We start from the raw sequence: 55,082 nt of genomic DNA, 5'->3' as shown, positions 1-55,082 counted from the left end.
ACAGGGTGCCGGACATGAGGTGTTCCTGGTGCTTCGTACGGGTTGGAAAGAGATCGGGCGGAGGCGCCCGCCGGTCATTCGATGTTCTGGACCTGCTCGCGCATCTGCTCGATCAGGACCTTGAGGTTGACCGCCGCCTGGGTCGAGCGCGGGTCGAACGCCTTGGAGCCTAGAGTGTTGGCTTCCCGGTTGAGTTCCTGCATCAGGAAGTCCAGGCGCCGACCGGCGGCGCCGCCGGCCTTGAGGACCCGGCGGACCTCGCCGACGTGGGTGGCGAGGCGGTCCAGCTCCTCGGCGACATCGCTCTTCTGCGCCAGCAGGACCAGTTCCTGCTCCAGGCGCTGCGGATCGAGTTCGGCCTTGAGTTCGGCGAAGCGGTCGAGGATCTTCTGCCGCTGGTTGGCCAGCATGGTCGGCACCAGTTCGCGCAGGTTGCCGACTTCCACCAGCATCGCGTCGAGCCGATCGTTGAGCAGCTTCGCCAGCTCCTGGCCTTCGCGCGAGCGGCCGGCCTTGAGTTGCTCCAGGGCCTGGCCGAAGGCTTCCAGGGCGGCGGCGTTGAGTGCCTGCGGATCGGCCGAGTCGGCCACCAGTACGCCGGGCCAGGCCAGCACGGCGAGCGGATCGAGCGGCGCCGGCTGGCGGATCAGGGCGGCTACGCCTTCGGCGGCGGCGACCAGTTGGCGGGCGCGCTCCTGGTCGACCTGCAGGCTCTTGCCGGCGGTTTCCTCGGCGAAGCGCAGGGTGCATTCCACCTTGCCACGCGACAGGCCCTGGCGCAGCGCCTCGCGCACCGCGCCTTCGAGGTCGCGGAAGGCGTCGGGCAGGCGCAGGTGGGGCTCCAGGTAACGGTGGTTGACCGAGCGCAGCTCCCAGCTCAGGGTGCCGTGGGTACCGGCCTGCTCGACGCGGGCGAAGGCGGTCATGCTGTGCACCATGGGTCTACCTCGATAGTCGTGTGGGGAGTGCGTTCGGCGCCGGACGCGCGCGGCTGCCGTGATTCGAGCCGGGCATTGTAACCCACGTCCGGCGGGGCCCGCACGCCGACGGTGGTTGAGAGCCCAGGCTGGCCTCTATAATGGCGGCCAATTCCGCTTTCTCAGTACAGGATATCCACGATGAATCGTCCCAGTGGCCGTGCCGCCGACCAGCTGCGCCCGATCCGCATCACCCGCCATTACACCAAGCACGCAGAAGGTTCGGTGCTGGTCGAGTTCGGCGATACCAAGGTGATCTGCACCGTCAGCGCCGAGTCCGGGGTGCCGCGCTTCCTCAAGGGCCAGGGCCAGGGTTGGCTGACCGCCGAGTACGGCATGCTGCCGCGCTCCACCGGCGAGCGTAACCAGCGCGAGGCCAGCCGCGGCAAGCAGGGCGGTCGTACCCTGGAGATCCAGCGCCTGATCGGCCGTTCCCTGCGAGCGGCGCTGGACCTCAGCAAGCTCGGCGAGAACACCCTGTACATCGACTGCGACGTGATCCAGGCCGACGGCGGCACCCGCACCGCCTCGATCACCGGCGCCACCGTGGCGCTGATCGACGCCCTGGCGGTGCTGAAGAAGCGTGGCGCGCTCAAGGGCAATCCGCTGAAGCAGATGGTCGCCGCCGTTTCCGTGGGCATCTACCAGGGCGTGCCGGTCCTCGACCTGGACTACCTGGAGGATTCCGCCGCGGAAACCGACCTGAACGTAGTGATGACCGATGCCGGCGGCTTCATCGAGGTGCAGGGAACCGCCGAAGGCGCGCCGTTCCGTCCCGCCGAGCTGAACGCCATGCTCGAACTGGCCCAGCAGGGCATGCAGGAGCTGTTCGAACTTCAGCGCGCCGCGCTGGCCGAATGAGCAGACGCCCGGCACTGCCTGCCGGGCCCCGGAGAAGGAGCGCTACATGAACGATGTATCCGAAGAGGTCGCCGCGACCCCCGGCCAGGAAGCCCGGCAATGGGCGATGTTCTGCCATTTCGCGGCATTCATCGGCCTGGTGTTTCCCTTCGGCAGCCTGCTCGGGCCGCTGATCGTCTGGCAACTCAAGCGCGAGAGCGATCCGTTCGTCGACGCCCAGGGCAAGGAAGCGCTGAACTTCCAGATCACCGTGGCGCTGGCGATGTTCGTCAGCTTCCTGCTGATGCTGGTGGTGATCGGCTTCTTCCTGCTCGGCCTGGTCTGCCTGGCGGCGCTGGTGTTGACCATCATCGCCGGCATCAAGGCCAACGAAGGCAAGGCCTATCGCTATCCGTTCTGCCTGCGGCTGATCAAGTAGGCCGCACGTGGAATAGAAAAGCCGGCGCATGCGCCGGCTTTTTCATGTCTGACAGGGCTCAGATGCTCAACTGCCAGTCGTAGTCGACGATCAGCGGCGCATGCTGGGAGAAGCGCGGCTGGCGCGGCAGCTTGGCGTTGCGCACGAAGCGGCGCAGGCCGGGGGTCAGCACCTGGTAGTCGAAGCGCCAGCCGAGGTTGAGCATCTCGGCCTGTTCGCTGTCCGGCCACCAGCTGAACTGGTCGCCTTCGCGGCTGACTTCGCGCAGGGCGTCGGCATAGCCGAGGTTGCCGAACACTTCGTCCAGCCAGGCCCGTTCGGGCGCGAGGAAGCCCGGCATCTGCTGGCATTCGCGCCAGTTCTTCACGTCCATCTTCTGATGGGCGACGTATAGCGAGCCGCAATAGATGTATTCGCGGCGCTTGCGACGCTGCTTGCTCAAGTAATGGGTGAAGTCGTCCATGAACTTGAATTTCTGGTTCAAGCTCTCGTCTCCGCTCTGCCCGGAAGGCAGCAGCAGGGTGGCGATACTCACCTTGTCGAAGTCGGCTTGCAGGTAGCGCCCGTAACGATCGGCCGTTTCGAAACCTAAGCCGCTGATCACAGCTTTGGGCTGCAAACGGCTGTAGAGTGCGACACCGCCCTGTTCGGGTAGCTCGGCATCGCAGGCATAAAGGAAGTAGCCGTCCAGTTGGAAGGACGGGTCATCCAGATCGAAGGCGGAGGCTCGGGTGTCCTGCAAGCAGATCACGTCGGCATTCTGTGCTTGCAGCCAACTGAGCAAACCGCGCTCGGCCGCAGCCTGAATACCATTCACGTTCACACTGATGATCCGCATAAATGGCCCCCAAAATCACGTGCGTGTATGATACCCGAGCTCAAACGGTTTAGCTAAATTCATGCGGCTTGGTGTCATTCATGCAGGCGTATCAGCGCGATTTCATTCGTTTCGCCATCGAGCGCGGGGTTCTGCGCTTCGGTGAGTTCACCCTCAAGTCCGGGCGCACCAGCCCCTATTTCTTCAATGCCGGCCTGTTCGACAGCGGCCTGGCGCTGGCCCGCCTGGGACGCTTCTACGCCGAGGCGGTGATCGACAGCGGAATCGACTTCGACGTCCTGTTCGGCCCGGCCTACAAGGGCATTCCCCTGGCCGCCACCACCGCGGTGGCCCTCGCCGAGCAGCACCAGCGCGACCTGCCCTGGTGCTTCAACCGCAAGGAAGCCAAGGACCACGGCGAAGGCGGCACGCTGGTTGGCGCGCCGCTGAGCGGCCGGGTGCTGATCATCGACGACGTGATCACCGCCGGCACCGCGATCCGCGAAGTGATGCAGATCATCGACGCCCAGGGCGCCAGGGCCGCGGGCGTGCTGATCGCGCTGAACCGCCAGGAGCGCGGCAAGGGCGAGCTGTCGGCGATCCAGGAGGTCGAGCGCGACTTCGGCATGCCGGTGGTGAGCATCGTTTCCCTGGAGCAGGTGCTGGAATATCTTGCCGAAGATGCTGAACTGAAGAAGCATCTGCCGGCGGTAGAGGCCTATCGCGCCCAATACGGTATCTGAACCTTTCACAAGGGACTGGCATGGTCGGACAGGATGTAATGCGTTGCCTGATGGCCCTGGGGCTGGTGCTCCAGGGGCTTTCCTTCGGCGCCCAGGCGGCGCCGGGCGGAGCGGTGGAGCTGTACCGCTACGTCAACGACAAGGGCGTGGTGGTGCTCGACCGCCAGGGTGTGCCGCCGCAGTACATCGGCAAGGGCTACCAGGTCCTCAACGACCAGGGCCGGGTTATCCGCACCGTACCGCCGGCGCCGACCGCCGAGGAACTGCGGCAGCGCAAGGCGGCCCAAGCCCAGGCCAGCTCCGATGCGCAGCTGCTGCGCCTGTATTCCAGCCTCGAGGACGTCGACCGCGCTCGCGAACGGCGCCTGGCGGAACTGGACGGGCTGAGCAGCGTGGCGCGCGGCAACCTGCAGTCGCTCAAGCTGCAACAGGCCAACCTGCAAGGCCAGGCGGCCAACCAGGAGCGTGCCGGACGTCCGGTGGCGCAGGCGCTGGTGGACCAGCTGGACGATCTCAAGCAGGAGGAAAAGCGCCTGCAGGGCGAGATCGGGCGTTTCCAGAAGGCCCGCGAAGACGCGGAAAGAACCTATGCCGCCGACCGCGCGCGGCTCTCCCAGCTACTCGGCGTGAGTCCCTGATTCCACTGGCGACTGTCGCTCGAACGCCCTGATCTTCTCGCGCAGCCAGTCCGGCAGGGGCTGGCTCTGTCGCTCGTTCGCATCCGCATAGACGTAGACCAGCTCGCCGACGGTGAGCAACTGCTCGTCGCGCCAGATGCCCAGCTCGAAAACCAGGCTGCTGCGCCCCAGCCGCGCCACGCGGGTGCCGATGTCCAGCCAGTCGTCGAAATGCGCCGGGGCGCGGTATTCCAGGGTGCTCTTCACCGCGAACAGGTCGCCTCCGCCGCGCAGCAGGTCGGCCGGGTAGGACATGCCGAGCTGGCGGTAGTACTCGGTGGTGGCGACGTCGAGATAGGTCAGGTAGTTGCCGTTGAAGACGATGCCCTGCGGATCGACCTCCGCCCAGCGAACCCGCAGGGAATGGAAGAAGGTGTAGTTCTGGCGCTGTGCTGCGCTGCTCATGCCGGCTCCTCGACGCTGCTGCAGACATCGACTCTAGACCGCCATCGCGCGGTGCGAAAGGGCTGGCCGCAGAACCCCCCGTCGCTGGCCCGCATTGCCCTCATCCTCGGGGCGTCGCGGCCTTAGTGTTGTTCGACGAGAACGCACGCCGTGCGCAACGAGAGAGGAACACCATGTCGTCCACGCTCCGCCCCGGACCGGGCAACTCGCGCCTTTGCCGCCCGGGGTTGCTGCTTGCCCTGGGCCTGATGCTGGTGGCCTGCGGAGAATCCACGGAGCCGCCGGCGCGGGCCGCCGATTCCCAGCGTGTCCCTGCGGAGCCTGCGTTGGCGCAGGTGTATTCCGCCAGTTGCAAGCTCTGTCACGCCGATCCCGCCTCCGGCGCGCCGCTGACCGGCGATGCCGCTGCCTGGGCGCCACGCCTGGCGCAGGGCATCGACACCCTGCTGGACCACAGCATCAACGGCTACAAGGGCATGCCACCCATGGGCATGTGCATGCAGTGCTCGGAAGAACAGTTCCGGGCTTTGATCGATTTCATGTCCGCAGCGCAGGACCGATAGGGGATACCGGCATGCCAAGTCATCTGTCGCGACGCCAGCTCCTGCAACGGGCGGGAGCGCTCGGTGCGTTCGCCGCCATGGTGGGAAACCCCGCGCTGGCGGAGTTGCTCCGCGCACCGCGCCTGATTCCCTGGCGCAACTGGTCCGGCGCGCAAAGCTGCCTGCCCCTGGCGCGGGAGGCACCGAAAGACCTCGACGAACTGGTCCGGATCATCCGCCAGGCGTCCGGCAGGATCCGCCCGGTGGGCTCCGGGCATTCGTTCAGCGCGTTGGTCCCGACCGACGGCACCCTGCTCTCGCTCGCCTACTTCAGCGGCTTGCTCAGCCACGACAGCGTGACCCTCCAGGCCGAGTTCGGCGGCGGTACGCCGATGTCGCAGATGGGCGCTCCGCTCAAGGAGATCGGCCAGGCGCTGGTGAACATGGCCGATATCGATTACCAGACCCTGGCCGGCGCCATCGCTACTTCCACCCATGGCACCGGGGTCGGCTTCGGTTCCTATTCCGCCCAGGTTCGCGGTCTGCAACTGGTCACCGCGAGCGGCGAGGTGCTCGAGTGCGACGCCAAGCGCAACGTGGAGGTGTTCGATGCCGCGCGGGTCTCGCTGGGGGCGCTGGGCGTCGTGACCCGGGTGCGCCTGCAGAACCGCGCGGCCTACCGCCTGCGTGAACGGCAGTGGATCGCCCGGACCGAGGAATTGCTGGAAGACGTGGAGAAGAATACGCGCGAGAACCAGCACTGGGAGATGCTGGTGGTGACCCATTCCGACTACGCCCTGTCGATCGCCCTCAACGAGACCGACGAGCCGAAGACCCCGCCCCTGGACCCGGCGAAGGAAGGCGGCAACGAGTTCGTCGGCCTGATCGAAGGTCTCGACAAGTACCTCAGCGACTTCCCGGAGACCCGCCGCACCCTGCTCAACAGCCTGCGCCACTTCGCCCGCTTCGACGAGCGGGTCGACGATTCCTATGCGGTCTACGCCAACGTGCGCAACGTGCGCTTCAACGAGATGGAGTATTCGGTCCCCGCCGAGCATGGCCCCGCCTGCCTGCGGGAGATCCTCGCGCTGATCCGCGACAAGGACCTGCGCACCTGGTTTCCCATCGAGTACCGCTACGTGAAGGCCGACGACATTCCCCTGAGCATGTTCGAGGGCCGCGACAGTTGTTCCATTTCCGTGCATCAGCACTACAGCATGGACCACCACAACTTCTTCGCCGCGGTGGAACCGATCTTCTGGAAATACGCCGGGCGGCCGCACTGGGGCAAGCTGCATGGCCTCAACGCGCACCAGTTGCAGGGGCTCTATCCGCGCTGGAAGGCATTCGCCGAGGTGCGCCAGGCGCTGGATCCCCGCGGGCGGTTCCTCAATGCGCACCTCTCTTCCATCCTGGGCGTGACCTGAAAGGAGCGACGCCGTGAATCGACGCAAGTTCATGTTCGCCGGCCTCGGGGCCGGCGCGCTGCTGGCGGGAACTGCCGCCTGGATGCGTCCCGCCGACCGTGGCGGGCCGTACGACGACTATTTCCGCGCGCTGAACCGCGAACTCAAGGCCAATGGCCCGATGTGCCCGGTGCTGCTCATCGACCTCGATCGCCTGGACCACAACATCGATGTGGTGATGCGTTCGGTCCGCCGCGGCGGCAAGCATCTGCGGCTGGTGGAGAAATCGCTGCCTTCGCCCGGCCTGCTGGCGTACATCGCCAGGCGCGCCGGCACCCGGCGGCTGATGTCCTTCCACCAACCGTTCCTCAACCACGACGCGGTCGCTTTTGCGGATGCCGACATCCTCCTCGGCAAGCCGTTGCCGGTGCGTTCGGCGGAACTGTTCTACCGCGAGCACAAGGGTGCGTTCGACCCGGCGCGGCAGCTGCAATGGCTGATCGATACGCCGCAGCGCTTGCGTCAGTACCTGGCGCTGGCCCAGGGGCTGGGTACCCGGATGCGCGTCAACATCGAACTGGACGTCGGCCTGCATCGCGGCGGAGTGGCCGACCAGGCCGCGCTGGGCGAATTGCTGGCGCTGATCGCGGCGCATCCGCAGTACCTGGAGTTCGCTGGCTTCATGGGCTACGACCCCTTCGTCGGAATGGGGGTGCCGGGCATCCTCGGTTCGCCCGAGGAGCTGTTCGCCAAGGTCATGGCGCTCTACCAGGGACATGTCGACTTCGCCCGCCAGCGCTTCGCCGCGCTGTGGACACCACAGCTGACCCTGAATACCGCCGGCAGCCCCAGCTATCGCATGCACGAGAAGGAAACGCTGAGCAGCGAGGTCTCGGTGGGCACCGCCATGCTCAAGCCGAGCCACTACGACCTGGCGTCCCTGGCCGAGCATGTGCCGGCCGTCTACATCGCCACGCCGGTACTCAAGAGCACCGGCGCGGTGCAGATCCCGGCGCTGGACGGCAAGTCCCGGCTGTTTTCCTGGTGGGACCCCAACCAGCGCGGCACCTTCTTCATCTACGGCGGCAACTGGATGGCCGACTTCGCCTCGCCCGAGGGACTGCGCAGCAACGGCATCTACGGGCGCAGCTCGAACCAGGAAATGGTCAACGGCTCGCCTTCGGTGGGCCTGGAGGTGGACGACCAGGTCTTCCTGCGGCCGACCCAGAGCGAGTCGGTGCTGCTGCAATTCGGCGACCTGCTGGCGCTGCGCGGCGGGCGGATCGTCGAGCGCTGGCCGGTTTACGCCTAGGACGCCTGGCGCTTTTCCTCGTCGATGGCGGCAGCCCGCGGATACCGGGCTGCCGCTTCGTTCCGATGCCTCAGAGTTCGAACGGAATGGTCAGCTTGGCCCAGAGCATGTCGCCCTCGGGGCGGTTCTCCACGTCGAATTCCTTGGCCCAGCGGATCTCCGCGCTGGCGTACTTGAGGAAGGTCAGGTGCACGGCCGGGCCGATGGCGAAGACCTGGCCGCGTACGCCGTCGTCGACTTCCTCGCCGAAACCGAACACCCGTACGGTCTCGCCGTTCTGTTTGTCGTCGGTGGTCTGCTTGAGGTAGTAGCCGTTCAGGCCGAGGCGCAGGTTGTCGGTCACCCGGTAGCTGGCGGAATAGTCGAAATGGAAGATCTGCCCCGAGCGATAGTCGGTGTCGTGGTTTTCCATGTTGAAGCTGTAGGTGGCCTTCAGCGACAGCTCGGTGCGTTCGGTGGGCAGCCAGGTGAAGGAGAACAGCGGCTTGTAGGTGTAGAAGTTGTTGCTGGTGTTGGCCAGCCGCTCGGCATCGTACTTGCCGGTGGGCACGGTGACCTCCACGGCGGCGGCCAGGGTCAGGTCCTTGCCCATGTCCCAGAGGATGATCGGCGCGAAGGTGGTGTCGCCCATGCTTTCCCGTTCGTCGCTCAGGCCGAACGCGGCCACCCGTTGGCGGAGATAGGGCTGGGCGATGTAGCCGCCCAGGCGCCCGCCGAAGATCCGCAGCGGGCTCAGGTAGTCCAGGCGAGGGATGATCGCATCCGAGCTGATCTTCACGTCGGACACCTTGCCGCCGAAGGAGCTGATGTTCAGCTTCCTGGCTTCGTAGTGGTTGTAGTAGACGTTGAAGGCGAACATGTGGTCGGGGAGGTTGTCGACGTCCAGTGGCAGGGTGAAGAAACCGTCGGTTCCTGGACCAATGTTGTCCACGCCGCCTTCGCTGGCGTGGGTGCAGCAGCTGACGGCGAGGGTGACGCAGGCGGCCAGGCGCAGGGGCCTGCGGGGGCGGATCGGGTTCATGGGCGGGCTCTTATTATTGTTGGCGTGGCTCGGGGCACGGCATAGGAATAAGCCCTAACGGCAGGCCGAGGCAGGGCATTGACGGTCAGCGAGGGGGGGATTTGCGGACACCGTGCAATGCTTTGTTACATCTGTGCGGAACGCTATATGATGGGACGCTCATCCCATGTCGCGATCCACCGCCAGAACAAGAACGAAGCCGAGACCGGCTCAGGATTTCGCCCATGCACAACAATGCCGCCGATGCGCGCTACGAACTCGCCCAGGTATCCACCTTCCTGCTGCAGACGCTGGCCGAGGTGGTCGAAGGCCATGGTGTCGATCCCGCGCGGCTGTGCCGGGGCCTGGGCTTCACCGTCGAAGACCTGCAGGACCCTACCCAGCGCATCTCCTACCGCCAGGCCGTGAGCATGATCCAGCGTGCCCTCCAGGCCCTGCCGGAGCGGGGACTGGGGCTGTGGGTCGGACACCAGAACGTGCTCGGCACCCTTGGCCTGCTGGGCCATGTGCTGTCGCTGTGCCGGACCCTGCGCGACGCGTTCGACATCGGCGTGCGCTACCAGCACAGCTCGGGCGGTATCGTCACCTCCAGCGTCTACCAGCAGGGCGACACCTTCTTCGTCGAGGTCGAATGCCACCTGCCCAGCAGCGAGGTGCAGGTGTTCGCCATCGAGGAGTTCTTCGCCAGCCTGCTGGTGTATGGGCGTGCCCTGGTCAGCCCGGCGTTCGAACCGCTGGGCATCGAACTCATCCATGCCGCTCCGCCCTACGCGGGCGAATACCTGCGCCTGCTGGGGCCCCAGGTACGCTTCGGCTGCCTGCACAACCGCATGGCGATCGCCAGCCACTGGCTGGACATGCGCCTGCCCAACCACAACCTGCCGGCGTTGCGCCAGGCGCTGGCCCTGCTGGAGCAGGAAAGCACCCAGGTGCACCGGAAACTCGACCTGGTCCAGGCGGTGGAACGGGCCATCGCCCGCGACCTAAGCCTGGGCAGCCAGATCGAAAGGATTTCCGCCGAACTGAACATGAGCAGCCGCACCCTGCGGCGCCGGCTGGCCGAACACGGGCTGACCTTCGAGGCGTTGCTGGAGCAGGTGCGGCGAGGGCGGGCGATGAGCCTGCTGGGCAACCCCGGGATGTCCATCGAACGTATCACCGAGGAAGTGGGATATCGTGATATCCGCAGTTTCAGGCGCGCGTTCAAGCGCTGGACGGGAGTGAGCCCGGCGACCTTCCGTAGCGAGGGCACGAGCCCGTTGGACCAGGTCTTCACGCTGGCCGCGCGACGCTAATGGAGGAACCGCCATGGCGCGCCGGAGCGCACCGTGGCGGGCGGATCAGTGACGCTTGCGGTTGCTGATCAGGGTGCCGACGCCGCTGTCGGTGAAGATTTCCAGCAGCACGGCATTCGGTACCCGGCCATCGATGATGTGCGCGCTGGTCACGCCGCCCTGCACCGCTTCCAGGGCGCAGCGGATCTTCGGCAGCATGCCGCCGTAGATGGTGCCGTCGGCGATCAGCTCGTTGACCTGTTCGGTGGACAGCCCGGTCAGCACCTGGCCCTGCTTGTCCATCAGGCCGGCGATGTTGGTCAGCAGCATCAGTTTCTCGGCCTTCAGCGCTTCCGCCACCTTGCCGGCCACCAGGTCGGCATTGATGTTGTAGGACTCGCCGTTGCTGCCCACGCCGATCGGCGCGATCACCGGAATGAAGTCGCCCTTGACCAGCATGTTCAGCAGCCCGACGTTGACCCCGGTGACTTCGCCCACGTGGCCGATGTCGATGATCTCCGGCTTGGTCATCTCCGGGGTCTGGCGGGTCACGGTGAGCTTCTTCGCGCGGATCAGCTCGGCGTCCTTGCCGGTCAGGCCGATGGCGCTGCCGCCGTGGCGGTTGATCAGGTTGACGATGTCCTTGTTCACCTGGCCGCCGAGGACCATCTCCACCACGTCCATGGTCGCCGCGTCGGTGACGCGCATGCCGTCGATGAAGTGGCTCTCGATCGACAGGCGCTTGAGCAGGTCTCCGATCTGCGGGCCGCCGCCATGCACCACCACCGGGTTGATGCCGACCGCTTTCATCAGCACCACGTCGCGGGCGAAGCCGGCCTTCAGCTCCTCGCTCTCCATGGCGTTGCCGCCGTACTTGATCACCAGCGTCTTGCCGACGAAGCGGCGAATGTAGGGCAGGGCCTCGGAAAGGACCTTGGCAACCTGGGCGGCGTCATCGCGACTCAGGGTCATGGGGAGCTCCGACATGTCAGAAGGGCACGGGCAGCGAGGAATCCACTGCCTTCAGTTGGTTACGGAAGACGGTCTTGATGCGCTCCAGCTCTTCCTCGGTGTCCGCTTCGAAGCGCAGGACCAGCACGGGAGTGGTGTTGGAGGCGCGTACCAGGCCCCAGCCTTTGGGGTAGTCGACCCGCACGCCGTCGAGGGTGGTGATGTTGCCTTCGCCCCATTGGGCGTCGCGTTGCAGCGCCTCGATGATGGCGAACTTGCTGTCCTCGGTGACGGTGATGTTGATTTCCGGGGTGGAAATGTCGCTCGGGAAGGCCGAGAACACGTGCTCGCTGTCACGCTGATCCTGGCTGAGGATTTCCAGCAGGCGGGCGGCGCTGTAGATGCCATCGTCGAAGCCGAACCAGCGCTCCTTGAAGAACACGTGGCCGCTCATCTCGCCAGCCAGCAGGGCGCCGGTTTCCTTCATCTTCTTCTTGATCAGCGAGTGGCCGGTCTTCCACATCACCGGACGGCCGCCGTAGCCGCTGATCAGGGCGATCAGACGGCGGGTGCACTTGACGTCGAAGATGATGTCGGCCCCCGGGTTGCGCGAGACCACGTCCTTGGCGAACAGCATCAGCAGACGGTCCGGATAGATGATGGTACCGGTATTGGTGACCACGCCGACGCGATCGCCGTCGCCGTCGAAGGCCAGGCCCAGGTCGGCGTTCTCGGCCTTGACCTTGGCGATCAGGTCCTTCAGGTTCTCCGGCTTGCCCGGGTCCGGATGGTGGTTCGGGAAGTTGCCGTCGACCTCGCAGTACAGCGGGATCACGCTGCAGCCCAGGGCCTCGATCAACTGCGGGGCGATCACCCCGGCCACGCCGTTGCCGCAGTCGACCACCACCTTCATCGGCTTGGCCATGGCGATGTCGTCGCGGATCTGCTTGAAGTAGCGCGGCAGGATGTCGACCTGCTCTACGCTGCCGACGCCGGATGCCAGGTCGTTTTTCTCGATGCGCTCGCGCAGGGCCTGGATCTGCTCGTTGGCCAGGGTCTCGCCGGCGACCACGATCTTGAAGCCGTTGTAGTCCGGCGGATTGTGGCTGCCGGTCAGCATCACCCCGGACTTGCCCTCGAGCACGTTGGCCGCGTAGTACAGCACCGGGGTAGGCACCATGCCCACGTCGCTGACCTGGCAACCGCAGTCCACCAGGCCCTGGATCAGCTGCTTGACCAGCTCGGGACCGGACAGGCGGCCATCGCGGCCGACAGCGACGCACGGTTCGCCGCGGGCGAGGCTTTCCGAGCCGATGGCGCGACCGATCCAGTAGGCGGTCTCGGCGGTGAGGGTATCGCCTACCACGCCACGGATGTCGTAGGCGCGGAAGATGCTGGCGGGCAGCGTCGGTGCTTTTGCAGTGCTCATGATGGGGGTTTGCTCCAATCCCAGGAGGTCCTGGTCTTCATCGAGAATGTCGATATCCAGAATGTCGGTGTTCTGGAACAACGGATCTGCCAATGCCGGCTCCTCGCGAGGAGGCGCTTTCGCCACCGCCACCGGCGCCACCGGCGCTGCCTTGGCAGGGCTGGGCACGCTGGTCGGCTCCGGCTTGCGCCGCGGCTGGCGGGCCAATGCCTGGATCAGCGGGGCGAAGCCCGGCAGGCTAGGCACAGGGGGTTTGGCAGTGCGTTGCCCGCCGAGTTCCTGAAGATACTGACCGAGGGTCAGGACATCCTGATGCAGGCGGCGCAACAGCGACGAACGGGTGAGGTAGGTGCCGAGGATGCCGCCGAGCAGCGCCAGCAGCGCCGCGAGTGCCGGCAGCAGCGGCGAGGCCTGGGTCGAAGCGACGCTGCCGGGCGTGTAGTTCAGTTTCCAGTTCGGATTGCCGCTGTCCAGCGCTTGCGCACCCTTGCCCGGCGCCGGCGTACCGCGTTGCAGCAGCACCTGGGCCGGTGCGCCGGAGAACTGCTGGACCAGTTGTACCTGGCCGGCATCGCCCGGCAAGGGCGGCAGGGCGCGCAGCAGCCGTTGCAGGTCGACCGCCAGCAGCAGCGTGCCTTGCAGGCTCTGGTCGGCGCCGCGCACCGGCGCGGCGCTGTACAGCAGCCAGCGCTGGCCGACCTTGTAGGCTTCGGCGGCGACGTTCTGGCCACTTTCCACCCGGTGCAGGATATCCAGGGCGGCGAAGCTGACCGGGCCGGGGCTGTCGTTGTCCTGGGCGGCCTGGCCGGGCGCGTTCAGGTGGGCATCGACCACGCCGTCCCAGGCCAGCAGGCTGCGCTGGGCGGCCTCGATGCGGGTGGCGTCGCCGCTTTGCAGGGCTTCGAGGGCGAGGGGGCTGGCCGCGGCGGCGCGGGTGTCGGCGGCGAGTTGCTGCAAGGCCTGGCGCAAGGCGCCGGCCTGGCCTTCGGCCCAGGCCGCGTCCAACTGGCGCTGCTGCGCCTCACCGGCGCCGCCGAAGACGCCGAACCAGAGCAGGGCGCCGGCGGCCGCCACGCCCAGTAGGCTGGCGCCTATGCCGGGCAGCAGGTCCTTGCCGTCAGCGCGTTCGGACGCTGCCTTGCGCGGCTTCTTTTCCGGTTCGAGCAGGTCGCCCAACTCGTTCCCATCCTTGGCGGTGCGCTGGAAAAGCTTCATGCCGCGTCTCCTCGGCGTCTCGTCCTGTGTTCGGGGTCAGTGGCTGCCGGAATGGCCGAAGCCGCCGGCGCCGCGCTGGCTTTCGTCGAACGCTTCGACCAGCTCGAAATGCGCCTGCACCACCGGCACCAGTACCAACTGCGCGATGCGCTCGCCGACGGCGATGGTGAACGGCGACTCGCCGCGGTTCCAGCACGACACCATCAGCTCGCCCTGGTAGTCCGAGTCGATCAGGCCGACCAGGTTGCCCAGCACGATGCCGTGCTTGTGCCCCAGGCCGGAGCGCGGCAGGACCAGGGCGGCGAGGCCGGGATCGGCGATGTAGATGGACAGGCCGGTGGGAATCAGCAGGGTCTGGCCCGGGCCGAGGACGCTGTCTTCCTTGAGCATGGCGCGCAGGTCCAGGCCAGCCGAGCCCGGCGTGGCGTACTGCGGGAGCGGGAAGTCGGAGCCCAGGCGGGGGTCGAGGATCTTGGCTTGGAGAGAGTGCATCAGTAACTCATTGCTGGTTGAGGCGGTTGGCGATGAAGGCGATCAGCTGGCGAGCGATCTTGCCCTTGCTGGTCTGGGCGAAGGTGCTCGGATGCAGGTCGCGGTCGATCACCGTGATCGCGTTCTCGTCGCTGTTGAAGCCGATCGAGGGGTTGGCCACGTCGTTGGCGACGATCAGGTCGAGGTTCTTGTCCTTCAGCTTGCGTGCAGCATAGTCCAGCAGGTTTTCGGTTTCTGCGGCGAAGCCCACGCTGAAGGGACGATCCTCGCGCTGTGCGAGGGTGGCGAGAATGTCGGGATTGCGCACCAGCTGCAAGAGCAAGCCCTCGCCGCTGGTAGGGTCTTTCTTCAGTTTGTGCGCGGCGACCACTTCCGGGCGGTAGTCGGCGACCGCCGCGGAGGCGATCAGCAGGTCGCAGGGCATCGCCGCCTCGCAGGCGGCCAGCATGTCGCGGGCGCTGACCACGTCGACGCGCTGCACCCGGTCGGGCGTGGGCAGGTGCACCGGGCCGGTGACCAGGGTCACCCGTGCGCCGGCTTCCACCGCCGCCTCGGCGAGGGCGAAGCCCATCTTTCCGGAACTGTGGTTGGTGATGTAGCGCACCGGGTCGATGTTTTCCTGGGTCGGGCCGGCGGTGATCAGCACATGCACGCCGGTCAGCGCCTGGCGCTGGAAGCAGTCGGCGGCGCGCTGCGCCAGTTCCTCGGCTTCGAGCATGCGTCCGAGGCCGACGTCGCCGCAGGCCTGGCTGCCCGCTGCCGGACCGAACAGGTGGAAGCCGCGCTGGCGCAGCAGCTCGGCGTTGGCCTGGGTCGCGGTGTCGCGCCACATGGCCTGGTTCATCGCCGGTGCCAGGGCGATTTGCGCGTCGGTGGCCAGCACCAGGGTGGTCAGCAGGTCGTTGGCCACGCCCTGGACCAGGCGCGCCATGAGGTCGGCGGTAGCCGGTGCGATCAGCACCAGATCGGCCCAGCGGGCCAGTTCGATGTGGCCCATCGCGGCTTCCGCCGCCGGGTCCAGCAGATCGGTATGCACCGGATGGCCGGACAACGCCTGGAGGGTCAGGGGCGTGATGAACTCGCGGCCGCCCTGGGTCATCACCACTCGGACTTCAGCGCCCTGGTCGCGCAGGCGGCGGACCAGTTCGGCGCTCTTGTAGGCGGCAATGCCGCCGCCCACGCCGAGGACGATGCGTTTCCGATAGAGCCGCTGCATAGGCTTGCCTTAATAAGGAAATGGATGACATGCGCTTCGGCAAACGCGCCTCCCCAGGTCGTCTGCCGCGCAAAAAGGATGGGCTAAGATAGCACAGCGTCCGCACGGGAACAGCGGGCGGGCTCGATGGGGAAAGCGAATGAGCATCCGCGATTGGCCCGAAGCCGAACGGCCTCGGGAGAAGCTTCTGGAGCAGGGCGCGGCGGCCCTTTCCGATGCCGAGCTGTTGGCGATCTTCCTGCGCACGGGAGTGACCGGTTGTAGTGCGGTCGAGCTGTCGCGGCGGCTGTTGAGCGAGTTCGGCGGGCTGCGTGCCCTGCTCGAGGCGGACCTCGCCTCGTTCTGCGGCCATCTCGGGCTCGGCGTGGCCAAGTATGCGCAATTGCAGGCCGTGCTGGAGATGGGCCGGCGCCACCTGGCCGAGCGCCTGCGTCGCGATTCGATACTGGAGAGCCCGCAGGCGGTGCGCGACTATCTCAAGGCGCGCCTGCGCCACGAGCAGCACGAGGTGTTCGCCTGCCTGTTCCTCGACACGAGGCACCGGGTCCTGGCGTTCGAGGTGCTGTTCCAGGGCAGCATCGATGGCGCCAGCGTCTACCCGCGCCAGGTGGTCAAGCGCACCCTGGCGCACAACGCGGCGGCGCTGATCCTGACCCATAACCACCCCTCCGGCGACGCCCGTCCGAGTCTCGCCGACCGCCAGCTCACTGCGCGCCTCAAGGAAGCCTTGGCGCTCATCGACGTGCGGGTGCTCGACCACTTCATCATCGGCGACGGCGAGCCGCTGTCGCTGGCCGAATACGGTTGGCTGTGAGCGTTCGACGAAGGGCTCAGCCCAGGCGCCGCTCGATGCCCGCCAGCAGGCGCCGGCGGATCAGCCCGCTGACCGGGCGGATCGCCAACCAGTAGGGGGTGAAGCGCAGGCGGCTGGCGCGATCGGGGCAGAACACCCGGGTTTCCGTGTGCAGCAGGGTACCGCTGGCGCTGGGCGTGCAACGGAAACACAGCACGAGCTTGGCCACTCCGGGCTGGTCGTAGCAGCGGAAATGCTCGCCGTCCGCGATGCGTTCCAGGGCGAAGTCGGCGCGCCAGAAGCGGCCGACCAGGCCGTAGGCGATGGCCTGGTCGGCGCGGCGCTCCAGGCGGGTGAACTCATGCAGGCCGAAGCGTGGGCGGCCGGCCAGGTCGTTGCGCCGGCCCAGCAGGCCGGCCAGCCTTCCCGGCGCTTCGCGCAGGACGAGGAAGGCGCGCACCAGCGGGTCGTCGAAGCGCAGCAGGTCTTCCACCGCGTCGAGTACCGCTGCGGCCGGCGCGTCGATCAGCCGCTGGTGGTGTTCGCTGAACTGCCAATGCGGCAGGTAGAGACGGTCGAGATCCATCGCTGGGTTCTCCCGGGCGTGGCCTTCAGCGTTTCACGGCGACCCGAGAGAAATCCTGGCGACCGAACGGATTGACCTGGTAGCCCTGCACCTCCTGGCGGGTAAGGGCGAAGGCGGTCGGGTGGGCCAGGGGCAGCCAGAGCGCCTGTTCGTGGATCAGTTTCTGCGCCTGGTGGTACAGGCCGGTGCGTTGTTCCTGGCTGCTGGCGGCCTTGCCGTCGGCAATCAGCTTGTCCAGGCCGGGGTCGCAATAGCGCGCGAAGTTGAGCCCCGACTTGACGCTGGCGCAGCTGAATTGCGGAGTGAGGAAGTTGTCCGGATCGCCGTTGTCGCCTGCCCAACCCATGAACAGCAGGTCGTGTTCGCCGTTCTTGGCGCGACGGATCAACTCGCCCCATTCGATGACGCGGATGTTGGCCTTGATCCCGGCCTCCGCCAGGTCGGCCTGGAGCAGTTGGGCGCCGAGGCTCGGGTTGGGGTTGAGCAGGCTGCCGGACGGGCGGGTCCAGATGTTCAGCTCGGGAAGCTGCTTGCCGGCCAGCAGCTTGCGCGCCTGTTCGGGGGCGTGCGGGTAGGCGGGAATATCCCTGGCATAGCTCCAGGTGTTCGGCGGATAGATGCCGGTGGCGGCACTGGCGCTGCCTTCGAATACCGCCTGCAGGTAGCTGGTGCGGTCGAAGGCCAGGTTGATCGCCTGGCGCACCTTGGGATCGTCCAGCGGCGGATGCTGGGTATTGAGGGCGACGAAGGCGGTCATGAAGGCCGGCGTCTGCTCGACCTTCAGGCTGGCGTCCTTGCGCGCGCTCTCCACGTCCAGCGGCTTCGGCGACAGGGCGATCTGGCATTCGCCGCGGCGCAACTTCTGCAGGCGCACGTTGGCGTCCGGGGTGATGGCGAAGATCAGCGCGTCGACCGCCGGCTTGCCGGCGAAGTACTCGGGGTTGGCGGCGTAGCGCACCACCGCGTCCTTCTGGAAGCGCTTGAACACGAACGGGCCGCTGCCGATCGGCTCGGCGTTGAGCTTTTCCGGGGTTCCGGCCTTCATCAACTGGTCGGCGTATTCCGCCGAATAGATGGAGGCGAAGCCCATGCTCAGCATCGGCAGGAAGGTCGCGTCGGGGTGGTCGAGAACGAACAGCACCTGGTGGTCGCCGCTTTTCTCCACCCGCTTGATCAGCTCCGGCAGTTGCATCGACTGGGCGTGCGGGAAGCCGTTCTGCGCCACCTTGTGCCAGGGATTGGCCGGATCGAGCATGCGCTGGAAGCTGAACACCACGTCGTCGGCGTCGAGCGTACGGCTCGGCTTGAAGTAGGCGGTGCTGTGGAAGTGCACACCCTGGCGCAGGTCGAAGCGATAGCTCAGGCCGTCGTCGGACACCGACCAGCGCTCGGCCAGCGAGGGCACCACCGTCCCCTTGCCGGCGTCGAACTCGACCAGGCGATTCATCAGCACATCGGCCGAGGCGTTGGTGGTGGTCAGCGAGTTGTACTGGACCACGTCGAAGCCCTCGGGGCTGGCTTCGGTGCACACGCTCAAGGCGGCAGCGGCGGCGGGCTGGGCGAGCAGCAGGGGGGCGAGGAACAGGGAGAAAGCGGCGAGGCGCATGACGGGCTCCATTCGAACGGTTAACATGCCCATCCGCAGCGGTTGGGCGCAGTCATGCAAGGCCGTTGGCGACCTTGAATCGCTACCCTAGACCATGCGGCGGGCAGCGACAACGAGGCAAGGCGACGAACGGCCGCGGTGCGAAGCCCGCAGTGAGGCGGGCCGCGGCTGCGCCATGGTCTTCACCCTTGCGGCGCGGGGCGCCTTTCTGATATAAAGCTGCGCTCTTTTCTGGGGCCACGCTCTCCTTCGTCGGGATGCAGCGGGTAAGACCCCGGTGAAACTGAGTATCGAACTTGAGTTAAAGCAGCCAACCCATGCCGGGTTGGGCATGAGGTTATAGAGGGCTGAGGCATGTCTAGAGTCTGTCAAGTAACCGGTAAGGGTCCGGTTACCGGGAATAACATTTCCCACGCACACAACAAAACCCGCCGCCGTTTCCTGCCGAACCTGCAGCACCACCGTTTCTGGGTCGAGTCCGAGAAGCGCTTCGTACGTCTGCGCGTTTCCGCCAAGGGCATGCGTATCATCGACAAGCGTGGCATCGAGGCCGTCCTGGCTGACCTGCGTGCCCGCGGCGAAAAATTCTAAGGAGCTGAATCATGCGTGAATTGATTCGTCTGGTGTCCAGCGCCGGTACCGGCCACTTCTACACCACCGACAAGAACAAGCGTACCAAGCCTGAGAAGATCGAGATCAAGAAGTACGATCCGGTTGTTCGTCAGCACGTGATCTACAAGGAAGCCAAGATCAAGTAATTGATCCGGCACCTTGCGAAAAGCCCGCCCCTGGCGGGCTTTTTCATTTCCGGCGTACGAACCCCGGGCCGCGCACAAAAAAGCCCGCCAGGTGGCGGGCAAGGGTAACAAGCATTCTGGATGCAGCCGGGGCTCAGGCCTTGGCTTCGAAGATCACATACACCTTGCGACAGGCTTCGAGCACTTCCCAGGTGCCCTGGAAGCCGGCAGGGATCACGAAGCGGTCGCCGGCGCGCACGGTCTTGGCGTTGCCGTGCCGGTCGCGCAGCACCGAGACGCCCTGGATGATCTCGCAGTACTCGTGTTCGGTGTAGTTCACCGTCCACTGGCCCACGGCGCCTTCCCAGATACCGGCGTTGAACTGCCCGCAGGGGCTGCCGTAGTGGTTGCGCACGCTCTGTTTCGGGTCGCCCTTGAGGATTTTCTCCGGCGCCGGGCTGTAGTGCTCCGGGGCGCTGTTGGCCTGGGCGAAGTCGACGATCTGTTCGATGTTCATGCTGACTCTCGGTTCTTGTGGTTCTGGCCAGTTGGGGGCAGGGCGGCGCCAGCCGCCCGCCTGGATCAGACGCTGGCGCGGATGGCCTGGGCCAGGCGCTCGACGATCTGGTCGATGTGGGGCTTGTCGATGATCAGCGGCGGCGACATGGCGATGATGTCGCCGGTCACCCGGACCATCAGGTCGTGCTCCCAGAAGCAGCGCTCGAAGACGTCGTAGCCGCGCTTGCCGGGGCCGTCCGCGTGCGGCGCCAGTTGCACGCCGCCGACTAGGCCGATGGCGCGGATGTCGACCACGTTGGGCAGGTCGCGCAGGCTGAACAGCGCGTCCTGCCAGTAGCCTTCCAGTTCGACGGCCCGCTGGAACAGGTCGTCGCGACGGTAGATGTCCAGGGTCGCCAGGGCGGCGGCGCAGGCTACCGGATGGCCGGAATAGGTATAGCCGTGGAAGAACTCGATGGCGCCCTGCGGGCCTTGCATGAAGGCAGCGTGGATCTTCTCGTCGACGAATACGGCGCCCATCGGGATGCTGCCGTTGGTCAGCCCCTTGGCGCAGGTCAGCAGGTCCGGGACGACGCCCCAGCGCTGCGCGGCGAAGGCTTCGCCGACGCGGCCGAAACCGGTGATCACTTCGTCGAAGATCAGCAGGATGCCATGCTTGCGGGTTATCTCGCGCAGCCGCTGAAGGTAGCCCTTGGGCGGCAGCACCACGCCGGCCGAGCCGGACATCGGCTCGACGATCACCGCGGCGATATTCTCGGCGCCGTGCAGGGTCACCAGGCGTTCCAGCTCCTCGGCCTTTTCCACGCCATGCTCGGGCAGGCCGACGGTGAAGACGTTGCGGGCGACGTCCAGGGTGTGCGGCAGGTGGTCGACCCCCGGCAGCAGGTTGGCGGAGAAGGCCTTGCGGTTGTTGACCATACCGCCTACCGACAGGCCGCCGAAGCCGACCCCGTGGTAGCCCAGTTCGCGGCCGATCAGGCGGGTGCGGGTGCCCTGGCCGATGGCGCGCTGGTAGGCAAGGGCGATCTTCAGCGCGGTGTCCGCCGATTCCGAGCCGGAGTTGGTGAAGAACACTTTGTTCAGGCCCGGCGGGGCGATTTCCGCCAGCCGCGCGGCGAGTTCGAACGGCAGCGGGTGACCCATCTGGAACGGCGGGGCGTAGTCGAGGGTGGCGATCTGCCGGGCCACCGCTTCGCTGATCTCGCGCCGGCCGTGGCCGGCATTGCAGCACCAGAGGCCGGCGGTGCCGTCGAGGATGCGGCGCCCGCCCTGGGCGATATAGTGGATGCCTTCGGCGCTTTCCAGCAGGCGCGGCCGCGCCTTGAACTGGCGGTTGGCGGTGAAGGGCATCCAGAAGTTGTCGAGGCTGCTCGACTGCGGCTCGTTATTCATTGTCATAGGGCCACCCAGGTTGCACGCGAGGGATGAAGACGCTAGTCCGGGCGAGTCTATGTTTAAAATAATGAACGTGACAAGGGAGTTAGAGGGGTTCCTGTCAAATATATTGAAAACAGGCGCTGCTCTGGTTTAGGGTGGCGGACACCACGGGCCGCGCGCCCGCCTTGCAGAATCTGACAGCGCGCCTGTCTCCCAGGCGCCCAGAACACCAATAAGAGGACACGTTGTCATGACCACCCTGACCCGCGCCGACTGGGAAGCCCGCGCCAAAGACCTGAAGATCGAAGGCCGTGCCTTCGTCAACGGCGAATACAGCAACGCCGCCTCCGGCGAGACCTTCGATTGCCTGAGCCCGGTGGATGGCCGCTTCCTGGCCAAGGTCGCCAGTTGCGACCTGGCCGATGCCGAGCAGGCGGTCAAGGTCGCCCGCAATGCCTTCGATTCCGGCGCCTGGTCGCGCCTGGCGCCGGCCAAGCGCAAGCAGACGATGATCCGCTTCGCCGATCTGCTGCTGGAGAACGCCGAGGAGCTGGCCCTGCTGGAAACCCTGGACATGGGCAAGCCGATCAGCGACTCGCTGCACATCGACGTCGCCAGCGCCGCCAACAGCCTGCGCTGGAGCGCCGAGGCGATCGACAAGATCTATGACGAAGTCGCCGCCACTCCCCATGCCGAGCTGGGCCTGGTGACCCGCGAGCCGGTCGGCGTGGTCGCCGCCATCGTGCCGTGGAACTTCCCGCTGCTGATGTCCTGCTGGAAACTCGGTCCGGCCCTGGCCACCGGCAACTCGGTGATCCTCAAGCCCTCCGAGAAGTCGCCGCTGACCGCCATCCGCATCGCCCAGCTGGCCGTCGAGGCCGGCATTCCGAAAGGCGTGTTCAACGTGCTGCCGGGCTATGGCCACACGGTAGGCAAGGCGCTGGCATTGCACATGGATGTCGACACCCTGGTGTTCACCGGTTCGACCAAGATCGCCAAGCAACTGATGGTCTATGCCGGCGAGTCGAACATGAAGCGCGTCTGGCTGGAGGCCGGCGGCAAGAGCCCGAACATCGTCTTCGCCGACGCCCCGGACCTGAAGGCCGCCGCCGAAGCCGCTGCCGGCGCCATCGCCTTCAACCAGGGCGAAGTCTGCACCGCCGGTTCGCGCCTGCTGGTGGAGCGCTCCATCAAGGACAAGTTCCTGCCCCTGGTGATCGAGGCCCTCAAGGGCTGGAAACCGGGCAACCCGCTGGATCCGGAAACCAACGTCGGCGCGCTGGTGGACACCCAGCAGATGAACACCGTGCTGTCCTACATCGAGGCCGGTCACAACGACGGCGCCAAGCTGGTCGCCGGCGGCAAGCGGACCCTGGAAGAAACTGGTGGCACCTACGTCGAGCCGACCATCTTCGACGGCGTGACCAATGCGATGAAGATCGCCCGCGAGGAAATCTTCGGCCCGGTGCTCTCGGTGATCGAGTTCGAGGATGCCGAGGAAGCCGTGCGCATCGCCAACGACACGCCCTATGGGCTGGCGGCGGCGGTCTGGACCAGCAACCTGTCCAAGGCGCACCTGACTGCCAAGGCCCTGCGCGCCGGCAGCGTCTGGGTCAACCAGTACGACGGCGGCGACATGACCGCTCCGTTCGGCGGCTTCAAGCAGTCGGGCAACGGTCGCGACAAGTCGCTGCACGCCTTCGACAAGTACACCGAGCTGAAGGCGACCTGGATCAAGCTCTGATCGCCTAGGTCGGCCCTTCCGGGCCGGCTCTCTCGAGCCACACCCGCGGCCGGGTTTCCTTCTGGAAGCCCGGCCGCTGTGCTTCGTGCGCCGGATATATCCGCTCGCCCCGGCAAGGCTTCCGGGGTGCCAACGGGAGAATCGCAATGCGTTGGGGAAGCTATTTCGCCGTCTGTTCCGCAGTCATCAGCATCGGCCTCGCCCTTGGCCTGACCATGCCGCTGGTCTCGTTGCGCCTGGAGAGCTGGGGCTACGGCAGTTTCGCCATCGGCGTGATGGCCAGCACGCCGGCAGTGGGCGTGCTGCTCGGCGCGATGATCGCCGGGCGCCTCGCCGCGCGCGTCGGCACGCCGCGGCTGATGCAGTTGTGCCTGCTCACCGGGGCAGCCTCCGTCGGCCTGCTGGCGCTGCTGCAGAGCTACCCGGTATGGCTGTTGCTGCGCCTGCTGATCGGCGTGCAGCTCACCGTGGTGTTCATCCTCGGGGAAAGCTGGATCAACCAGTTGGCGGTGGAGAAGTGGCGTGGCCGGCTGGTCGCGCTGTACGGCACCGGCTACGCCCTCAGCCAACTGTCCGGGCCGGTACTGCTGACCTTCATCGGTACCGCCGACGACCGTGGCTTCTGGTTCGGCGTCTGCCTGCTGATTGCTGGCTCGTTGCTGCTGCTGGGCCGCAGCGGTGCGCCCAGGGTCGATCCGCACAGTGCCTCCGGGCGCGGTTTGTGGGCCTTCTGCCGGGGTCTGCCGGCGATCGCCTGGGCGGTGGTATTGTTCGCTGCCTTCGAGGCGATGATCCTCACCCTGCTGCCGGTATACGGGTTGCGCCAGGGCTTTCCGCAAGCGGTGGCGCTGGCCATGGTCAGTACCGTGGTGGTGGGCGATGCATTGTTGCAGCTGCCGATCGGCTGGCTCGCCGACCGGGTCTCGCGCAGCGGCCTGTTCGGCGGCTGCGGCCTGGTGCTGCTGCTGAGCAGCCTGGCGATTCCCCTGCTGCTGCAGACGCCGTTGATCTGGCCGCTGCTGGTGCTGTTCGGGGCCAGCGCCGGCGGGTTGTTCACCCTGGCGCTGATCCTGATCGGCGAGCGCTACCGAGACGATGCCCTGGTCCGGGCCAATGCCCATGTCGCGCAGCTATGGGGCATCGGCTGCCTGCTCGGCCCGCTGGCCACCGGCGCCGCCAGCCAGTGGATCAGCGGTCACGCCCTGCCGTTGATGATGGCGCTCGGCGCGGCGGGCTTCGTGGTGCTGGTGCGGCTGCGCGGGGCGATTCCGGCGGACGAGGAGGCGACCGGCCTGGAAGCCTCCGAGTGACCCTCAGAGCATCTTTTCCAGTCCGATCATTCCCGCGACCCAGGCGTTCAGGCGTCGCCACAGGCTACCCGGCTCGTGGCGCAGGACCTGGGGCCGGCCGTCGCGCTCATCGATCCAGACCAGCTTCGGCCGGCTACCGCTGCGGTCGATGCGCACCAGGTAGCTGACGCTCGGCGCCATGCCCTCCAGCGCCAGTTGGCGGACCTGCTCGGCCAGCAGCGGACTGTCGACGATGACCCCGACTTCGGTGTTCCACAGGATCGAGCGCGGATCGAAGTTGAACGAACCGATGAATACCTTGCGCCGGTCGAAGACCATCGCCTTGCTGTGCAGGCTGGCGCTGCTCGATCCGTGCAGGCGCCAGGGCGCGCCGCTCAGCGGCTGGTCGGGATTGGCGCGCAGCTCGTAGAGCTTAACGCCATGCTCAAGCAGCGCCATCCGATAGGGCGCGTAGCCGGCATGCACGGCGGGCACGTCGGTGGCTTCCAGGGAGTTGGTCAGCAGGCGCACGCGGACGCCGCTGTCGGCCTTGCCGGTGAGGTAGTTGAGACCGTCCTTGGCCGGAACGAAATACGCCGAGACCAGGATCAGTTCCTTCTGCACGCCCTTGAACAGGCCCGCCAGGTGCGGACTGAGCAATAGGTGCGGGTCGGGCTCGCCGCGGCTCAATACCTTCAGCGGCGCATCCCAGATCGCCTCGGCGCGGGCCCAGGTGAGATTCTCCAGCCAGTTGCCCAGGCGTGGCTGGTCGCCGCGGTCGAACAGGTGGCGGATGTAGCCGGACTCCTTCACCGACTCCTTGCGCAGGTAGCGCTGCAACTTGCGTCGGGCCGACTCCAGTTCGCCGGGATAGGGCGCGCGCCAGAGGAAATCCTCGATCGGCCGGCTGATGGCGCTGTTCCAGTACTGGTCGAAGCTGTGCGAGAGCTGGTTGGCGATGGGGCCGACGCCGAGCAGGTCGAGGTCGGTGAAGTTCATCTCCGGCTTGGCGTTGAAATACTCGTCGCCGAGGTTGCGTCCGCCTACGATGGCCGCCGTGCCGTCGGCCAGCCACAGCTTGTTGTGCATGCGCCGGTGTTGCTGGGACAGGTTGAACAGGCGGCCGACGCCTCGCGTGATGCCGGTGGCGCGGCCCAGGTGCAACGGGTTGAACAGGCGCACCTGGATGTTCGGATGGGCGGAGAGCACACCGATCTCGTAGTCCCAGCCATCGCTGGCGGTGTCGTCGATGAGGATGCGTACCCGCACGCCACGGTCGGCTGCCTTGAGCAACTCGTAGGCGAGGGCGCGCGTGGTCAGTCCGTCGTGGACGATGTAGTACTGGATGTCGAGGCTGCGCTGGGCTGCGCGAATCAGCGCCGCGCGGGCGACGAAGGCATCCTCGCTGGCGCCCAGGAGGTGGAAGCCGGACTGGCCGGGGTGGTCGCGTCCCTGGATTTCGGCCTGCCTGGCCAGCCAGGTACCCTCGGCGGGCAGTGCCGACGACGGTTGCGGCGGAGGAGTGCTGGCGCAGCCGGAGAGGGCCAGGAGGGCCAGCAGGAGGAATCGGCGAAGCAAGGATATCTCCCGTGGAAACTCGAACGACCGGCTCATCCCGGTCGTGCGAATTCTAGGAGTTTTCCTCGGAAGAGCGATGCCCCGCCTGATTTTTTCAGAATCCACCGAGCCTCGGATGGGCTCAGCTACCGAGTTTTTCCTTCAGCCGGTACCAGGCCATGCCCAGCGCCAGCAGTGGCGAGCGCAGCAGCTTGCCGCCGGGGAAGGTGATGTGCGGCACCTTGGCGAACAGGTCGAAGCCGTCGCTCTGCTGGCCGCCGATGGCTTCGGCGAGCAACTGCCCGGCGAGGTGCGTGGCGTTCACCCCGTGTCCGGAATAGGCCTGGGCGAAGTACACGTTGGGCTGCCCCGGCAGGCGGCCGATCTGTGGCAGGCGATTGGCGCCGATGCCGATCATGCCGCCCCATTGGTAGTCGATGCGGACGTTCGCCAGTTGCGGGAATACCTCCAGCATCTTCGGCCGCATGTAGGCGGCGATGTCGCTGGGGTCGCGGCCGGAATAATGGCAGGCGCCACCGAACAGCAGGCGGTTGTCGGCGGAGAGCCGGTAGTAGTCGAGGGCCACGCGCTGGTCGCACACCGCCATGTTCTGCGGCAGCAGTTGGCGGGCCAGTTTCTCGTCCAGCGGTTCGGTGGCGATCACGTAGCTGCCGGCCGGCAGTACCTTGCCGCCGAGCAGCGGGTTGAGGTCGTTCATGTAGGCGTTGCAGCCCAGCACCAGGGTCTTCGCCCGCACTTTGCCGGTGGCGGTATGCACCTGGACTTCCGTGCCGTAGTCGATCCGCGTCACCGGCGAGCGCTCGAACAGGCGGACGCCCAGCGACTGGGCAGCGGCGGCTTCGCCGAGGACCAGGTTGAGCGGGTGCAGGTGGCCAGAGCCCATGTCCACCAGGCCGCCGACGTAGCGATCGGAGCCGACCACGCTGCGCATCTCCGCGGCCGGCACCAGGCGCATCTCGTGGCGATAGCCGAGGGCCTGGAGTTCCTCCATGTCCTCGCGGAAGCCCTGGTAGTCGCCGGGCTTGTTCGCCAGGTCGCAGTAGCCCCAGCGCAGATCGCAGTCGATGGCGTACTGCTCGACCCGGCGACGGACGATCTCCACCGCCTCCAGGCCCATCAGCTTGAGTGCCTTCACGCCGTCGGCGCCGATCACCGGGAGGAACTGCTCGACGTCATGGCCGACGCCGCGGATCAACTGGCCGCCATTGCGTCCACTGGCGCCCCAGCCGATCCGGTGCGCTTCCAGCAGGACCACGGAGAAGCCGCGCTGGGCCAGTTCCAACGCCGTGTTCACTCCCGAGAAGCCGCCGCCGACGACGCACACGTCGGCCTGTTCTTCGCCGGCCAGGGGAGGGCACTCGATGCGTCGGTTGAGCGTGGCGGCGTAGTAGGAGGGGGCGTGTTGGGCGGTATGCACCGGCTGGTGAACGCGGGCGTTCATGTGTGAAATCCTGATTATTATGTGTGGAAAATTTGACGGAGCATAAACGTCAGTCGAGGCGCTCGCCAAGGGCGAAAAAGGAAAAAACTGCGAGGTGTTGCGGGGATCGTGTACAGAAAAGACGGTGTTTCCCGTCTATGCCGGGAGTCCTGGCGGACTCCCGGAAAGTGCCTTGGGTCAATCCGGAACCGGTAGGTCGAGCGATTCCTTGACCTCTTCCATGACGATATAGCTCTTCGACTCGCGTACGTGCGGCAGTTTCAGCAGGATGTCGCCGAGCAGCTTGCGGTAGGACGCCATTTCCGAGATGCGAGCCTTCACCAGGTAGTCGAAGTGGCCGGACACCAGGTGGCATTCCAGCACATGGGGCAGCTTGAGCACCGCCCGGCGAAACTCTTCGAAGGTATCGCCGGACTTGTAGTCCAGGCTGATCTCGACGAACACCAGCAGGCTGGCCTTCAGATGCTGCGGATTGAGCCGGGCGTGATAGCCCATGATCAGGCCTTCGCGCTCCAGGCGGCGCACGCGTTCGGTGCAGGGTGTGGTCGAGAGGCCGACGCGTTCGCCCAGCTCGGTGAAGGAAATGCGACCTTCCTCCTGCAGGATGCGGAGGATGTTGCGGTCGATCTTGTCCAGCTCGCGCTTGCTCTGATGCTGGGTACGCATGGATGGAGGCTCCCCGTCTGGCTCGGAAAATCCGGAAATTTTCCGCCAATATAACGTCGAAAGCAGGGAAAAACACTGGCCAGGGAAAACGCCTTGATCTTGCACGAGGGCCCCGCCACCCTTGGCCGGGTCGGCAACGGACAGAGGTAGGACATGCGTTTGCGCAGAAGGACGACGTTGCTGCTGGTATTTGCAGTGCTGTTGCTGCTGGCGTTCGGCTACGGCTGGCATGCCTGGCGCAGCCTGTTGCGCGAGCAGGGTGTCGAGCGCCTGGAGTGGCAAGGCCTGGGCCTGTCCGCCGAAGGCATCGGGCTGCGACGGCTGGCGCTGGAGCGGCGCGGCGCGGATGGCGCCAGCTTGCGACTGGACGTGGAACACGCGCTGCTGCGCTGGCCCGGGCTGTCGGGTTGGCGTCCGCGTCTACCCGGCCTGCGCGTGGAGCAAGTGGCGCTCGCCTGGCAACCGGCTGCCGCGAGTTCCGACGACGACTCCGCTGCGCTGGACTGGACGTCCCTGCGCGAGACCCTCGCCTGGCTGCCGGAACAGATCCACCTCGAACGCTTCCATCTCGACCTGCCTTGTCCCGCCGGCCGCTGCGAGCAGGACGGCGGACTGGACATCGGCCGCCCGTCGGGAGCGCTGTTTCCGCTGGCTGCGCAACTGCGCCTGCAACAGGAGGCGCAGCAGGCCCAGCTCGACGCCCAGCTCTTCGAGGAGCCTACCGGTTGGCGCCTGCGGACGCGCGCGCAACTCGACCGGCAGGCGCTGCTGACGCTGGACAGCCAGCTCGCGCCGTCCGATGGCGACGGCCTCTGGCAGGGGCGCCTGGAGGCGCCCGGCCTGCCGGACACCCGTGGCCTGGTGGTCTGGCTCAATCGCTGGTTGCCGGAAGCGCAGCGCCTGCCCGACGCACCGCAAGCCCTGCGTCTGCAAGCGGACTGGACGATCCGCCTGGCGCCTGGCAGCGACTGGCTGGAGCCGCGCCGGGTGCTCGACGGCGGTGGCTCGGCGGCGCTGCTGGTGCAGGCTCCGCAAGCCTGGCCGCTGCCCGGTCTGGGTAATGTACAGGGCGAACTGCAAGTCCAACTGGATGGAGACGAGGGCGCCTGGTTGCCACGCCAGCTGCGCAGCGACTTGCGCCTGAGCCAGTTGCACGGCGAGTGGTTGCAGGCGCTGCCGGCCGAGTTGCGGCCGAGCGCGCTGGGCTTGCGCAGCGAGCCGCTGGAGCGCGATGCCGATAGCGTCACCGCGTTGCGCCTGGCGTTCACCAGCGAGGGCGCGAGTACGCTGAAGCTGGAGACGCGGCTCGACCTGCTGGGCATCTCGCCGTGGGCCGCCAGGCTGGTGGAGGGTCGCTTGCAGGTGGACGCGCCGTGCCTGCAATACCTGGGCTGGAAAGCCGAGCGACTGGTCGCGGAGATTCCCCTGGAGGGCCGGCTGGACGGGCAGCGCGCCAACCTCTCCTTCGGCAGGGGCGCGCGGTTGCAGGCGGCGTCCCTGGCCGAGCCGTCGACGCTGCACCTTGGCCAGCCCCGCCTCGACCTCGCCGGGGCCGCTCTCGAACTGGCCTACCAGCCGCTGGCGCTGCATTTCGCCGGGCCGCTGCAGGCGCAGGTCGGACAACTCCGCCAGGCCAACCTCAAACCGTTGGCCTGGACCTTCGAGGGGCCGCTCGACACCACCCTCGAGCGCACCAGCCTGAAGGGACGGCTGAGCAACGGCGCGGGGTTGGCGGCGGACATCCAGCTGCAGCGCGACGCGAAGACGCCCCTGGCGCTCTCCGCCAGGCTGGCCGAGGTGTTCTTCCGTACCGGCAATCCGCTGGCCGCGACCCTCGCCGACTGGCCGGGGCTGCTCGAACTGGGCAATGGGCGAGCGACCGCCGCGGCCGGCTGGAAGCTCGATGCGGCGGGCGCCTCGTCCCTCGACCTGGACCTGACCCTGAAAGGCCTCGACGGTATCTACGACCGCAGCGAGCTGAAGGGGCTGGGCGGCAGCCTGGCCTTGCGCCTGCGTGGCGGTCAGTTGAGCCTGGACAGCCCCGGCCTGAGCCTGGCCGAGGCCAATCCCGGCCTGCCGCTGGGGCCGGTGAGTTTCCGCGGGCGCTATGAGGCCCCGCTTTCCGCGCCGGGCAGCGGCCGTTTGAGCTGGCAGACGTTGCAGAGCGGCCTGTTCGGCGGGCAGGCCTCGGTCCCCGCGGGGAGCATCCGCCTGGGTCAGGCTGAGCAGAAGTTCGCCTTGCGTATCCAGGGCATACAACTCGGCGAGATTTTCCGGGTCTATCCGGCGGAGGGCCTGGCCGGCGAAGGCGCCCTGGACGGCGAGCTGCCGCTGATGCTGAACCGCTGGAAGCCCAGCGTCTCCGGCGGCCAGGTCAAGGCCCGCGAGCCCGGCTACCTGCGCTTCCGCTCGGCGAAGATCGAGGCGCTGGGGCGCAGCAACCCGGGGATGAAGCTGGTCGCCGATGCCCTCGACGATTTCCACTACGACGTCCTGCAAAGCAGCGTCGATTATCATGAGAACGGCAAGCTGTTGCTCGGCCTGCGCTTGCAGGGCAGCAACCCGGACCTGGAGAAGGGGCGCCCGGTCAACCTCAACGTCAATCTGGAGGAGGATATCCCGGCACTGCTGACCAGCCTGCAACTGAGCGACCGGGTCAGCGAAACCATTCGCCAACGTGTGCAGGAGCGCATGCAGAAACGCAAGGCTTCGGCGCCATGAGCCATACAGGAGAACCCCCGATGCGCCTCTGCGCTCTATTCGCTGTCCTGCTGCTGGGCAGCCTGACGATGGCCTGCACGCCCACCGTGCAGCTGGCGGCTCCCAGCGAGCCGATCAACATCAATCTCAACGTGAAAATCGAGCACGAGATCTACATCAAGGTCGACAAGGCTCTGGACGGCATCATCAACGAGAACAGCGGCCTGTTCTAAAGGAGCGGATCCATGACAACCCGTAGCAAACTCGGTATCGCCCTGCTGGCCCTCGGCATCAGCCTTTCCGCCATGGCGATGGACCTCGGCCAGGCCATGTCGGCCCTTGGCGGCGCCAAGGCCCAGGGCCTGGTCGGCGAGCAGGCGGACGGCTACCTTGGCGTGGTCAGCAACAGCGGCCAGGCGGCGGACATCGCCGCGCAGATCAATGCCGCGCGGCGTGCCGAATACCAGAAGGTGGCCAACAGCAGCGGCGCTTCGCTGGCCGACGTGGAGGCCATGGCCGGCAAGAAGGCGATGGAGAGAACCCCTGCCGGGCAGTACGTCCAGGTCGGCGGCAAGTGGGTGAAGAAATAGCGCGAAGGCTCCGCGAGCGCTCTGGGACGCTGCTCCGGTCGCAAGGGCCGGGCAGTGTCCGCGGAATTTTTCCTGTCGCGAGCGGTTCCTTCAGGGACTCCTGCCGTTTTCCATGGCTTCTGCGACAGGCTTTCCCGAAAAAGCGACTCCCGGCCTGAGTTCGATCATTTAAATATGCGGTATTTTTCCAGTTTTATGGTGGATGCGCCTCGGTAAAACCCCTAATTGTCCGGTTTTTTACCTGAGTAACCGCCTAAAATTGGTGATTATTTCTGCCTGCCTCTTCCTATACTGCGCGCATCTACACGCTCAAAATAACAAACGTCCGCGGTTCCTCCGCGACGTGGGAGGCGACAATGCGAGTTCTGGTCCTTGGCAGCGGTGTCATCGGTACCGCCAGTGCGTATTACCTGGCCCGTGCCGGGTTCGAGGTGGTGGTGGTCGACCGTCAGGACGGTCCCGCGCTGGAAACCAGCTTCGCCAACGCCGGCCAGGTGTCTCCCGGCTACGCTTCGCCCTGGGCAGCCCCGGGCATTCCCCTGAAGGCCATGAAGTGGCTGCTGGAAAAGCACGCGCCGCTGGCCATCAAGCTCACCTCCGATCCCAGCCAGTACGCCTGGATGCTGCAGATGCTGCGCAACTGCACCGCCGAGCGCTACGCCGTGAACAAGGAGCGCATGGTCCGCCTGTCCGAGTACAGCCGCGATTGCCTCGACGAACTGCGCGCCGAGACCGGCATCGCCTACGAGGGCCGCACCCTCGGCACCACCCAACTGTTCCGCACCCAGGCGCAGCTGGACGCCGCCGGCAAGGACATCGCCGTGCTCGAGCGCTCCGGCGTGCCCTACGAGGTTCTCGACCGCGATGGCATCGCCCGCGTAGAGCCGGCCTTGGCCAAGGTCGCCGACAAGCTGGTCGGCGCCTTGCGCCTGCCCAACGACCAGACCGGCGACTGCCAGCTGTTCACCACCCGCCTGGCGGAAATGGCCAAGGGCCTGGGCGTGGAGTTCCGCTTCGGCCAGAACATCGAGCGCCTGGACTTCGCCGGCGACCGCATCAACGGCGTGCTGGTCAACGGCGAATTGCTCACCGCCGACCACTACGTGCTGGCCCTGGGCAGCTACTCGCCGCAACTGCTCAAGCCGCTGGGTATCAAGGCTCCGGTCTATCCGCTGAAGGGTTATTCGCTGACCGTGCCGATCACCAACCCGGAGATGGCGCCGACCTCGACCATCCTCGACGAGACCTACAAGGTGGCGATCACCCGCTTCGACCAGCGCATCCGCGTCGGCGGCATGGCGGAAATCGCCGGCTTCGACCTGTCGCTGAACCCGCGCCGCCGCGAGACCCTGGAAATGATCACCACCGACCTCTATCCCGAGGGCGGCGATATCAGCCAGGCGACCTTCTGGACCGGCCTGCGCCCGGCGACCCCGGATGGCACCCCGATCGTCGGCGCCACCCGCTACCGCAACCTGTTCCTCAATACCGGCCACGGCACCCTGGGTTGGACCATGGCCTGCGGGTCGGGTCGCTACCTGGCCGACCTGATGGCGAAGAAGCGCCCGCAGATCAGTACCGAAGGCCTGGATATTTCCCGCTACAGCAATTCCCCGGAGAACGCCAAGAATGCCCATCCAGCGCCAGCACACTAACGAGCGTATGAGCCAGATCGTCGTCCACAACGGCACCGTCTACCTGGCGGGCCAGGTGGGCGAGGACATGTCCGCGGGCGTCGAGCAGCAGACCCGCGAGACCCTGGCGGCCATCGAGCGTCTGCTGGAAGAGGCCGGCACCGACAAGACTCGGATCCTCTCGGTGACCATCTACCTGAAGGACATCGACGCCGACTTCGAAGGCATGAACCGCGTCTGGGACCAGTGGCTGCCGCGCGGCGTCGCGCCGGCGCGCGCCACCGTCGAAGCCAAGCTCTGCGAGCCGGAGATCCTGGTAGAGATGTCGGTGGTCGCTGCGCTGCCCTGAGTTTTGTCTGGCCCGGCCGGAGAGCCGGGCTTTTTTTCGCCTGATGAAAGGTGCGCGATGCCGCACCTCGCTGAAGAGAGACCCGTCGCCATGCGCCCCGCCCGTGCCCTGATCGACCTGCAAGCCCTTCGTCACAACTATCGGCTGGCCCGCGAGGCCACCGGCGCCCGTGCGCTCGCGGTGATCAAGGCGGACGCATACGGCCACGGCGCGGTGCGCTGTGCCGAAGCGCTGGCGGCCGAGGCCGATGGCTTCGCCGTGGCCTGCATCGAGGAGGGCCTGGAGCTGCGCGAGGCCGGTATCCGCCAGCCGATCCTGCTGCTGGAGGGCTTCTTCGAGGCGTCCGAGCTGGAGCTGATCGTCGCCCACGACTTCTGGTGCGTGGTGCATTGCGCCTGGCAATTGGAGGCGATCGAACGCGCCAGCCTGGCCCGCCCGCTGAACGTCTGGCTGAAGATGGATTCGGGCATGCACCGCGTCGGCTTCTTCCCCGAGGACTTCCGCGCCGCCCACGAGCGCCTGCGGGCCAGCGGCAAGGTGGCGAAGATCGTGATGATGAGTCACTTCTCCCGCGCCGACGAACTGGATTGCCCGCGCACCGAGGAACAGCTCGCCGCCTTCGCGGCCGCTAGCCAGGGCCTGGAAGGCGAGATCAGCCTGCGCAATTCGCCAGCCGTGCTCGGCTGGCCGAAGGTGCCCAGCGATTGGGTACGTCCGGGCATCCTGCTCTACGGAGCCACGCCGTTCGAGCGCGCACATCCGCTGGCCGACCGCTTGCGCCCGGTGATGACCCTGGAATCGAAGGTGATCAGCGTCCGCGACCTGCCGGCCGGCGAACCGGTCGGCTACGGCGCGCGCTACAGCACCGAGCGTAGCCAGCGTATCGGCGTGGTCGCCATGGGCTACGCCGATGGCTATCCGCGCCACGCCGCCGACGGCACCCTGGTGTTCATCGACGGCAAGCCGGGGCGCCTGGTTGGCCGGGTATCGATGGACATGCTCACCGTCGACCTTACCGACCATCCCCAGGCCGGGCTGGGCAGCCGGGTCGAACTATGGGGCCCGAACGTGCCGGTCGGCGCCCTGGCGGCGCAGTTCGGCAGCATTCCCTACCAGCTGCTGTGCAACCTGAAAAGGGTGCCGCGCGTCTATTCCGGGGCTTGAGAAAAACTTTCCGAATTCTTTGCGCAGGCATGTCGACCGATCTGTTGTAAATACTGAACAGTGTTGCCATGATACGGCCGACTTGGGGTCGCCAGCCGTGTGCGGCCTCGTTTTGCCTTGCCTGCCAGAAGAATAAGGAGGACTCCACCCTTGGACGTCGGTGCTCGTCTGCAAACCATCCGAAAGCTCAAAGGTCTTTCCCAGCGCGAACTCGCCAAACGGGCGGGTGTCACCAACAGCACTATCTCGATGATCGAGAAAAACAGCGTGAGCCCTTCCATCAGTTCGCTGAAGAAGGTGCTGGGCGGTATCCCCATGTCCCTGGTGGAGTTCTTCTCCCTGGACCTGGAGCAGGACAGCCATACCCAGGTTGTCTACAAGGCAGACGAACTGATCGACATTTCCAGCGGCGCGGTGTCCATGCGCCTGGTGGGCAAGGCGCACCCGAGCCGGGCGATCGCCTTCCTCGACGAAACCTACCCGCCGGGCTCCGACACCGGCGAGGAAATGCTCAACCACGAAGGCGAGGAGGCCGGCGTGCTGGTCGACGGGCGCCTGGAACTGACCGTCGGCAGCGAGACCTATGTGCTCGAGCGCGGCGACAGCTACTATTTCGAGAGCAACAAGCCGCACCGTTTTCGCAATCCCTACGATGTGCCGGCACGCTTGATCAGTGCCACCACGCCCGCAAATTTCTGACCTGAAGCACAAGACCCCGCCGGGCCCGAAGGGCGCCGGCCGACAAGGGGCATGCGGGGCTGCGACCTAATGCCGCAAGGCTTTGCGAGGGTGTGCAATTGTTTCTGCCGGGCTTTCTTTGCCGTTATACTTGCGCCCGCCCGCGCGGCCCGCAGTGATCGGTATCGTGCCCGGGTGTGATAAGCCACGATGAGGGTGTAAGGGTGAACCTGATTAAAAAAATGCTGGCGGCCCAAGCTGCCGTGTTGGCCCTGTGGGCTGTAAGCGCTCAGGCTACGACCACTGACGATGCGATCGCCAAGCGCCTCGAGCCGGTAGGCAAGGTCTGCGTACAAGGCAAGGAATGCGAAGGCGTCGGCGCCGTCGCGGCAGCCGCCGGTGGCGGCGGTGCGCGTTCCGGCGAAGACATCGTCGGCAAGACCTGCAACACCTGCCACGGCACCGGCCTGCTGGGCGCGCCGAAGGTTGGCGACAAGGCCGAGTGGGGCAAGCGCGCCAAGGAGCAGGGCGGCCTCGATGGCCTGCTGGCCAAGGCGATTTCCGGTATCAACGCCATGCCGCCGAAAGGCACCTGCGCCGATTGCTCGGACGACGAGCTGAAAGCCGCGATCAAGCATATGTCCGGTCTGTAACAACGCCGGGACAGTGTCGCGAAAAGCCGCCTCCTGGCGGCTTTTTCGTATCCGCGGTGCGGGTTTTTCCCGCTGGCGGATCGTCCCGCCGGCAAACAGGGTCCAAACTTCCGGCTACCCATTCGCCGGAGGGCATCGTCTTGAGCCGAACCTGTTCCATCGACGCCGCAGTCGATCACTTGCTGCAGACCATCGAGGGCCCGATTCGCATGGGCCTGCCCCTCGGGCTGGGCAAGCCCAACCGACTGGTCAATGCGTTGTACCAGCGCCTGCGGACCCTGCCGGAGCGCCAACTGACGCTGTATACCGCGCTTTCCCTGGGGCGTCCCGCCGCTGGCGGCGACCTGCAACGGCGTTTCCTCGAGCCTTTCGCCGAACGGGTCTTCGCCGACTACCCGGAGCTGGATTACCTGCACGCCCTGCGCCGCGACGAACTGCCGGCGAACATCCGCGTCGAGGAGTTCTACCTGCAGCCCGGCAGCCTGCTGGACAGCGCGCCGGCGCAGCAGCACTACATCAGTTGCAACTACAGCCACGTCGCCCGCGACATCAATGCCAAGGGCGTCAACGCGGTGGCCCAGCTGGTGGCGCGGCATCCCGAGCGGCCGGGCAAGCTGAGCCTGGCCTGCAACCCGGATATCACCCTGGACCTCCTGCCGATGCTGGAGAAGCGTCGCGCCGCTGGCGAGACCATCGTCGCCATCGGCGTGGTCCACGATGACCTGCCCTACCTGCCGGGCGACGCCGAGGTCGAGGAGTCGGTATTCGACCTGCTGATCGACGCGCCGGCGGAAAGCAGCCGGCTGTTCTCCACGCCGAACATGCCGGTCAACCTGCAGGATCACTGTATCGGTCTCCACGCCAGCGCGCTGGTGCGCGACGGCGGCACCCTGCAGATCGGCATCGGCTCGATGGGCGACGCGCTGACCGCCGCCCTGCTGCTGCGCCAGCGCGACAACGCCACCTACCGGGCGTTGATCGACGAGCTGGGTGTGCGTGCGCGCTGGGCCGAGACGATCGAGCGCGACGGTGGCCTGGAGCCGTTCCGCCGGGGGCTTTACGGTTGCAGCGAGATGTTCGTGCCGGGTCTGCTGGCGCTGGCCGAGGCCGGCGTGCTGAGCCGCCGGGTCTACCCCGACGAAGCGCGGCAGCGTGCCGCCGAGCGCGGCGAGGCGCCGGTGGAGGGCGGGGTGTGGCTGCACGGCGGCTTTTTCCTCGGTCCGTTGGCGTTCTACCGGCGCCTGCGCGAGATGTCGCTGGAAGAGCGCGCCGGGATCGGCATGACCGGCATCGGCTTCGTCAACAACCTGTACCGCCAGGAAGAGCTGAAGCGCCTGCAGCGGCGCGACGCGCGCTTCATCAACAGCGCCTTCACCGTGACCCTGCTCGGCGCCGGGGTCGCCGACCAGCTGGAGGACGGCCGGGTGCTCAGTGGCGTCGGCGGGCAGTACAACTTCGTCGCCCAGGCCCACGAGCTGGAGGGCGCACGTTCGATCCTGATGCTGCGTAGCTGGCGCGAATCCGGCGGGGAAGTCAGTTCGAACATCGTCTGGCAGTACGCCCACACCACCATTCCCCGGCACTTGCGTGACATGGTGGTGACCGAGTACGGGATCGCCGACCTGCGCGGCAAGAATGACGCGGAAGTGATCGCCGCGCTGCTGGCCATCGCCGACTCGCGCTTCCAGCAGGCGCTGGCCGAGCAGGCCCAGTCGGCCGGCAAGCTGCCGAAGGATTTCGTCCTGCCCGAACGCTATCGCAACAATACCCCGGAGCGCCTGCAGGCCTTGCACCAGGCCCACGCAGCGGCGCTGCCGGAGTTTCCCCTGGGCAGCGATTTCGACGAGGTCGAGCAGGACCTGCTGCGGGCGCTGGGTTGGCTCAAGCGCAAGCTGAAGCTGAGCGAGATCCTCGAACTGGGCAAGGCGACCCTGGATGCGCCGGAGCCAGAAGCCTACCCGGCGCATCTGCGGCGCATGGACCTGGACGATCCGCAGGGGCTTCGCGAGGAACTCTACCAGCGCTTGCTGCTGGCCGGCCTGCGAGCCAGCCAGGAAGAGCGGGGCTGAGTGGCGCTCAGTCGAGGAACTCGACCTGACCGCCGGCCAGCGATTTCACCCGGGCCAGGGACTCGACCCGGTAGCCTTCGCTTTCCAGCAGGGCGCGGCCATCCTGGAAGGATTTCTCGATGACGATGCCGAGCCCGGCGATGCTCGCGCCGGCCTGGCCGATCAGGTCGATCAGCGCCTTGGCGGCATGGCCGTTGGCGAGGAAGTCGTCGATCACCAGCACGTGGTCGTGGGCGTTCAGGTGCTTGGCCGAGATGGCGATGGTGCTCTCGGTCTGCTTGGTGAAGGAGAACACCTTGGAGATGTACAGGTTGTCCTTCAGGGTCAGCGACTGGTACTTGCGGGCGAAGATCACCGGGACGCCCAGCTCCAGGCCGGCCATGACCGCCGGGGCGATGCCGGAAGCCTCGATGGTGACGATCTTGGTGATGCCTTGGTCGCGGAAGCGCATGGCGAACGCGTGACCGACCTGCTGCATCAGCTGCGGGTCGATCTGGTGGTTGAGAAAGGCGTCGACCTTGAGTACGTGCTCGGAAAGGACGATGCCTTCCGAGCGGATTTTGTCTTTGAGAATGTCCACGGGTGGCTTCCTGCGAAGCGGCTGTCGCTGATGAAGCGCGGCATTGTACCGCCAGCCGGCGCCGCGCGCGACGTTCTCTCGGACGAGCGAACATGATCGAGCGGTCAGGAATCCGCGCCTGCCCGGCGCGGCCCCGTGGCAGGCGGGCCGCGCCGCTGCCGGCTCATTTCAGCAGGTTGTTCACCAGTAGCGTCTCGACGTCCTTGAAGCGCCCGCTGAGCACGGCCTTGGCGGCGTAGAGCGCGGTGTCGGCGACCTGGCCGAACTCGATCTTCGGCGGCATCACCAGCTCCGCAGGGTTGGTATGCACGTCCAGCAGCGCCGGACCGGGCTGGGCGAGGAACTCCTGCACCGCCGCCTCGAGCTCCTCGGAGCGCGTCACCTTGCGTCCGTGGAAGCCGATCACTTCGGCGAGACGGGCGAAGTCCGGGTTGAGCAGGTCGGTGTAGTTGTCCAGCAGGCCCTCGACCTTCTGTTCCAGCTCGACGAAGTTCAGCGAGGCATTGTTCAGCACCACTACCTTGATCGGCAGTTTTTCCTGGATGGCCGTCAGCAGGTCGCCGAGCAGCATGGCCAGGCCGCCGTCGCCGGAGATCGAGATCACCTGGCGCTCGGGGTAGGCCTTCTTCAGCCCCAGCGCCTGGGGCATGGCGTTGGCCATGGTGCCGTGGACCAGGCTGGTGAGGGTGCGGCGCTTGCCGTTGCTGTGGATGTGACGCAACAGCCAGACCATCGCCGAGCCGCCGTCGGCGGTGAACAGGGCGTCCTCGCTGGCGTGCTGGTCGAGCAGGCTGACCAGGTGCTGCGGATGGATCAGCTCGCCCTTGCCGGCTTGCTCTTCTTTTTCCAGCGTCCGCAGCGAGCGCTCGCGGTGCTCCAGGCATTCGTCGAGGAAGCTGCGCTCCTCGCGGGCTTCGAGCAACGGCAAGAGCGCCTCGAGGGTGGGGATCACGTCGCCGACCACGCCGAGATCGATGGGGTGGCGGCGGCCCAGGTGACTGCCATCGCGGTCGACCTGGATCAGGGTGGCCTTCTGCGGATAGAACTGCGCCCAGGCGAAGTCGGCGCCGAGCAGCAGGAGGGTGTCGCACTCGGTCATCATGTGGAAGCCGGACTCGATCCCGAGCATACCGGTCATGCCCATGTTGAAGGGGTTGTCGTACTCGACGAAGTCCTTGGCCCGCGACGTGTGCGCGATGGGCGCCTTGAGGCGGTCGGCGAGGGCCACCAGCAGGTCGTGGGCGCCCTGGCAGCCGGAGCCGGCGTAGATGCCGATCTTCTTGCCGTGGGCCAGCAGGCGGGCGACGTCCTGCAGTTCGGCGTCGCTGGGGCGCAGCACCGGTTGCGGGAAATGCACCGAGAACGGCAGGTCGTCCTTCACCGTGGCCTGGCTGATGTCGGCCGGCAGGATCACCACCGCCACGCCGCGCCGGTTGAGCGCCGCCTGGCAGGCCAGGGCCACCACCCGGCGCGCCTGTTCCGGGCTGTGCACCTGCTCGCAGAACACCGAGCAGCTGGCGTAGACCGCCTTGAAGTCGACCTCCTGGGGAAACTCCATGCCCAGTTGCGGGGTGACGATCTGGCTGGCGATCAGGACCATCGGCGCGCGGTTGCGCTGGGCCTCGTAGACGCCGTTGATGAAGTGCAGGCTGCCCGGTCCGCAGGAGCCGGCGCAGGCGGTCAGGCGTCCGCTGATGTAGGACTCGGCGCCCGCGGCGAAGGCCGCCGCTTCTTCGTGGCGCACGTGGACCCACTGGATCTGGCTGCGATGGATGGCGTCGGTGACATGGTTGAGGGTGTCGCCGACGATGCCATAGCAATGGCGGACGCCGGCGGCTTCCAGGGTTTCCACGACGATCTCGGCGACTTTCTTGCTCGACATGAAGCTGTCCTCGAATGGAATTCGTTAGCTAGCTAATTTTGGTCGCGCGTGGAGCGGCAAAAGTTCCTCGCCCGAGGCTAGGCATCGGGCAAGACACTTTTGTGAAAATCGAGACAGTCGAGGCGCGGCGGGCTCAGCGCTTGAGCATGGCGCGGATGTCGGCGAGGGCGGCGTTGCCCTTGGCCGCCTTGACCTCTTGCGGGGCGTCTTCCATGCCTTCCCATTCGAGGTCTTCGGGGGGCAGTTCGTCGAGGAAGCGGCTCGGCGAGCAGTCGATGATCTCGCCGTATTGCTTGCGCTTGGCGGCGAAGGTCATCGCCAGGTTCTGCCGCGCGCGGGTGATGCCGACGTAGGCCAGGCGGCGCTCCTCTTCCACCGTGTCGGCCTCGATGCTGGAACGGTGGGGCAGGATCTCTTCCTCCATGCCCATGATGAACACGTAGGGGAACTCCAGCCCCTTCGACGCGTGCAGGGTCATCATCTGCACGCCTTCGGCGCCTTCCTCTTCTTCCTGCTGGCGCTCCAGCATGTCGCGCAGGACCAGCTTGGCGATGGCCTGCTCGATGGTCATGTCGCCTTCCTCGTCGCGCTCGAGGGTGTTCTTCAGTGCCTCGATGAGGAACCAGACGTTGCTCATGCGGAATTCGGCGACCTTGTCGCTGGAGGCGTTCTGCCGCAGCCAGTTCTCGTAGTCGATGTCCATCACCATGCTGCGCAGCACGGCGATCGGCTCGTTCTCCGCGCACTGTCGGCGGATACCGTCCATCCAGCGCTTGAAGCGTTGCAGGCGTTCGTGGAAACGGCTGTCGAGGTGCTCGGCCAGGCCCATCTCGTCGCAGGCGGCGTACATCGAGATCTTGCGCTGGGTGGCGTAGTTGCCGAGCTTCTCCAGGGTCGCCGAACCGATTTCCCGACGCGGCACGTTGATCACCCTGAGGAAGGCGTTGTCGTCGTCGGGGTTCACCAGCAGGCGGAAGTAGGACATCAGGTCCTTCACTTCCTGGCGCCCGAAGAAGCTGGTGCCGCCAGAGAGCCGATAGGGAATCTGGTGGTGCTGGAGCTTCAGCTCCATCAGCTTGGCCTGGTGGTTGCCACGGTAGAGGATGGCGAACTCGCTGTACGGCCGCTCGGTGCGCAGGTGCAGGGTGAGGATCTCCATGGCGATGCGCTCGGCCTCGGCGTCCTCGTTGCGGCAGCGGATCACCCGGATCGGATCGCCGTGGCCCATCTCGCTCCACAACTGCTTCTCGAATACGTGCGGGTTGTTGGCGATGAGGACGTTCGCGCACTTGAGGATGCGGCTGGTGGAGCGGTAGTTCTGCTCCAGCATCACCACCTTCAGCGAAGGGAAGTCTTCCTTCAGCTGCATCAGGTTTTCCGGACGCGCGCCGCGCCAGGCGTAGATCGACTGATCGTCGTCGCCGACCACGGTGAACTGGGCGCGGTCCTTCACCAGCAGCTTGACCAGCAGGTACTGGCTGGCGTTGGTGTCCTGGTACTCGTCCACCAGCATGTAGCGCACCTTGTTCTGCCACTTCTGGAGGACGTCCGGATGTTCCTGGAACAGCTTCACCGGTTGCAGGATCAGGTCGTCGAAGTCCACCGCGTTGTAGGCGCGCAGGGTGCGCTGGTAATGCAGGTAGACGATCGCGGCGGTCTGCTCCTTGGGGTTGCGGGCCTTTTCCAGCGCCTCCTCCGGAAGGATCAGGTCGTTCTTCCAGGCGCCGATGTAGTTCTTGATCTCGTCGACGCCGTCGTCCCCGGAATACTCCTTCTGCATGATGTCGGTCAGCAGCGCCTTGATGTCCGACTCGTCGAAGATCGAGAAACCGGGCTTGTAGCCGAGCCGTTCGTGTTCCTTGCGGATGATGTTCAGGCCGAGGTTGTGGAAGGTCGAGACGGTCAGGCCCTTGCCCTCGCCGCCGCGCAGCAGGGTGCCGACGCGCTCCTTCATCTCCCGCGCGGCCTTGTTGGTGAAGGTCACGGCGACGATGTACTGGGCGCGGATACCGCACTGCTGGACGAGATAGGCGATCTTGCGGGTGATCACGCTGGTCTTGCCGGAGCCGGCGCCAGCCAGGACCAGCAGGGGACCGCCGACGTAGTTCACGGCTTCTTGCTGCCGGGGATTGAGTCGGGACATAGGAACAGGCCGGAAGAGAGGGTTGAAGCGGGGACGTATTCTAACAGGCTGGCTGGCATCCGCGAGAATTAGCGTGCAAGCTGTGACCGATCCCGAGATCGTTCACGCCATTTTGCTGTAGATTCCCTACCGCATTAGGATGATGCCGTTCGTTCTTTACGAAGATTCTTAAAACTTTGGAGGTTGCTTGTCAGCGCCCGCAGAACCCTTGCGCCTGCTCCTTCTGGCGGATACGCCGGACTGGGCGCCACTGCTAGGTGAACGCCTGAGAGCGCTGGGGCCTGCCTTTTCGCTGAGCATCGTCACCACCTGGGAGGGCGCGGCCACCCTGTTCGCCGCCGAGCCCCGGGGGCTGCTCCTGGCCACGCCGGCCTGCCTGCCGCTGGGGACTCCCTGTCCCTGGCCGGTGATCCTGCTGTTGCAGCAGGAGCCGGCGCAGGCGCCGGTTGGGGTGGTCGACTGGCTGGCCGCCGAACAGCTCTCCGAGGACAGCCTGCGCCGCTGCCTGCGCTACGCGCGCGAGCGCCTGGGTTTGCAGGCGACCCTGCAACTGCTCGCCGAGCAGGATCCGCTGACCGGCATCGCCAACCGCCAGGGCTTCCAGACCCTGCTCGCGGCGCGCCTCAGCGAATTCGACGGGCGTGGCCTGGTGCTCGGCCACCTCGACCTGGACAACTTCCGTCACGTCAACGATTCCCTCGGCCACCAGGGCGGCGACCGCCTGATCCTGCAGGTGGTCAACCGCCTGCGCGGCTTCATGGAGAACGGCGACAGCCTGGCGCGCCTGGGCAGCGACGAGTTCGCCCTGCTGCTGGACACCCGTCGCGATCCGCAACGCGCCGAGCGGGTCGCCGAACGCATCGTCGAATGCCTCGGCGAGCCCTACTGGATCGATGGCGAGAGCCTGTTGCTGGGTTGCAGCCTGGGACTCGCCCACGCCCGTGCCGACGAAGGCGCCGACCCGCTGATGTGGCATGCGCACATCGCCATGCAGCAGGCCAAGAGCCGCCAGGGTTGCACCTTCCATGTCTTCGACGAACGCATCAACCGTGGCGTGCGCAGCCTCGCCGACCTCGAAGCCGAACTGCGCCGGGCGCTGCGTCGCGACGAGCTGGAGCTGCACTACCAGCCGCGACTGTGCCTGGACAGCGGGCGCATCGTCGGCCTGGAGGCGCTGGTGCGCTGGCGCCACGGCGAGCGGGGCCTGCTCACGCCCAGCGAGTTCGTCCCGCTGGCCGAGGAGAGCGGGCTGATCGTGCCGCTCGGCTACTGGGTCATCGCCCGCGCCCTGCGCGACATGCAGTGGCTCAACGGGCGCGGCCTGGAGCCGTTGCACATGGCGGTGAACCTGTCGTTCCGCCAGTTCCAGGACAGCCAGTTGCTGCCGACCCTGCAACGGTTGATCGAAGAGCACGGCGTCGACGCGCGCTGGCTCGAGTTCGAACTGACCGAGACCGCCGTGATGCGGCGTAGCGACCAGGTGCTGCAGACCATGCAGGCGCTCGGCCAACTGGGCGTGCGCTTTTCGCTGGACGACTTCGGCACCGGTTTCTCGTCCTTCGTCCACCTCAATAGCCTGCCGATCACCCTGTTGAAGATCGACCGCAGCTTCGTCGGCGGCATGGACCAGCGGGCGGAAAACTTCCAACTGGTGCGGGCGATGATCAACCTGGCGCACAACCTCAACCTGGAAGTGGTTGCCGAAGGCGTGGAGACCCTGCGCCAGCAGGAGCAGTTGCGCGATTTCGGTTGCGACCAGGTGCAGGGCTACTGGATCAGTCCGCCGCTGCCGCTGGCGGAACTGGCGCGTTTCCTGGGCATCGGCGAGCGCTCGGCGCACCGCGGCCAGCCGCTCGGCAATTGAGCGCCGACGTCTCGCTGGCCGTGGCTTTCGGCAGCAACCGCGCGGTCGTCCACTCGAAGGCCAGGGTCAGGCCGATGGCTGCGCAGGCCAGGCCGCCGGCCAGCCCCCACCAGACGCCCGCGGCGCCCCAGCCGGCCGCGAACGCCAGCAGGCAGGCCAGCGGCACGCCGACCAGCCAGTAGCAGGCCAGGCCGACCAGGAAGGTGGTGCGGGCGTCCTTGAGACCGCGGATCGCGCCCATGGCGACGTTCTGGGTGCCGTCGAACAGCTCGAACCAGGCGGCGATCGCCAGCAGCGAGACGGCCATCGCGGCCACCTCCCGGTTGGCCGGGGCGTCGCGGTCGAGGAACAGGCCGATGATGGCCTCCGGCATCCACCAGAAGAGCCCGGCGAAGAGCAGCATGCACAGCGCGCCGAAGCCGATGCCGACACGCCCGGCGCGGCGTGCTTCGAGCAGGCGGCCGGCGCCGAAATGCTGGCCGATGCGGTAGGTGGTGGCGTACGACAACCCCACCGGCACCATGAACGCCACGTATACCGCCTGGATGGCGATCTGGTGCGCGGCCAGGGCGTGATCGCCGATGATGCCCATGCACAGGGTGGCGACCGTGAACATCCCCGACTCCACCGCGTAGGTGCCACCGATGGGCAGCCCCAGGCGCAGTATCTCCTCGACCATCGCCCGCTGCGGCCGTCCCAGTCCGCGCAGCAGCGAGTACTCGGCATAGGCCGGCTGCAGGCGGATATACAGGGCCAGCAGCAGCGGCATGCAGTTCATGACGAGGGCGGTGACCAGGCCGATACCGGCCAGGCCCAGGCGCGGCAGGCCGAACAGGCCTTCTATGAAGGAATAGTTGAGAGCCAGGTTGGCCAGCGCGCCGAGCACGCTGATCGCCATCACCGGGCCGGCGCGGTCGATGGCGCTGGTGAAGCCGCGCAGGACCATGAAGGCCATGTAGCCGGGCAGGGCGAATGTCAGGCTGTGGAGGAACTGCATGGCGCCGTCCACCGTCTGCGGCGCCTGGCCGAAGACCAGGAGCAGCGGCCGCAGGTTCCATAGCAGCAGGCCGGCGGCCAGGGCCAGCGCGGCGCCGACCCAGAGTCCGGAGCGAGCGGCCGCGGCGGCGCCAGCGGCGTCGTCGCAGCCGTGACGGATCGCCACCAGGTTGCCGACCGCTGCCACCACGCCGACACAGAACATCGAGACGAAGGCGTAGCTGACCGCGCCCAGGCCGCCGGCGGCCAGCGCGTCGGGGCCGAGCTTGCCCATCATCACGGTGTCGGTGAAGACCATGGCGACATAGGCCAGCTGGGCGGCGATCAACGGGCCCGCCAGGCGCAGGATGGCTTTGAGTTCGACGAGGGATGGCGAGGACATGGATGAGTAAGGCTCAGGAGGAGATGGTTGCCGCGATGGCCTGTCGGCGTTGAGAATGCGGCTATTCTCGGTGCGACTGGCATGGCTCCACAAAAGGAAAAACAAGATGCCAGGCATGAGTAAAAGTCATGAAAGAGGTAATTCCCCAATGACCCGTCGCCTGCCCCCGCTGTATGCCCTGCGCGCCTTCGAGGCTGCCGCCCGGCACGCCTCTTTCACCCGCGCCGGCGAGGAACTGGCGATAACCCAGAGCGCGGTGAGCCGGCACATCCGTACCCTGGAGGAGCACTTCGGTTGTCGTCTGTTCGAGCGCCATGGCCGCCAGTTGCAGCTGACCGAGCCGGCACGCCTGCTGCTGCCCGGGCTGCGCGACGGCTTCGATGCGCTGGAACGGGCCTGCACCGCCCTGCGTGTGGACGACGCCACCCTGCGCCTGAAGGCGCCTTCCACCCTTACCCTGCGCTGGCTGCTACCGCGCCTGAGCCGCTTCCGCCACCTGAACCCGGATATCGAGGTGCAGCTCACCAGTGCCTGGATGGATGTGGACTCGGTGGACTTCCAGCGCGAGCCTTTCGACTGCGCGGTGTTGCTGGGCAGCGGCCAGTTCAGCCCGGAATGGGAAACGGCAGCGCTGTTCGCCGAATGGCTGGTGCCGGTCTGCGGTCCCGACGAGGCCGTGGAGCCCTGGACCCTCCAACGCCTGCGTGACAGCGAGTTGCTGCACCCCACGCCGGATCGTCGCGACTGGCGACGCTGGCTGCAACGGACCGGGCTGGGGGAGGAGGTGTCGCTCAAGGGCGGCCAGGTGTTCGACACGCTGGAACTGGGCATCGTCGCCGCCGCGCGAGGCTATGGCGTGTCCATCGGCGACCTGGTGATGGTCGCCGAGGATGTCGCCCAGGGCCGCATCGGCCTGCCCTGGCCGGTGGCGGTGGCCAGCGGCGAAAGCTATCACCTGGTCTGGCCTCGTGCCCGCAGGGGACAGGAACGCTTCCAGCAATTGCGCGACTTCCTCCTCGCGGAGGTGGCGGCGATGCGTCTGCCCGTCGTCGAGCGGCTGGCGTGACGCCGCCGGACAACTCCTGGCGCTGACGCGACGTTACAGGTCGCTGCCGTCGCTGGGCCGGGCGCAGGGTTTGCGCTAGGGTCGTTGGTCGTTGCCTGTCGGGAGCGGCAGGGGACGGAGCTTCCTTCCAACCGCCCAAAGGAACCCGCCATGACCTTCGCCAAAGGAATACTCGCCGCGCTGGCGCTCGCCGCCGCAGTCGGCCAGGCCAGCGCCACCGAACTCGAGCACTGGCCGGCCCCCGCCGCCAGGCAACTGAATGCACTGATCGAGGCCAACGCGAACAAGGGCGCCTATGCCGTGTTCGACATGGACAACACCAGCTATCGCTACGACCTGGAAGAATCGCTGCTGCCCTATCTGGAAATGAAGGGCGTGCTGACCCGCGACAGGCTCGACCCTTCGCTGAAACTGATCCCGTTCAAGGACCAGGCCGGGCACAAGGAGAGCCTGTTCAGCTACTACTACCGGCTTTGCGAGATCGACGACATGGTCTGCTATCCCTGGGTCGCCCAGGTGTTCTCAGGCTTCACCCTCAGGGAACTGAAGGGCTATGTCGACGAACTGATGGCCTACGGCAAGCCGATCCCCGCCACCTATTACGACGGCGACAAGCTCGCCACGCTCGACGTCGAGCCGCCGCGCGTGTTCAGCGGCCAGCGCGAGCTGTACAACAAGCTGATGGAAAACGGCATCGAGGTCTACGTGATCAGCGCGGCCCATGAGGAACTGGTGCGGATGGTCGCGGCGGACCCCAGGTATGGCTACAACGCCAAGCCGGAGAACGTCATCGGCGTCACCACCCTGCTGAAGAACCGCAAGACCGGCGAGCTGACCACTGCGCGCAAGCAGATCGCCGAGGGCAAGTACGATCCCAAGGCCAACCTCGACCTGGAGGTGACCCCCTACCTGTGGACCCCGGCGACCTGGATGGCCGGCAAGCAGGCTGCGATCCTCACCTACATCGACCGTTGGAAGCGGCCGATCCTGGTCGCCGGCGATACCCCGGACAGCGACGGTTACATGCTGTTCAACGGCACCGCGGAAAACGGCGTGCACCTGTGGGTCAACCGCAAGGCCAAGTACATGGAGCAGATCAACGGCATGATCAAGCAGCATTCCGCCGCACAGGCCAAGGCCGGCCTGCCGGTGACGGCGGACAGGAACTGGGTGATCGTCACTCCGGAGCAGATCCAGTAGGCGAAACGGCGAGGGGCCGGCATTGGCCGGCCCCCGCATCCCTCAGCGCACCACGTGCAGGAAGTGCATGTGCCGCTCGTACTGGTCGAGGATGTCGCCGATCACGCCGTCGCGGCTCCAGCCCATGATGTCGTAGTCCTGGCCGCCTTCCTGGAGATGGACCTCGGCGCGGAAATACTTGCGCGACTCGCTGCTGTCCTCGGTGTCGCGCATCACGAAGCTCGGCGTGGTGAAGGCGCGCGGACGCACCTCGTAGATGAAATCGACCTCGCCGCCGTGGCTGACTTCCAGCCGAACCCGGCCGTCCTCGCCGTCCTGCACCTGGACTTCGTAGCCCTGCTTGCGCAGTTCGGCGGCGACGTCCTCGCAGGCCGGTCGCGCCACATCGGTGATGAAGCGGTTGACGTGGCTGCGCCTTGGGAACATGGCGATGTTGCGCAGGCGGCGCTGCCAACCGTCGCCCTCGCTTGCGCCGCTGCGCGTGGTGGGGCGGGAGAAGGTCAGCGCCTGGTAGCGGATGCCGCGCTTGGTGGCATCCAGGTGCAGCGCCTTGAACAGGCCCCAGATCGACGCCAGGAGCACGATGGAGAATGGCAGCGCGCTGGCGATGGTCGCGGTTTGCAGCGCCTTGAGGCCATCGGCGAGGAGCAGGGCGATGGCCACCACGCCCATCAGCACCGACCAGAATATCCGCTGCCAGAGCGGCGAGTGGTCCTTGCCGCTGGAGGCTAGCATGTCCACCACCAGCGCGCCGGAGTCGGCCGAGGTGACGAAGAACACCACCACCATCAGCACCGCCACCAGCGAGATCACGCTGCCCAGCGGGAAGTGCTCGAGGAAGGCGAACAGCGCCACCGAACTGTCCTGGTTGACCACTTCGGCCAACTGGGTGAAGCCCTCCTGCAGGACCATGTGGATGGCGGTATCGCCGAACACCGTCATCCACAGCAGGGTGAAGCCGGCCGGGACGAACAGCACGCCGCAGACGAACTCGCGGATGGTGCGGCCGCGCGAGATACGGGCGATGAACAGGCCGACGAAGGGCGACCAGGACAGCCACCAGCCCCAGTACAGCAGGGTCCAGCCGCCGATCCAATCGGTGGGCTCGTAGGCGTACAGGTTGAAGGTCTTGTTGACGATGTCGGACAGGTAGGCCCCGGTGTTCTGCACGTAGGTCTGCAGGAGAAACACGGTCGGCCCGAGGACCAGCACGAAGAGCAGCAGGATCACCGCCAGGCTCAGGTTCAGTTCGGACAGGATGCGGATGCCGCGGTCCAGTCCGCTGGCCACCGAGAGCGTGGCGAGGCCGCAGGTGGCGGCGATCAGGGCGATCTGCACGGTCTGGTTCACCGGCCAGCCGAACAGGTGGTGCAGGCCGCTGTTGATCTGCAGCACGCCGTAGCCGAGCGAAGTCGCCACGCCGAACACGGTGCCGATGATCGCGAAGATATCCACCGCGTGGCCGATGGGGCCGTAGATACGTTCGCCGATCAGCGGATACAGCGCCGAGCGCAGGGTCAGCGGCAGGCCGTGGCGATAGCTGAAGAAGGCCAGGATCAGCGCGACGATGGCGTAGATCGCCCAGGCATGCAGGCCCCAGTGGAAGAAGGTCAGCTTCATCGCTTCCTTCGCCGCCTGCACGGTGTTCGGCTCGCCCACCGGCGGGGTGGTGAAGTGCATCACCGGTTCGGCAACGCCGAAGAACATCAGGCCGATGCCCATGCCGGCGGAGAACAGCATGGCGAACCAGGTGGTGTTGCGGTAGTCGGGACGACTGTGGTCGGGGCCGAGCTTGATGTCGCCGTAGCGGCTGACGGCGAGGAACACCACGCTGATCAGGATCAGCGCCACGGCCAGTACGTAGAACCAGCTGGCGTTGGTGATGATCCATTGCTGGACGTGGTTGAACAGCGATTGCGCTTCTTCCTGGAGGAGGACGGTAAACAGCACCAGGGCCAGGATCAGGGCGGCGGAGGTATAGAAGACCGGAGGATTCAGGGTGCTCCGGGGGGTAGTGGGTGTCTCCATGTAAGCTAGCTCTCCTTGTGATCGGATTGCCCGCCGAAGGCGGAAGACGAAACAGCCTAACACATCGTGATAGCTAATTTGATTCGAAAAGCCTTAATCGATAGCTTTGCTGAATTATTACGCTTCACGTGGAGGTCATTGCCCGATACTGCAGGGCTTCCGCCAGGTGCCGGCGTTCGATGGCATCGATGCGCTCCAGGTCGGCCAGCGTCCGGGCCACCTTGAGTATGCGATGCAAGGCGCGCAAGGAAAGTTCCAGGCGCTCTCCGGCAGCCTCCAGCCAGCGGCGGTCCGCTTCGGCGAGTGCACAATTGCGGTGCATCGCCTGGAGATCGAGATGGGCATTGGCGCAGCCCTGGCGGGCCAGTTGCCGTTGCCGTGCGGCGCCCACCCGTTCGCTGACCTCGGCGGTAGCGGTTTCGCCGTGTCCTGGCTGCAGGCTGGTGCTTTCGCGGAGCACGCTGACGTGCAGGTCGATGCGATCGAGCAGCGGTCCGGACAGCTTGCCCCGGTAGCGCTGGACCTGTTCCGGGGTGCAGCGGCAGCGGCCACTGGGATCGCCGAGGTAGCCACAGGGACAGGGATTCATCGCCGCCACCAGTTGGAAGCGCGCCGGGAAACGTACCCGGCCGTTGGCCCGGGCAATGACGATCTCGCCGCTTTCCAGCGGCTCGCGCAGGACCTCCAGGACCTTGCGCTCGAACTCCGGCAGTTCGTCGAGGAACAGCACGCCCTGGTGCGCCAGGGTGATCTCGCCCGGCTGCGGGCGGCTGCCGCCGCCGACCAGGGCCGGCGCGGAGGCGGAGTGGTGCGGCTGGCGGAACGGTCGCTGCGGCCAGTGCCTGAGGGGGACGTGGCTGGCCACCGAATGGATCGCCGCGACCTCCAGGGCTTCGTCCTCGTCGAGCGCCGGCAGCAGGCCGGGCAGGCGGCTGGCCAGGAGGGTCTTGCCGGTGCCCGGCGGGCCGCTGAGCAACAGGTTGTGCGCGCCGGCGGCGGCCACCAGCAGGGCGCGCTTGGCGGCGGCCTGGCCCTGGACCTCGGCCAGGTCTGGATAAGGGAAGGGCGCGCGGAGCAGGCCGCGGGCCTGGTAGGGCGGCAGCGGGGCCTGGCCGGAGAGGTGTCCGGCGATCTCCAGCAGGTGGTCCACGGCGAACACCGTCAGCCCGCTGGCCAGGCTGGCCTCTTCGGCATTTTCCTTCGGTACCACCAGAACGCGCCTTGCGTCGCGCGCCGCCAGCGCGGCCGGCAATACGCCTCGCACTGGCCGGATCGCCCCGGACAGGGCCAGTTCGCCGAGGCACTCCAGGCCGTCGAGGGCGGTGCCGGGCAACTGGCCGCTGGCGGCGAGGATGCCGAGTGCGATGGCCAGGTCGAAGCGACCGCCGTCCTTGGGTAGGTCGGCGGGGGCGAGGTTGAGGGTGATGCGCCGCGCGGGGAAGTCGAAACCGGCATTGAGCAGGGCGCTGCGCACGCGGTCCTTGCTCTCGCGCACCGCGGTTTCCGGCAGGCCGACCAGGGTCAGCGAAGGCAGGCCGTTGGCCAGGTGCGCCTCGACGCTGACGCAGGGGGCTTCGACGCCGACCTGGGCTCGGCTGTGGACAATCGCCAGGGACATGGATCGCTCCTTGATCTCACGCCGCTCGCAGGGGGGAGGATCAGTCGGCGGGCGGCGTCAGCTTGCTTTCGAGTTCCGCCACCTTGGCCTCCAGGGCTTCCAGCCGTGCGCGAGTGCGGGCGAGGACCAGCATCTGGCTGTCGAACTCCTCGCGGCTGACCAGGTCGAGCTTGCTGAAGGCGCTCTGCATCAGGGCGCGGAACTGCGACTCCAGCTCGGCCTTGGGCAACGGCGATTCGCCGGCGAACAGGCGGCTGGCTTGTTGGCTGAGGGCTTCGAAGACGGCTTTGGGCGGCAGCATGGCGAGGGTTCCGGTAACGAGTGGGCGGCAGTCTAGCACGATGTCGGCGGCGCTCGCGGGAGGGCCATTGCACACTTTTTGCGCAACTGTCGGAGCGCGTCTGCGCCTATTTGGTGCGCCGCCCGGAGCCCGGCGTTCCGCACTATCCCCGGGTTGGCGGCTAAGAGCTTGAAATCCGGCGGATTTGCCGGAGCTGGCAAGCTTTCTGCTTTGGCCGGGGTGAGGCGTGCACTGAAGCAGTACCGGTGCGGCAGATGAGGCGGTTGCGGGAGGCCGGCAGGTTGCGGCATCGAACGACCGCAGCAGGGCCAGGTCGGGGCGGAGGGTCCCGATCATGCTTCCCAGAGGGACCGGCGCGTTACAAAGCCAGACACTGCGCTTAGACTGTCCTCGGGTTCGTTTTCCTGGGGCGAGTCCACCAAACACGGGAGAGAGTTTCATGAAGCTAGTCACTGCCATCATCAAGCCGTTCAAGTTGGACGACGTCCGCGAGTCGTTGTCCGAGATCGGTGTGCAGGGCATCACGGTGACCGAGGTCAAGGGTTTCGGCCGGCAAAAGGGCCACACCGAGCTGTATCGCGGCGCCGAGTACGTCGTCGACTTCCTGCCCAAGGTGAAGATCGACGTGGCGATCGCCGACGACCAGCTGGACCGCGTCATCGAGGCGATCACCAAGGCGGCCAATACCGGCAAGATCGGTGACGGCAAGATCTTCGTGGTGAACCTGGAACAGGCCATCCGCATCCGTACCGGCGAAACCGATACCGACGCGATCTAAGCCCAACCGAACCCCCAAAAGCCCCAGGAGAATACCAACATGACTCTGCGTAAGATCGCAGGGCTAGGAGCCCTATTGTCCCTCGCTTTGCCGGGCGTCGCCCTGGCCGCCGAGGAGCCCGTCCTGAACAGCGGCGACACCGCCTGGATGCTGATCTCCACTGCGCTCGTCCTGCTCATGACCATCCCCGGCCTGGCGCTGTTCTACGGCGGCATGGTGCGAGCGAAGAACGTGCTGTCGATCATGATGCAGTGCTTCGCCATCACCGGCCTGATCACCATTCTCTGGGTGGTCTATGGCTACAGCCTGGCGTTCGATACCACCGGGATGGAGAAGGGCGTCCTCAACTTCAATTCCTTCGTCGGCGGACTGGACAAGGCCTTCCTCAGCGGTCTCACCGCCGACGGCCTGACTTCCGCCACCGCGCTGTTCCCGGAAAGCGTGTTCATCACCTTCCAGATGACCTTCGCGATCATCACTCCGGCGCTGATCGTCGGCGCCTTCGCCGAGCGCATGAAGTTCTCGGCGATGCTGATCTTCATGGCGGTCTGGTTCACCGTGGTCTACGCGCCGATCGCGCACATGGTCTGGAGCGGTGACGGCGCCCTGATGTGGGACTGGGGCGTGCTGGACTTCGCCGGCGGCACCGTGGTGCACATCAACGCCGGTATCGCCGGTCTGGTCGCCTGCCTGGTGCTGGGCAAGCGCAAGGGCTACCCGACCACGCCGATGGCCCCGCACAACCTCGGCTACACCCTGGTCGGGGCGGCCATGCTGTGGATCGGCTGGTTCGGTTTCAACGCCGGTTCCGCCGCCGCCGCCAACGGCACCGCCGGGATGGCCATGCTGGTGACCCAGATCGCCACCGCCGCCGCGGCCCTGGCCTGGATGTTCGCCGAGTGGATCACCCACGGCAAGCCGAGCGCCCTGGGCATCGCGTCCGGCGTGGTCGCCGGTCTGGTGGCCATCACCCCGGCCGCCGGCACCGCCGGTCCGATGGGCGCGCTGGTGATCGGCCTGGCCTCCGGGGTGATCTGTTTCTTCGCCGCCACCAGTCTCAAGCGCGCGCTGAAATACGACGATTCCCTCGACGCCTTCGGCGTACATGCGGTCGGCGGTATCGTCGGCGCGCTGCTCACCGGGATCTTCGCGGCGCCGTCGCTGGGCGGCTTCGGCAGCGTGGAGGACATCGGCGCGCAGTTCTTCGTGCAATTCAAGGGCGTGGCCTTCACCGTGGTCTACACCGCCGTGGTGACCTTCGTGATCCTCAAGGTGCTGGACCTGGTCATGGGCCTGCGGGTCACCGAGGAAGAGGAAGCGGTCGGCCTCGACCTGGCGCTGCACAACGAGCGCGGCTACAACCTGTAATACCTGCCGGCGCCCGGCTTTCCGCCGGGCGTCGGTTTGCCTCCCGCGCTCGCCTTCGCCGAACGCCATGCCCTTGTGCGTCGAAAGTCCTGGGCGCTTCCCGCGACTGCCACCACCTTTCCGCAACCGGTCTTTCAGTGACTGCCAGCGGACTGCGCCACCATCAGCTTTCACAGGTCTGCCTCTTACGCTCTTTGCTTTTTCAAATGCCGCGCTAGAATGCGCGGCGCGACGGATCGGAGCCGATTTGGAACAGCAGCATGTGGCAGCAGACCCTGATCACCTTGCGCCCGCGTCCGCGGGGCTTTCACCTCGTCACCGAGGAGATACTCGACGCCTTGCCGGAGCTTCGGCGGTGCCGGGTCGGCCTGCTGCACCTGCTTTTGCAACATACGTCGGCTTCACTGACCCTGAATGAAAATGCCGATCCTGCCGTACGCCGGGATTTCGAGCGTTTTTTCGAGCGGCTGGCGCCACGCGGCGAAGTCGGCTATGAACACAACGACGAAGGTCCGGACGACCTTCCGGCGCATTTCAAGGCCAGCCTGCTGGGCTGCCAACTGACCCTGCCGATACAGTCGGGAGGGTTGGCACTGGGCACCTGGCAGGGGATCTATCTCGGTGAACACCGGGACAGGGGCGGGGCACGGCGCGTGCTCGCCACCTGGCAGGGCGAGTCAGTATGAATTTTTTCCGGCGGCGCTCATCAAAACGCGCGGCTGGGCTATAACTAACCTGCTTTTGCAGCACCGAGAGGTTGACCATGAGCGAAGAAGAACTGGAACAGGACGAGCTGGACGGCGCTGACGAGGACGACGGCGAAGAGCTGGCCGCGGCCGACGACGGCGAAGCGGACAGCGGCGACGGCGACGAGGCCCCCGCCCCCGGGAAGAAGGCGAAAGCCGCCGTGGTGGAAGAGGAGCTGCCCTCGGTCGAAGCCAAGCAGA

The 55,082-nt window shown here is 66.5% G+C and carries 52 protein-coding genes (2 of these 52 cut by a window edge); 29 read left to right on the top strand and 23 right to left on the bottom strand.

Features of this window, described 5'->3' with window-relative positions:
- Both gmk and ACI766_RS28860 read right to left on the bottom strand, forming a co-directional pair.
- Positions 1 to 16, bottom strand: partial view of a guanylate kinase gene (gmk, locus tag ACI766_RS28865; RefSeq protein ID WP_003098317.1) — the start only. The gene continues 596 nt to the left of window position 1, outside the view; 16 of the gene's 612 nt are visible here — the first part of the coding sequence; its start codon is at positions 14 to 16; the stop codon falls past the left edge of the window.
- Positions 17 to 74: 58 nt separating this feature from the next.
- A complete protein-coding gene (locus tag ACI766_RS28860) occupies positions 75 to 938 on the bottom strand; it encodes a YicC/YloC family endoribonuclease (protein ID WP_003096599.1) in 864 nt (287 codons plus the stop codon).
- A gap of 180 nt (positions 939 to 1,118) precedes the next feature.
- Here ACI766_RS28860 and rph point away from each other — a divergent pair, with 180 nt between their 5' ends.
- Both rph and ACI766_RS28850 read left to right on the top strand, forming a co-directional pair.
- The gene (gene rph, locus ACI766_RS28855) at positions 1,119 to 1,838 is read left to right on the top strand and encodes a ribonuclease PH (protein ID WP_003096595.1); all 720 of its coding nucleotides are present in this window, start codon (positions 1,119 to 1,121) and stop codon (positions 1,836 to 1,838) included.
- Between the two features lie 46 nt (positions 1,839 to 1,884).
- Positions 1,885 to 2,256 carry a DUF4870 domain-containing protein gene (locus tag ACI766_RS28850; RefSeq protein ID WP_003096590.1) on the top strand — a complete coding sequence of 124 codons (372 nt, stop codon included), beginning with the start codon at positions 1,885 to 1,887 and terminating at the stop codon, positions 2,254 to 2,256.
- Positions 2,257 to 2,314: 58 nt separating this feature from the next.
- On the opposite strand, the gene ACI766_RS28845 is transcribed toward ACI766_RS28850, so the two are convergent.
- Complete coding sequence (locus ACI766_RS28845; protein ID WP_003098313.1) at positions 2,315 to 3,094, bottom strand: exodeoxyribonuclease III; 780 nt, start codon at positions 3,092 to 3,094, stop codon at positions 2,315 to 2,317.
- Positions 3,095 to 3,174: 80 nt separating this feature from the next.
- On the opposite strand from ACI766_RS28845, the gene pyrE reads away from it, so the two are divergent.
- Together pyrE and ACI766_RS28835 are read left to right on the top strand one after the other, a co-directional pair.
- Complete coding sequence (pyrE, locus tag ACI766_RS28840; RefSeq protein WP_003096586.1) at positions 3,175 to 3,816, top strand: orotate phosphoribosyltransferase; 642 nt, start codon at positions 3,175 to 3,177, stop codon at positions 3,814 to 3,816.
- Positions 3,817 to 3,836: 20 nt separating this feature from the next.
- Entirely contained in the window at positions 3,837 to 4,454 is a 618-nt protein-coding gene (locus tag ACI766_RS28835; RefSeq protein ID WP_003161150.1) for a hypothetical protein, read from the top strand.
- Here the strand turns inward: ACI766_RS28835 and ACI766_RS28830 are convergent.
- Positions 4,434 to 4,898: an acyl-CoA thioesterase gene (locus ACI766_RS28830; RefSeq protein ID WP_003098308.1), complete on the bottom strand. Its 465-nt coding sequence runs from the start codon at positions 4,896 to 4,898 to the stop codon at positions 4,434 to 4,436. The genes ACI766_RS28835 and ACI766_RS28830 overlap by 21 nt on opposite strands.
- Before the next feature lie 173 nt (positions 4,899 to 5,071).
- Here ACI766_RS28830 and ACI766_RS28825 point away from each other — a divergent pair, with 173 nt between their 5' ends.
- The 3 genes from ACI766_RS28825 to ACI766_RS28815 all read left to right on the top strand — a co-directional run bounded on the left by ACI766_RS28825 (position 5,072) and on the right by ACI766_RS28815 (position 8,158).
- Positions 5,072 to 5,461 carry a c-type cytochrome gene (locus ACI766_RS28825; protein WP_003115372.1) on the top strand — a complete coding sequence of 130 codons (390 nt, stop codon included), beginning with the start codon at positions 5,072 to 5,074 and terminating at the stop codon, positions 5,459 to 5,461.
- 77 nt (positions 5,462 to 5,538) lie between these two features.
- Positions 5,539 to 6,867 carry a D-arabinono-1,4-lactone oxidase gene (locus tag ACI766_RS28820; RefSeq protein ID WP_003114363.1) on the top strand — a complete coding sequence of 443 codons (1,329 nt, stop codon included), beginning with the start codon at positions 5,539 to 5,541 and terminating at the stop codon, positions 6,865 to 6,867.
- Positions 6,868 to 6,949: 82 nt separating this feature from the next.
- Complete coding sequence (locus tag ACI766_RS28815) at positions 6,950 to 8,158, top strand: DSD1 family PLP-dependent enzyme (RefSeq protein WP_003146627.1); 1,209 nt, start codon at positions 6,950 to 6,952, stop codon at positions 8,156 to 8,158.
- A gap of 70 nt (positions 8,159 to 8,228) precedes the next feature.
- Here ACI766_RS28815 and ACI766_RS28810 read toward each other — a convergent pair whose 3' ends face one another.
- Positions 8,229 to 9,179, bottom strand: coding sequence for a transporter (locus ACI766_RS28810; protein WP_003146625.1), 951 nt, complete (start codon positions 9,177 to 9,179; stop codon positions 8,229 to 8,231).
- A gap of 224 nt (positions 9,180 to 9,403) precedes the next feature.
- Between ACI766_RS28810 and sphR the strand changes: the two genes are divergently transcribed.
- Positions 9,404 to 10,474 carry an AraC family transcriptional regulator SphR gene (gene sphR, locus ACI766_RS28805; RefSeq protein WP_003114360.1) on the top strand — a complete coding sequence of 357 codons (1,071 nt, stop codon included), beginning with the start codon at positions 9,404 to 9,406 and terminating at the stop codon, positions 10,472 to 10,474.
- Between the two features lie 45 nt (positions 10,475 to 10,519).
- On the opposite strand, the gene argB is transcribed toward sphR, so the two are convergent.
- The 4 genes from argB to coaBC are packed head-to-tail and all read right to left on the bottom strand — an operon-like array spanning position 10,520 to position 15,756.
- Positions 10,520 to 11,425 (bottom strand): acetylglutamate kinase, encoded by a 906-nt coding sequence (argB, locus tag ACI766_RS28800; protein WP_003096572.1) that lies wholly within the window; start codon positions 11,423 to 11,425, stop codon positions 10,520 to 10,522.
- A 16-nt stretch (positions 11,426 to 11,441) separates the two neighbouring features.
- Positions 11,442 to 14,048, bottom strand: a complete 2,607-nt coding sequence (locus tag ACI766_RS28795; RefSeq protein WP_058169968.1) for a phosphomannomutase/phosphoglucomutase — start codon at positions 14,046 to 14,048, stop codon at positions 11,442 to 11,444.
- 36 nt (positions 14,049 to 14,084) lie between these two features.
- Entirely contained in the window at positions 14,085 to 14,540 is a 456-nt protein-coding gene (gene dut / locus ACI766_RS28790; RefSeq protein WP_003098293.1) for a dUTP diphosphatase, read from the bottom strand.
- Between the two features lie 7 nt (positions 14,541 to 14,547).
- Positions 14,548 to 15,756 (bottom strand): bifunctional phosphopantothenoylcysteine decarboxylase/phosphopantothenate--cysteine ligase CoaBC, encoded by a 1,209-nt coding sequence (coaBC, locus tag ACI766_RS28785; RefSeq protein WP_023097081.1) that lies wholly within the window; start codon positions 15,754 to 15,756, stop codon positions 14,548 to 14,550.
- 139 nt (positions 15,757 to 15,895) lie between these two features.
- Between coaBC and radC the strand changes: the two genes are divergently transcribed.
- Complete coding sequence (gene radC, locus ACI766_RS28780; protein WP_003096559.1) at positions 15,896 to 16,570, top strand: RadC family protein; 675 nt, start codon at positions 15,896 to 15,898, stop codon at positions 16,568 to 16,570.
- Positions 16,571 to 16,586: 16 nt separating this feature from the next.
- Here radC and ACI766_RS28775 read toward each other — a convergent pair whose 3' ends face one another.
- Positions 16,587 to 17,135, bottom strand: a complete 549-nt coding sequence (locus ACI766_RS28775; protein ID WP_003098290.1) for a hypothetical protein — start codon at positions 17,133 to 17,135, stop codon at positions 16,587 to 16,589.
- 25 nt (positions 17,136 to 17,160) lie between these two features.
- Positions 17,161 to 18,741 carry an ABC transporter substrate-binding protein gene (locus tag ACI766_RS28770; protein WP_003098288.1) on the bottom strand — a complete coding sequence of 527 codons (1,581 nt, stop codon included), beginning with the start codon at positions 18,739 to 18,741 and terminating at the stop codon, positions 17,161 to 17,163.
- 354 nt (positions 18,742 to 19,095) lie between these two features.
- On the opposite strand from ACI766_RS28770, the gene rpmB reads away from it, so the two are divergent.
- Together rpmB and rpmG are read left to right on the top strand one after the other, a co-directional pair.
- Positions 19,096 to 19,332 (top strand): 50S ribosomal protein L28, encoded by a 237-nt coding sequence (gene rpmB / locus ACI766_RS28765; RefSeq protein WP_003096556.1) that lies wholly within the window; start codon positions 19,096 to 19,098, stop codon positions 19,330 to 19,332.
- An 11-nt stretch (positions 19,333 to 19,343) separates the two neighbouring features.
- The gene (gene rpmG / locus ACI766_RS28760; RefSeq protein ID WP_003096555.1) at positions 19,344 to 19,499 is read left to right on the top strand and encodes a 50S ribosomal protein L33; all 156 of its coding nucleotides are present in this window, start codon (positions 19,344 to 19,346) and stop codon (positions 19,497 to 19,499) included.
- Positions 19,500 to 19,632: 133 nt separating this feature from the next.
- Here the strand turns inward: rpmG and ACI766_RS28755 are convergent, their stop codons facing one another.
- Entirely contained in the window at positions 19,633 to 19,995 is a 363-nt protein-coding gene (locus ACI766_RS28755) for a cupin domain-containing protein (protein WP_003096551.1), read from the bottom strand.
- Between the two features lie 65 nt (positions 19,996 to 20,060).
- On the bottom strand, positions 20,061 to 21,395 hold the full coding sequence (locus tag ACI766_RS28750; RefSeq protein WP_003146622.1) for an aspartate aminotransferase family protein: 1,335 nt from the start codon (positions 21,393 to 21,395) through the stop codon (positions 20,061 to 20,063).
- Between the two features lie 229 nt (positions 21,396 to 21,624).
- On the opposite strand from ACI766_RS28750, the gene ACI766_RS28745 reads away from it, so the two are divergent.
- Together ACI766_RS28745 and ACI766_RS28740 are read left to right on the top strand one after the other, a co-directional pair.
- On the top strand, positions 21,625 to 23,118 hold the full coding sequence (locus ACI766_RS28745) for an aldehyde dehydrogenase (RefSeq protein ID WP_003098285.1): 1,494 nt from the start codon (positions 21,625 to 21,627) through the stop codon (positions 23,116 to 23,118).
- Positions 23,119 to 23,264: 146 nt separating this feature from the next.
- Positions 23,265 to 24,428, top strand: a complete 1,164-nt coding sequence (locus tag ACI766_RS28740) for an MFS transporter (protein WP_003146620.1) — start codon at positions 23,265 to 23,267, stop codon at positions 24,426 to 24,428.
- 3 nt (positions 24,429 to 24,431) lie between these two features.
- On the opposite strand, the gene ACI766_RS28735 is transcribed toward ACI766_RS28740, so the two are convergent.
- The 3 genes from ACI766_RS28735 to dadR form a co-directional block, all read right to left on the bottom strand.
- Complete coding sequence (locus ACI766_RS28735) at positions 24,432 to 26,021, bottom strand: phospholipase D family protein (protein WP_087823683.1); 1,590 nt, start codon at positions 26,019 to 26,021, stop codon at positions 24,432 to 24,434.
- Between the two features lie 85 nt (positions 26,022 to 26,106).
- A complete protein-coding gene (locus ACI766_RS28730) occupies positions 26,107 to 27,426 on the bottom strand; it encodes an NAD(P)/FAD-dependent oxidoreductase (protein ID WP_003098280.1) in 1,320 nt (439 codons plus the stop codon).
- Positions 27,427 to 27,603: 177 nt separating this feature from the next.
- On the bottom strand, positions 27,604 to 28,092 hold the full coding sequence (gene dadR / locus ACI766_RS28725) for a transcriptional regulator DadR (protein WP_003096535.1): 489 nt from the start codon (positions 28,090 to 28,092) through the stop codon (positions 27,604 to 27,606).
- A 153-nt stretch (positions 28,093 to 28,245) separates the two neighbouring features.
- Here dadR and ACI766_RS28720 point away from each other — a divergent pair, with 153 nt between their 5' ends.
- The 9 genes from ACI766_RS28720 to ACI766_RS28680 all read left to right on the top strand — a co-directional run bounded on the left by ACI766_RS28720 (position 28,246) and on the right by ACI766_RS28680 (position 37,929).
- Positions 28,246 to 30,813: a YdbH domain-containing protein gene (locus ACI766_RS28720; RefSeq protein ID WP_004347293.1), complete on the top strand. Its 2,568-nt coding sequence runs from the start codon at positions 28,246 to 28,248 to the stop codon at positions 30,811 to 30,813.
- Between the two features lie 20 nt (positions 30,814 to 30,833).
- Complete coding sequence (locus ACI766_RS28715) at positions 30,834 to 31,025, top strand: YnbE family lipoprotein (protein ID WP_003096523.1); 192 nt, start codon at positions 30,834 to 30,836, stop codon at positions 31,023 to 31,025.
- A gap of 12 nt (positions 31,026 to 31,037) precedes the next feature.
- Entirely contained in the window at positions 31,038 to 31,382 is a 345-nt protein-coding gene (locus tag ACI766_RS28710) for a YdbL family protein (protein WP_003098276.1), read from the top strand.
- Between the two features lie 356 nt (positions 31,383 to 31,738).
- Positions 31,739 to 33,037, top strand: coding sequence for a D-amino acid dehydrogenase (gene dadA, locus ACI766_RS28705; protein ID WP_003098274.1), 1,299 nt, complete (start codon positions 31,739 to 31,741; stop codon positions 33,035 to 33,037).
- Positions 33,012 to 33,365: a RidA family protein gene (locus tag ACI766_RS28700; protein ID WP_003098273.1), complete on the top strand. Its 354-nt coding sequence runs from the start codon at positions 33,012 to 33,014 to the stop codon at positions 33,363 to 33,365. Before dadA ends, ACI766_RS28700 begins: the two co-directional genes overlap by 26 nt.
- Before the next feature lie 90 nt (positions 33,366 to 33,455).
- Positions 33,456 to 34,529, top strand: a complete 1,074-nt coding sequence (gene alr, locus ACI766_RS28695; protein WP_003096515.1) for an alanine racemase — start codon at positions 33,456 to 33,458, stop codon at positions 34,527 to 34,529.
- Positions 34,530 to 34,679: 150 nt separating this feature from the next.
- Positions 34,680 to 35,228: a cupin domain-containing protein gene (locus tag ACI766_RS28690; RefSeq protein ID WP_003096513.1), complete on the top strand. Its 549-nt coding sequence runs from the start codon at positions 34,680 to 34,682 to the stop codon at positions 35,226 to 35,228.
- A gap of 203 nt (positions 35,229 to 35,431) precedes the next feature.
- The gene (locus ACI766_RS28685; protein ID WP_003096511.1) at positions 35,432 to 35,860 is read left to right on the top strand and encodes a c-type cytochrome; all 429 of its coding nucleotides are present in this window, start codon (positions 35,432 to 35,434) and stop codon (positions 35,858 to 35,860) included.
- Positions 35,861 to 36,069: 209 nt separating this feature from the next.
- Positions 36,070 to 37,929, top strand: coding sequence for an acetyl-CoA hydrolase/transferase C-terminal domain-containing protein (locus tag ACI766_RS28680; protein ID WP_003123719.1), 1,860 nt, complete (start codon positions 36,070 to 36,072; stop codon positions 37,927 to 37,929).
- 7 nt (positions 37,930 to 37,936) lie between these two features.
- Here ACI766_RS28680 and ACI766_RS28675 read toward each other — a convergent pair whose 3' ends face one another.
- The 3 genes from ACI766_RS28675 to rep all read right to left on the bottom strand — a co-directional run bounded on the left by ACI766_RS28675 (position 37,937) and on the right by rep (position 42,534).
- Complete coding sequence (locus ACI766_RS28675) at positions 37,937 to 38,509, bottom strand: xanthine phosphoribosyltransferase (RefSeq protein WP_003096508.1); 573 nt, start codon at positions 38,507 to 38,509, stop codon at positions 37,937 to 37,939.
- A 163-nt stretch (positions 38,510 to 38,672) separates the two neighbouring features.
- The gene (locus tag ACI766_RS28670) at positions 38,673 to 40,391 is read right to left on the bottom strand and encodes a thiamine pyrophosphate-dependent enzyme (protein WP_003098265.1); all 1,719 of its coding nucleotides are present in this window, start codon (positions 40,389 to 40,391) and stop codon (positions 38,673 to 38,675) included.
- 133 nt (positions 40,392 to 40,524) lie between these two features.
- A complete protein-coding gene (gene rep, locus ACI766_RS28665; RefSeq protein ID WP_003110454.1) occupies positions 40,525 to 42,534 on the bottom strand; it encodes a DNA helicase Rep in 2,010 nt (669 codons plus the stop codon).
- A 187-nt stretch (positions 42,535 to 42,721) separates the two neighbouring features.
- Here rep and ACI766_RS28660 point away from each other — a divergent pair, with 187 nt between their 5' ends.
- The gene (locus ACI766_RS28660) at positions 42,722 to 44,398 is read left to right on the top strand and encodes a putative bifunctional diguanylate cyclase/phosphodiesterase (RefSeq protein ID WP_003121292.1); all 1,677 of its coding nucleotides are present in this window, start codon (positions 42,722 to 42,724) and stop codon (positions 44,396 to 44,398) included.
- Here ACI766_RS28660 and ACI766_RS28655 read toward each other — a convergent pair.
- Positions 44,310 to 45,776 carry a NorM family multidrug efflux MATE transporter gene (locus ACI766_RS28655; RefSeq protein WP_076939068.1) on the bottom strand — a complete coding sequence of 489 codons (1,467 nt, stop codon included), beginning with the start codon at positions 45,774 to 45,776 and terminating at the stop codon, positions 44,310 to 44,312. The genes ACI766_RS28660 and ACI766_RS28655 overlap by 89 nt on opposite strands.
- A 148-nt stretch (positions 45,777 to 45,924) precedes the next feature.
- Between ACI766_RS28655 and ACI766_RS28650 the strand changes: the two genes are divergently transcribed.
- Complete coding sequence (locus ACI766_RS28650; RefSeq protein WP_034046906.1) at positions 45,925 to 46,842, top strand: LysR substrate-binding domain-containing protein; 918 nt, start codon at positions 45,925 to 45,927, stop codon at positions 46,840 to 46,842.
- A 150-nt stretch (positions 46,843 to 46,992) separates the two neighbouring features.
- Positions 46,993 to 48,042: a phosphorylcholine phosphatase gene (pchP, locus tag ACI766_RS28645; RefSeq protein WP_003110458.1), complete on the top strand. Its 1,050-nt coding sequence runs from the start codon at positions 46,993 to 46,995 to the stop codon at positions 48,040 to 48,042.
- Positions 48,043 to 48,084: 42 nt separating this feature from the next.
- Here pchP and betT read toward each other — a convergent pair whose 3' ends face one another.
- From betT to ACI766_RS28630, 3 genes are all read right to left on the bottom strand, one after another.
- Complete coding sequence (betT, locus tag ACI766_RS28640; RefSeq protein ID WP_003096496.1) at positions 48,085 to 50,070, bottom strand: choline BCCT transporter BetT; 1,986 nt, start codon at positions 50,068 to 50,070, stop codon at positions 48,085 to 48,087.
- Positions 50,071 to 50,194: 124 nt separating this feature from the next.
- The gene (locus tag ACI766_RS28635) at positions 50,195 to 51,688 is read right to left on the bottom strand and encodes a YifB family Mg chelatase-like AAA ATPase (RefSeq protein WP_003098248.1); all 1,494 of its coding nucleotides are present in this window, start codon (positions 51,686 to 51,688) and stop codon (positions 50,195 to 50,197) included.
- Positions 51,689 to 51,728: 40 nt separating this feature from the next.
- Complete coding sequence (locus ACI766_RS28630; protein ID WP_003096478.1) at positions 51,729 to 51,989, bottom strand: accessory factor UbiK family protein; 261 nt, start codon at positions 51,987 to 51,989, stop codon at positions 51,729 to 51,731.
- Between the two features lie 439 nt (positions 51,990 to 52,428).
- On the opposite strand from ACI766_RS28630, the gene glnK reads away from it, so the two are divergent.
- The 4 genes from glnK to sutA form a co-directional block, all read left to right on the top strand.
- Positions 52,429 to 52,767: a P-II family nitrogen regulator gene (gene glnK, locus ACI766_RS28625; protein ID WP_003096476.1), complete on the top strand. Its 339-nt coding sequence runs from the start codon at positions 52,429 to 52,431 to the stop codon at positions 52,765 to 52,767.
- Positions 52,768 to 52,806: 39 nt separating this feature from the next.
- Positions 52,807 to 54,135, top strand: a complete 1,329-nt coding sequence (locus ACI766_RS28620) for an ammonium transporter (protein ID WP_003098243.1) — start codon at positions 52,807 to 52,809, stop codon at positions 54,133 to 54,135.
- Positions 54,136 to 54,395: 260 nt separating this feature from the next.
- Positions 54,396 to 54,821 (top strand): secondary thiamine-phosphate synthase enzyme YjbQ, encoded by a 426-nt coding sequence (locus tag ACI766_RS28615; RefSeq protein WP_003096441.1) that lies wholly within the window; start codon positions 54,396 to 54,398, stop codon positions 54,819 to 54,821.
- Positions 54,822 to 54,898: 77 nt separating this feature from the next.
- A protein-coding gene (sutA, locus tag ACI766_RS28610; RefSeq protein WP_003098240.1) for a transcriptional regulator SutA crosses the window boundary here: on the top strand, positions 54,899 to 55,082 show its 5' portion. The gene runs 134 nt beyond the window's last position; the window shows 184 of its 318 coding nt (coding positions 1-184); it begins with the start codon at positions 54,899 to 54,901; its stop codon lies off the right edge, out of view.

Origin of the sequence: Pseudomonas sp. DL (assembly GCF_047199225.1) — a bacterium.
Lineage (GTDB): Bacteria > Pseudomonadota > Gammaproteobacteria > Pseudomonadales > Pseudomonadaceae > Pseudomonas > Pseudomonas aeruginosa.
Note: the sequence above shows the minus strand (reverse complement) of the source record. Positions and strands in the feature narration are given on the sequence as shown.

What these genes read in the sequence shown, in the direction of transcription:
- ACI766_RS28775 (WP_003098290.1), bottom strand. Translation starts at nt 17,135, where the DNA reads ATGGATCTCGACCGTCTCTACCTGCCGCATTGGCAGTTCAGCGAACAC.
- ACI766_RS28650 (WP_034046906.1), top strand. Translation starts at nt 45,925, where the DNA reads ATGACCCGTCGCCTGCCCCCGCTGTATGCCCTGCGCGCCTTCGAGGCT.
- ACI766_RS28635 (WP_003098248.1), bottom strand. Translation starts at nt 51,688, where the DNA reads ATGTCCCTGGCGATTGTCCACAGCCGAGCCCAGGTCGGCGTCGAAGCC.
- ACI766_RS28820 (WP_003114363.1), top strand. Translation starts at nt 5,539, where the DNA reads ATGGTGGGAAACCCCGCGCTGGCGGAGTTGCTCCGCGCACCGCGCCTG.
- ACI766_RS28740 (WP_003146620.1), top strand. Translation starts at nt 23,265, where the DNA reads ATGCGTTGGGGAAGCTATTTCGCCGTCTGTTCCGCAGTCATCAGCATC.
- argB (WP_003096572.1), bottom strand. Translation starts at nt 11,425, where the DNA reads ATGACCCTGAGTCGCGATGACGCCGCCCAGGTTGCCAAGGTCCTTTCC.
- ACI766_RS28720 (WP_004347293.1), top strand. Translation starts at nt 28,246, where the DNA reads ATGCGTTTGCGCAGAAGGACGACGTTGCTGCTGGTATTTGCAGTGCTG.
- rep (WP_003110454.1), bottom strand. Translation starts at nt 42,534, where the DNA reads ATGTCCCGACTCAATCCCCGGCAGCAAGAAGCCGTGAACTACGTCGGC.
- sphR (WP_003114360.1), top strand. Translation starts at nt 9,404, where the DNA reads ATGCACAACAATGCCGCCGATGCGCGCTACGAACTCGCCCAGGTATCC.
- ACI766_RS28700 (WP_003098273.1), top strand. Translation starts at nt 33,012, where the DNA reads ATGCCCATCCAGCGCCAGCACACTAACGAGCGTATGAGCCAGATCGTC.
- coaBC (WP_023097081.1), bottom strand. Translation starts at nt 15,756, where the DNA reads ATGCAGCGGCTCTATCGGAAACGCATCGTCCTCGGCGTGGGCGGCGGC.
- ACI766_RS28770 (WP_003098288.1), bottom strand. Translation starts at nt 18,741, where the DNA reads ATGCGCCTCGCCGCTTTCTCCCTGTTCCTCGCCCCCCTGCTGCTCGCC.
- ACI766_RS28670 (WP_003098265.1), bottom strand. Translation starts at nt 40,391, where the DNA reads ATGTCGAGCAAGAAAGTCGCCGAGATCGTCGTGGAAACCCTGGAAGCC.
- alr (WP_003096515.1), top strand. Translation starts at nt 33,456, where the DNA reads ATGCGCCCCGCCCGTGCCCTGATCGACCTGCAAGCCCTTCGTCACAAC.
- ACI766_RS28815 (WP_003146627.1), top strand. Translation starts at nt 6,950, where the DNA reads ATGCGTCCCGCCGACCGTGGCGGGCCGTACGACGACTATTTCCGCGCG.
- dadA (WP_003098274.1), top strand. Translation starts at nt 31,739, where the DNA reads ATGCGAGTTCTGGTCCTTGGCAGCGGTGTCATCGGTACCGCCAGTGCG.
- ACI766_RS28825 (WP_003115372.1), top strand. Translation starts at nt 5,072, where the DNA reads ATGTCGTCCACGCTCCGCCCCGGACCGGGCAACTCGCGCCTTTGCCGC.
- glnK (WP_003096476.1), top strand. Translation starts at nt 52,429, where the DNA reads ATGAAGCTAGTCACTGCCATCATCAAGCCGTTCAAGTTGGACGACGTC.
- dut (WP_003098293.1), bottom strand. Translation starts at nt 14,540, where the DNA reads ATGCACTCTCTCCAAGCCAAGATCCTCGACCCCCGCCTGGGCTCCGAC.
- ACI766_RS28655 (WP_076939068.1), bottom strand. Translation starts at nt 45,776, where the DNA reads ATGTCCTCGCCATCCCTCGTCGAACTCAAAGCCATCCTGCGCCTGGCG.
- betT (WP_003096496.1), bottom strand. Translation starts at nt 50,070, where the DNA reads ATGGAGACACCCACTACCCCCCGGAGCACCCTGAATCCTCCGGTCTTC.
- pyrE (WP_003096586.1), top strand. Translation starts at nt 3,175, where the DNA reads ATGCAGGCGTATCAGCGCGATTTCATTCGTTTCGCCATCGAGCGCGGG.
- ACI766_RS28830 (WP_003098308.1), bottom strand. Translation starts at nt 4,898, where the DNA reads ATGAGCAGCGCAGCACAGCGCCAGAACTACACCTTCTTCCATTCCCTG.
- ACI766_RS28810 (WP_003146625.1), bottom strand. Translation starts at nt 9,179, where the DNA reads ATGAACCCGATCCGCCCCCGCAGGCCCCTGCGCCTGGCCGCCTGCGTC.
- rph (WP_003096595.1), top strand. Translation starts at nt 1,119, where the DNA reads ATGAATCGTCCCAGTGGCCGTGCCGCCGACCAGCTGCGCCCGATCCGC.
- ACI766_RS28860 (WP_003096599.1), bottom strand. Translation starts at nt 938, where the DNA reads ATGGTGCACAGCATGACCGCCTTCGCCCGCGTCGAGCAGGCCGGTACC.
- ACI766_RS28710 (WP_003098276.1), top strand. Translation starts at nt 31,038, where the DNA reads ATGACAACCCGTAGCAAACTCGGTATCGCCCTGCTGGCCCTCGGCATC.
- ACI766_RS28755 (WP_003096551.1), bottom strand. Translation starts at nt 19,995, where the DNA reads ATGAACATCGAACAGATCGTCGACTTCGCCCAGGCCAACAGCGCCCCG.
- ACI766_RS28795 (WP_058169968.1), bottom strand. Translation starts at nt 14,048, where the DNA reads ATGAAGCTTTTCCAGCGCACCGCCAAGGATGGGAACGAGTTGGGCGAC.
- radC (WP_003096559.1), top strand. Translation starts at nt 15,896, where the DNA reads ATGAGCATCCGCGATTGGCCCGAAGCCGAACGGCCTCGGGAGAAGCTT.
- ACI766_RS28715 (WP_003096523.1), top strand. Translation starts at nt 30,834, where the DNA reads ATGCGCCTCTGCGCTCTATTCGCTGTCCTGCTGCTGGGCAGCCTGACG.
- ACI766_RS28615 (WP_003096441.1), top strand. Translation starts at nt 54,396, where the DNA reads ATGTGGCAGCAGACCCTGATCACCTTGCGCCCGCGTCCGCGGGGCTTT.
- ACI766_RS28730 (WP_003098280.1), bottom strand. Translation starts at nt 27,426, where the DNA reads ATGAACGCCCGCGTTCACCAGCCGGTGCATACCGCCCAACACGCCCCC.
- rpmG (WP_003096555.1), top strand. Translation starts at nt 19,344, where the DNA reads ATGCGTGAATTGATTCGTCTGGTGTCCAGCGCCGGTACCGGCCACTTC.
- dadR (WP_003096535.1), bottom strand. Translation starts at nt 28,092, where the DNA reads ATGCGTACCCAGCATCAGAGCAAGCGCGAGCTGGACAAGATCGACCGC.
- ACI766_RS28735 (WP_087823683.1), bottom strand. Translation starts at nt 26,021, where the DNA reads ATGAGCCGGTCGTTCGAGTTTCCACGGGAGATATCCTTGCTTCGCCGA.
- rpmB (WP_003096556.1), top strand. Translation starts at nt 19,096, where the DNA reads ATGTCTAGAGTCTGTCAAGTAACCGGTAAGGGTCCGGTTACCGGGAAT.
- ACI766_RS28620 (WP_003098243.1), top strand. Translation starts at nt 52,807, where the DNA reads ATGACTCTGCGTAAGATCGCAGGGCTAGGAGCCCTATTGTCCCTCGCT.
- ACI766_RS28745 (WP_003098285.1), top strand. Translation starts at nt 21,625, where the DNA reads ATGACCACCCTGACCCGCGCCGACTGGGAAGCCCGCGCCAAAGACCTG.
- ACI766_RS28750 (WP_003146622.1), bottom strand. Translation starts at nt 21,395, where the DNA reads ATGACAATGAATAACGAGCCGCAGTCGAGCAGCCTCGACAACTTCTGG.
- pchP (WP_003110458.1), top strand. Translation starts at nt 46,993, where the DNA reads ATGACCTTCGCCAAAGGAATACTCGCCGCGCTGGCGCTCGCCGCCGCA.
- ACI766_RS28835 (WP_003161150.1), top strand. Translation starts at nt 3,837, where the DNA reads ATGGTCGGACAGGATGTAATGCGTTGCCTGATGGCCCTGGGGCTGGTG.
- ACI766_RS28630 (WP_003096478.1), bottom strand. Translation starts at nt 51,989, where the DNA reads ATGCTGCCGCCCAAAGCCGTCTTCGAAGCCCTCAGCCAACAAGCCAGC.
- ACI766_RS28850 (WP_003096590.1), top strand. Translation starts at nt 1,885, where the DNA reads ATGAACGATGTATCCGAAGAGGTCGCCGCGACCCCCGGCCAGGAAGCC.
- ACI766_RS28680 (WP_003123719.1), top strand. Translation starts at nt 36,070, where the DNA reads ATGGGCCTGCCCCTCGGGCTGGGCAAGCCCAACCGACTGGTCAATGCG.
- ACI766_RS28845 (WP_003098313.1), bottom strand. Translation starts at nt 3,094, where the DNA reads ATGCGGATCATCAGTGTGAACGTGAATGGTATTCAGGCTGCGGCCGAG.